Annotated in this window: 57 protein-coding genes and 3 pseudogenes; 26 read left to right on the forward strand and 34 right to left on the reverse strand. The window is 67.4% G+C overall.

The genetic code is table 11. The features are described 5' to 3' along the window. Positions 1–108: pseudogene (locus ACFOYU_RS20040) on the forward strand (IS110 family transposase); the annotation flags it as partial. A 27-nt stretch (positions 109–135) separates the two neighbouring features. On the opposite strand, the gene ACFOYU_RS20045 reads toward ACFOYU_RS20040, so the two are convergent. Further along, on the reverse strand, positions 136–900 hold the full coding sequence (locus ACFOYU_RS20045) for a phage tail tape measure protein (RefSeq protein WP_377034978.1): 765 nt from the start codon (positions 898–900) through the stop codon (positions 136–138). Here ACFOYU_RS20045 and ACFOYU_RS20050 point away from each other — a divergent pair. Further along, positions 884–1,108 (forward strand): hypothetical protein, encoded by a 225-nt coding sequence (locus tag ACFOYU_RS20050; protein WP_377034979.1) that lies wholly within the window; start codon positions 884–886, stop codon positions 1,106–1,108. The two genes, ACFOYU_RS20045 and ACFOYU_RS20050, sit on opposite strands and share 17 nt — an antisense overlap. A gap of 125 nt (positions 1,109–1,233) precedes the next feature. Here the strand turns inward: ACFOYU_RS20050 and ACFOYU_RS20055 are convergent, their stop codons facing one another. The 6 genes and pseudogenes from ACFOYU_RS20055 to ACFOYU_RS20080 form a co-directional block, all read right to left on the reverse strand. Continuing rightward, complete coding sequence (locus tag ACFOYU_RS20055) at positions 1,234–1,464, reverse strand: phage tail assembly chaperone (protein WP_377034980.1); 231 nt, start codon at positions 1,462–1,464, stop codon at positions 1,234–1,236. Beyond that, positions 1,461–1,799 carry a gene transfer agent family protein gene (locus tag ACFOYU_RS20060; RefSeq protein WP_377034981.1) on the reverse strand — a complete coding sequence of 113 codons (339 nt, stop codon included), beginning with the start codon at positions 1,797–1,799 and terminating at the stop codon, positions 1,461–1,463. Before ACFOYU_RS20060 ends, ACFOYU_RS20055 begins: the two co-directional genes overlap by 4 nt. 543 nt (positions 1,800–2,342) lie before the next feature. After that, a pseudogene (locus ACFOYU_RS20065) lies at positions 2,343–2,752 on the reverse strand (phage major tail protein, TP901-1 family). Positions 2,753–3,043: 291 nt separating this feature from the next. Beyond that, positions 3,044–3,337: a DUF3168 domain-containing protein gene (locus tag ACFOYU_RS20070; protein ID WP_377034982.1), complete on the reverse strand. Its 294-nt coding sequence runs from the start codon at positions 3,335–3,337 to the stop codon at positions 3,044–3,046. Beyond that, positions 3,334–3,540 carry a phage head closure protein gene (locus tag ACFOYU_RS20075; protein ID WP_377034983.1) on the reverse strand — a complete coding sequence of 69 codons (207 nt, stop codon included), beginning with the start codon at positions 3,538–3,540 and terminating at the stop codon, positions 3,334–3,336. The genes ACFOYU_RS20070 and ACFOYU_RS20075 overlap by 4 nt, the downstream gene beginning before the upstream one ends. Positions 3,541–3,751: 211 nt before the next feature. Then, positions 3,752–4,312, reverse strand: a complete 561-nt coding sequence (locus ACFOYU_RS20080; RefSeq protein WP_377034984.1) for a hypothetical protein — start codon at positions 4,310–4,312, stop codon at positions 3,752–3,754. A gap of 19 nt (positions 4,313–4,331) precedes the next feature. On the opposite strand from ACFOYU_RS20080, the gene ACFOYU_RS20085 reads away from it, so the two are divergent. Then, positions 4,332–5,078 carry a S1 family peptidase gene (locus ACFOYU_RS20085; RefSeq protein WP_377034985.1) on the forward strand — a complete coding sequence of 249 codons (747 nt, stop codon included), beginning with the start codon at positions 4,332–4,334 and terminating at the stop codon, positions 5,076–5,078. Between the two features lie 75 nt (positions 5,079–5,153). Continuing rightward, the gene (locus ACFOYU_RS20090; protein ID WP_377034986.1) at positions 5,154–5,948 is read left to right on the forward strand and encodes a S1 family peptidase; all 795 of its coding nucleotides are present in this window, start codon (positions 5,154–5,156) and stop codon (positions 5,946–5,948) included. Between the two features lie 20 nt (positions 5,949–5,968). On the opposite strand, the gene ACFOYU_RS20095 is transcribed toward ACFOYU_RS20090, so the two are convergent. The 7 genes and pseudogenes from ACFOYU_RS20095 to ACFOYU_RS20125 all read right to left on the reverse strand — a co-directional run bounded on the left by ACFOYU_RS20095 (position 5,969) and on the right by ACFOYU_RS20125 (position 10,986). Continuing rightward, positions 5,969–6,748 (reverse strand): Crp/Fnr family transcriptional regulator, encoded by a 780-nt coding sequence (locus ACFOYU_RS20095; protein ID WP_377034987.1) that lies wholly within the window; start codon positions 6,746–6,748, stop codon positions 5,969–5,971. A gap of 531 nt (positions 6,749–7,279) precedes the next feature. After that, entirely contained in the window at positions 7,280–8,449 is a 1,170-nt protein-coding gene (locus tag ACFOYU_RS20100) for an IS110 family transposase (RefSeq protein ID WP_377034988.1), read from the reverse strand. Positions 8,450–8,528: 79 nt separating this feature from the next. After that, positions 8,529–9,638, reverse strand: a pseudogene (locus ACFOYU_RS20105) (phage major capsid protein); the annotation flags it as partial. Between the two features lie 124 nt (positions 9,639–9,762). Beyond that, positions 9,763–9,978 carry a hypothetical protein gene (locus ACFOYU_RS20110; RefSeq protein WP_226741311.1) on the reverse strand — a complete coding sequence of 72 codons (216 nt, stop codon included), beginning with the start codon at positions 9,976–9,978 and terminating at the stop codon, positions 9,763–9,765. Between the two features lie 104 nt (positions 9,979–10,082). After that, entirely contained in the window at positions 10,083–10,619 is a 537-nt protein-coding gene (locus ACFOYU_RS20115) for an HK97 family phage prohead protease (RefSeq protein ID WP_377034989.1), read from the reverse strand. Continuing rightward, a complete protein-coding gene (locus tag ACFOYU_RS20120; RefSeq protein WP_377034990.1) occupies positions 10,616–10,789 on the reverse strand; it encodes a hypothetical protein in 174 nt (57 codons plus the stop codon). Before ACFOYU_RS20120 ends, ACFOYU_RS20115 begins: the two co-directional genes overlap by 4 nt. Then, positions 10,786–10,986: a hypothetical protein gene (locus ACFOYU_RS20125; protein WP_226741314.1), complete on the reverse strand. Its 201-nt coding sequence runs from the start codon at positions 10,984–10,986 to the stop codon at positions 10,786–10,788. The genes ACFOYU_RS20120 and ACFOYU_RS20125 overlap by 4 nt, the downstream gene beginning before the upstream one ends. A 161-nt stretch (positions 10,987–11,147) precedes the next feature. Between ACFOYU_RS20125 and ACFOYU_RS20130 the strand changes: the two genes are divergently transcribed. Further along, the gene (locus ACFOYU_RS20130; RefSeq protein WP_377034991.1) at positions 11,148–11,510 is read left to right on the forward strand and encodes a DUF4174 domain-containing protein; all 363 of its coding nucleotides are present in this window, start codon (positions 11,148–11,150) and stop codon (positions 11,508–11,510) included. 478 nt (positions 11,511–11,988) lie between these two features. Here ACFOYU_RS20130 and ACFOYU_RS20135 read toward each other — a convergent pair whose 3' ends face one another. From ACFOYU_RS20135 to ACFOYU_RS20150, 4 genes are all read right to left on the reverse strand, one after another. Then, the gene (locus ACFOYU_RS20135; RefSeq protein WP_377034992.1) at positions 11,989–13,140 is read right to left on the reverse strand and encodes a phage portal protein; all 1,152 of its coding nucleotides are present in this window, start codon (positions 13,138–13,140) and stop codon (positions 11,989–11,991) included. Positions 13,141–13,234: 94 nt separating this feature from the next. Next, a complete protein-coding gene (locus ACFOYU_RS20140) occupies positions 13,235–13,654 on the reverse strand; it encodes a DUF2267 domain-containing protein (RefSeq protein WP_377034993.1) in 420 nt (139 codons plus the stop codon). Positions 13,655–13,794: 140 nt separating this feature from the next. Next, positions 13,795–14,469 (reverse strand): hypothetical protein, encoded by a 675-nt coding sequence (locus ACFOYU_RS20145; protein WP_377034994.1) that lies wholly within the window; start codon positions 14,467–14,469, stop codon positions 13,795–13,797. Between the two features lie 110 nt (positions 14,470–14,579). Continuing rightward, positions 14,580–14,813, reverse strand: coding sequence for a hypothetical protein (locus ACFOYU_RS20150; RefSeq protein ID WP_377034995.1), 234 nt, complete (start codon positions 14,811–14,813; stop codon positions 14,580–14,582). 663 nt (positions 14,814–15,476) lie between these two features. On the opposite strand from ACFOYU_RS20150, the gene ACFOYU_RS20155 reads away from it, so the two are divergent. Next, a complete protein-coding gene (locus ACFOYU_RS20155; protein ID WP_377034996.1) occupies positions 15,477–16,376 on the forward strand; it encodes a protein-L-isoaspartate O-methyltransferase in 900 nt (299 codons plus the stop codon). A gap of 274 nt (positions 16,377–16,650) precedes the next feature. Here ACFOYU_RS20155 and ACFOYU_RS20160 read toward each other — a convergent pair whose 3' ends face one another. After that, positions 16,651–17,676, reverse strand: coding sequence for an endonuclease/exonuclease/phosphatase family protein (locus tag ACFOYU_RS20160; RefSeq protein ID WP_377034997.1), 1,026 nt, complete (start codon positions 17,674–17,676; stop codon positions 16,651–16,653). Between the two features lie 166 nt (positions 17,677–17,842). On the opposite strand from ACFOYU_RS20160, the gene ACFOYU_RS20165 reads away from it, so the two are divergent. From ACFOYU_RS20165 to ACFOYU_RS20190, 6 genes are all read left to right on the forward strand, one after another. Continuing rightward, positions 17,843–17,998: a hypothetical protein gene (locus ACFOYU_RS20165; protein WP_226741328.1), complete on the forward strand. Its 156-nt coding sequence runs from the start codon at positions 17,843–17,845 to the stop codon at positions 17,996–17,998. A 198-nt stretch (positions 17,999–18,196) separates the two neighbouring features. Beyond that, positions 18,197–18,421 carry a hypothetical protein gene (locus tag ACFOYU_RS20170; protein ID WP_377034998.1) on the forward strand — a complete coding sequence of 75 codons (225 nt, stop codon included), beginning with the start codon at positions 18,197–18,199 and terminating at the stop codon, positions 18,419–18,421. Between the two features lie 123 nt (positions 18,422–18,544). Further along, the gene (locus tag ACFOYU_RS20175) at positions 18,545–20,044 is read left to right on the forward strand and encodes a sensor histidine kinase (protein WP_377034999.1); all 1,500 of its coding nucleotides are present in this window, start codon (positions 18,545–18,547) and stop codon (positions 20,042–20,044) included. A gap of 139 nt (positions 20,045–20,183) precedes the next feature. Then, the gene (locus ACFOYU_RS20180) at positions 20,184–21,272 is read left to right on the forward strand and encodes a TRAP transporter substrate-binding protein (RefSeq protein ID WP_226741330.1); all 1,089 of its coding nucleotides are present in this window, start codon (positions 20,184–20,186) and stop codon (positions 21,270–21,272) included. A 155-nt stretch (positions 21,273–21,427) separates the two neighbouring features. Next, positions 21,428–22,048 carry a DUF2939 domain-containing protein gene (locus ACFOYU_RS20185; protein ID WP_377035000.1) on the forward strand — a complete coding sequence of 207 codons (621 nt, stop codon included), beginning with the start codon at positions 21,428–21,430 and terminating at the stop codon, positions 22,046–22,048. Between the two features lie 412 nt (positions 22,049–22,460). Next, the gene (locus ACFOYU_RS20190; RefSeq protein ID WP_377035001.1) at positions 22,461–23,534 is read left to right on the forward strand and encodes an AI-2E family transporter; all 1,074 of its coding nucleotides are present in this window, start codon (positions 22,461–22,463) and stop codon (positions 23,532–23,534) included. A gap of 276 nt (positions 23,535–23,810) precedes the next feature. Here ACFOYU_RS20190 and ACFOYU_RS20195 read toward each other — a convergent pair whose 3' ends face one another. Next, positions 23,811–24,314 (reverse strand): YcgN family cysteine cluster protein, encoded by a 504-nt coding sequence (locus ACFOYU_RS20195; RefSeq protein WP_377035002.1) that lies wholly within the window; start codon positions 24,312–24,314, stop codon positions 23,811–23,813. Between the two features lie 235 nt (positions 24,315–24,549). Between ACFOYU_RS20195 and ACFOYU_RS20200 the strand changes: the two genes are divergently transcribed. The 4 genes from ACFOYU_RS20200 to ACFOYU_RS20215 all read left to right on the forward strand — a co-directional run bounded on the left by ACFOYU_RS20200 (position 24,550) and on the right by ACFOYU_RS20215 (position 28,505). Further along, positions 24,550–26,766, forward strand: coding sequence for a transglycosylase domain-containing protein (locus ACFOYU_RS20200; RefSeq protein ID WP_226741334.1), 2,217 nt, complete (start codon positions 24,550–24,552; stop codon positions 26,764–26,766). A gap of 79 nt (positions 26,767–26,845) precedes the next feature. Next, complete coding sequence (locus ACFOYU_RS20205) at positions 26,846–27,439, forward strand: DUF1214 domain-containing protein (RefSeq protein ID WP_226741335.1); 594 nt, start codon at positions 26,846–26,848, stop codon at positions 27,437–27,439. Continuing rightward, positions 27,436–27,999, forward strand: a complete 564-nt coding sequence (locus ACFOYU_RS20210; RefSeq protein ID WP_377035003.1) for a hypothetical protein — start codon at positions 27,436–27,438, stop codon at positions 27,997–27,999. Before ACFOYU_RS20205 ends, ACFOYU_RS20210 begins: the two co-directional genes overlap by 4 nt. Further along, on the forward strand, positions 27,999–28,505 hold the full coding sequence (locus ACFOYU_RS20215) for a GNAT family N-acetyltransferase (RefSeq protein WP_377035004.1): 507 nt from the start codon (positions 27,999–28,001) through the stop codon (positions 28,503–28,505). The genes ACFOYU_RS20210 and ACFOYU_RS20215 overlap by 1 nt, the downstream gene beginning before the upstream one ends. Positions 28,506–28,529: 24 nt before the next feature. Here the strand turns inward: ACFOYU_RS20215 and ACFOYU_RS20220 are convergent, their stop codons facing one another. Further along, positions 28,530–28,736: a hypothetical protein gene (locus ACFOYU_RS20220; protein ID WP_226741338.1), complete on the reverse strand. Its 207-nt coding sequence runs from the start codon at positions 28,734–28,736 to the stop codon at positions 28,530–28,532. Between the two features lie 253 nt (positions 28,737–28,989). Between ACFOYU_RS20220 and ACFOYU_RS20225 the strand changes: the two genes are divergently transcribed. Continuing rightward, on the forward strand, positions 28,990–30,090 hold the full coding sequence (locus ACFOYU_RS20225) for a hypothetical protein (protein ID WP_377035005.1): 1,101 nt from the start codon (positions 28,990–28,992) through the stop codon (positions 30,088–30,090). A gap of 362 nt (positions 30,091–30,452) precedes the next feature. Here ACFOYU_RS20225 and ACFOYU_RS20230 read toward each other — a convergent pair whose 3' ends face one another. The 3 genes from ACFOYU_RS20230 to ACFOYU_RS20240 all read right to left on the reverse strand — a co-directional run bounded on the left by ACFOYU_RS20230 (position 30,453) and on the right by ACFOYU_RS20240 (position 33,367). Beyond that, positions 30,453–30,794, reverse strand: a complete 342-nt coding sequence (locus tag ACFOYU_RS20230; protein ID WP_377035006.1) for a DUF1491 family protein — start codon at positions 30,792–30,794, stop codon at positions 30,453–30,455. After that, entirely contained in the window at positions 30,794–31,516 is a 723-nt protein-coding gene (locus tag ACFOYU_RS20235) for a peptidoglycan-binding domain-containing protein (RefSeq protein ID WP_377035007.1), read from the reverse strand. Before ACFOYU_RS20235 ends, ACFOYU_RS20230 begins: the two co-directional genes overlap by 1 nt. A 78-nt stretch (positions 31,517–31,594) precedes the next feature. Further along, positions 31,595–33,367 (reverse strand): ATP-binding protein, encoded by a 1,773-nt coding sequence (locus tag ACFOYU_RS20240; RefSeq protein ID WP_377035008.1) that lies wholly within the window; start codon positions 33,365–33,367, stop codon positions 31,595–31,597. 296 nt (positions 33,368–33,663) lie between these two features. On the opposite strand from ACFOYU_RS20240, the gene ACFOYU_RS20245 reads away from it, so the two are divergent. Together ACFOYU_RS20245 and ACFOYU_RS20250 are read left to right on the forward strand one after the other, a co-directional pair. Beyond that, positions 33,664–33,975 carry a hypothetical protein gene (locus ACFOYU_RS20245; protein WP_377035009.1) on the forward strand — a complete coding sequence of 104 codons (312 nt, stop codon included), beginning with the start codon at positions 33,664–33,666 and terminating at the stop codon, positions 33,973–33,975. Between the two features lie 79 nt (positions 33,976–34,054). Continuing rightward, positions 34,055–34,489 carry a SufE family protein gene (locus ACFOYU_RS20250; RefSeq protein WP_226741344.1) on the forward strand — a complete coding sequence of 145 codons (435 nt, stop codon included), beginning with the start codon at positions 34,055–34,057 and terminating at the stop codon, positions 34,487–34,489. A gap of 289 nt (positions 34,490–34,778) precedes the next feature. On the opposite strand, the gene ACFOYU_RS20255 is transcribed toward ACFOYU_RS20250, so the two are convergent. Both ACFOYU_RS20255 and ACFOYU_RS20260 read right to left on the reverse strand, forming a co-directional pair. Next, positions 34,779–35,744, reverse strand: coding sequence for a DUF6456 domain-containing protein (locus ACFOYU_RS20255; RefSeq protein WP_377035010.1), 966 nt, complete (start codon positions 35,742–35,744; stop codon positions 34,779–34,781). Positions 35,745–35,920: 176 nt separating this feature from the next. Further along, a complete protein-coding gene (locus ACFOYU_RS20260; RefSeq protein ID WP_377035011.1) occupies positions 35,921–36,355 on the reverse strand; it encodes a rhodanese-like domain-containing protein in 435 nt (144 codons plus the stop codon). Positions 36,356–36,422: 67 nt separating this feature from the next. Here ACFOYU_RS20260 and ftrA point away from each other — a divergent pair, with 67 nt between their 5' ends. Beyond that, on the forward strand, positions 36,423–37,436 hold the full coding sequence (ftrA, locus tag ACFOYU_RS20265) for a transcriptional regulator FtrA (protein ID WP_377035012.1): 1,014 nt from the start codon (positions 36,423–36,425) through the stop codon (positions 37,434–37,436). A gap of 47 nt (positions 37,437–37,483) precedes the next feature. Here ftrA and ACFOYU_RS20270 read toward each other — a convergent pair whose 3' ends face one another. Then, positions 37,484–37,912, reverse strand: a complete 429-nt coding sequence (locus tag ACFOYU_RS20270) for a MucR family transcriptional regulator (RefSeq protein WP_226741348.1) — start codon at positions 37,910–37,912, stop codon at positions 37,484–37,486. Positions 37,913–38,345: 433 nt separating this feature from the next. On the opposite strand from ACFOYU_RS20270, the gene ACFOYU_RS20275 reads away from it, so the two are divergent. From ACFOYU_RS20275 to ACFOYU_RS20285, 3 genes are read left to right on the forward strand one after another with little or no spacing between them, the layout of a single operon-like run. After that, positions 38,346–40,457: a S9 family peptidase gene (locus ACFOYU_RS20275; RefSeq protein WP_377035013.1), complete on the forward strand. Its 2,112-nt coding sequence runs from the start codon at positions 38,346–38,348 to the stop codon at positions 40,455–40,457. Between the two features lie 23 nt (positions 40,458–40,480). Continuing rightward, the gene (locus ACFOYU_RS20280) at positions 40,481–42,937 is read left to right on the forward strand and encodes a PAS domain-containing protein (protein WP_226741350.1); all 2,457 of its coding nucleotides are present in this window, start codon (positions 40,481–40,483) and stop codon (positions 42,935–42,937) included. Between the two features lies 1 nt (position 42,938). After that, entirely contained in the window at positions 42,939–43,493 is a 555-nt protein-coding gene (locus ACFOYU_RS20285; RefSeq protein WP_226741351.1) for a hydrolase, read from the forward strand. On the opposite strand, the gene ACFOYU_RS20290 is transcribed toward ACFOYU_RS20285, so the two are convergent. Next, positions 43,486–44,493: a hypothetical protein gene (locus ACFOYU_RS20290; protein ID WP_377035014.1), complete on the reverse strand. Its 1,008-nt coding sequence runs from the start codon at positions 44,491–44,493 to the stop codon at positions 43,486–43,488. The genes ACFOYU_RS20285 and ACFOYU_RS20290 overlap by 8 nt on opposite strands. 258 nt (positions 44,494–44,751) lie before the next feature. Here ACFOYU_RS20290 and ACFOYU_RS20295 point away from each other — a divergent pair, with 258 nt between their 5' ends. Further along, the gene (locus tag ACFOYU_RS20295) at positions 44,752–45,351 is read left to right on the forward strand and encodes a superoxide dismutase (RefSeq protein WP_226741353.1); all 600 of its coding nucleotides are present in this window, start codon (positions 44,752–44,754) and stop codon (positions 45,349–45,351) included. A gap of 59 nt (positions 45,352–45,410) precedes the next feature. Here ACFOYU_RS20295 and ACFOYU_RS20300 read toward each other — a convergent pair whose 3' ends face one another. Beyond that, complete coding sequence (locus tag ACFOYU_RS20300; RefSeq protein ID WP_226741354.1) at positions 45,411–46,211, reverse strand: M48 family metallopeptidase; 801 nt, start codon at positions 46,209–46,211, stop codon at positions 45,411–45,413. A gap of 34 nt (positions 46,212–46,245) precedes the next feature. Next, complete coding sequence (locus ACFOYU_RS20305; protein WP_377035015.1) at positions 46,246–47,094, reverse strand: ChbG/HpnK family deacetylase; 849 nt, start codon at positions 47,092–47,094, stop codon at positions 46,246–46,248. A gap of 94 nt (positions 47,095–47,188) precedes the next feature. Here ACFOYU_RS20305 and ACFOYU_RS20310 point away from each other — a divergent pair, with 94 nt between their 5' ends. Both ACFOYU_RS20310 and murJ read left to right on the forward strand, forming a co-directional pair. After that, entirely contained in the window at positions 47,189–48,178 is a 990-nt protein-coding gene (locus tag ACFOYU_RS20310) for a glycosyltransferase family 2 protein (RefSeq protein WP_226741356.1), read from the forward strand. Between the two features lie 3 nt (positions 48,179–48,181). Then, complete coding sequence (murJ, locus tag ACFOYU_RS20315) at positions 48,182–49,708, forward strand: murein biosynthesis integral membrane protein MurJ (protein WP_377035016.1); 1,527 nt, start codon at positions 48,182–48,184, stop codon at positions 49,706–49,708. On the opposite strand, the gene ACFOYU_RS20320 is transcribed toward murJ, so the two are convergent. The 4 genes from ACFOYU_RS20320 to ACFOYU_RS20335 all read right to left on the reverse strand — a co-directional run bounded on the left by ACFOYU_RS20320 (position 49,689) and on the right by ACFOYU_RS20335 (position 54,121). After that, positions 49,689–50,867, reverse strand: coding sequence for an adenylate/guanylate cyclase domain-containing protein (locus ACFOYU_RS20320; RefSeq protein ID WP_226741358.1), 1,179 nt, complete (start codon positions 50,865–50,867; stop codon positions 49,689–49,691). The genes murJ and ACFOYU_RS20320 overlap by 20 nt on opposite strands. 65 nt (positions 50,868–50,932) lie before the next feature. Continuing rightward, the gene (locus ACFOYU_RS20325; protein WP_377035017.1) at positions 50,933–51,652 is read right to left on the reverse strand and encodes a DUF1194 domain-containing protein; all 720 of its coding nucleotides are present in this window, start codon (positions 51,650–51,652) and stop codon (positions 50,933–50,935) included. Between the two features lie 135 nt (positions 51,653–51,787). Then, the gene (locus ACFOYU_RS20330) at positions 51,788–53,134 is read right to left on the reverse strand and encodes an esterase-like activity of phytase family protein (protein WP_377035018.1); all 1,347 of its coding nucleotides are present in this window, start codon (positions 53,132–53,134) and stop codon (positions 51,788–51,790) included. A gap of 111 nt (positions 53,135–53,245) precedes the next feature. Next, complete coding sequence (locus tag ACFOYU_RS20335; protein WP_226741361.1) at positions 53,246–54,121, reverse strand: branched-chain amino acid aminotransferase; 876 nt, start codon at positions 54,119–54,121, stop codon at positions 53,246–53,248. Positions 54,122–54,145 lie beyond the last annotated feature (24 nt).

Here is a 54,145-nt window from a genome sequence, read left to right on the forward strand (position 1 = left end):
GCGGGCAAGCCGGCGAAAGTCGCCCTGACCGCCATCATGCGAAAGCTCATCATCCTGGCCAATGCGCTCTTGCGAGATCAGCGAAACTGGTCTTCAAAACCCGCTTGATCAATACGGATACTCTAGGTACCGTCCTCACATCCCGCGCTGCCCCCGCGCCACGGCCCGGGCCAGCGCGGCGGAAACCTGCGCCTCGGACCGGCGGAAGCTCTCCGCGTCCGGGGTCGCGATGTTGACCGTGATCGAGGCGGAGCGCCCCGCTCCGCCCGCCTGTACGCCGAGCCGTCCGTCCGGCCCGCGCGCCAGAGGCATCACGGCCTCGGCGCCGCGCTCGCCCATGAGCCCGAGGCCGCGCCCCAGCGGGAAATAGGTCGGCGCGCCGATGACGCCTCCTTGCGCGAACGGCATCACCATCCCGCGCGAGAGCACGCCGCCCTGCGCGAGCGCCGTGGCCTGCCCGCCGCCGAAAAGCGAGCCGAAGAACGAGCCGATGCCCTTTCCGACTTCGGACAGGCCGGCCCCGTCCGACAGCGAATTGTCGAATATGCCCCCAAGCAAGCTTTGGAGACCTTTCGTCAGGGAATTTTGCAGCGGCGCGATGGCGCTACGTAAAGCGAATTGTGTGAATGTCTGCCGGACATTCTTCAGAACATCGTCAAACTTCTTGCCCTCGGCAATGTTCTTTGCGAAGGCACTGGCCATGGACACACCGAAACGGTCGGAAAGACCTATGAGCGTATTGAGCTGCCGGTCTTTATCTTTGAAAACTTCTTTTTGCGTATTCTTGAAATCGATAAGATCAGCCACGATCCGATCTCCTTTAAACCTGTTCCTGATTCCGATCCTGAGCCTGGCCGCCTGCGTGTCGGAGCCGGTATCCCTGGTGTTCGACACCAGCAAACTCACCCAGCAGGAATGGGTGCGGATGCAGGATGAATGCGACTACGAGGCCGAGAAAGCCACGGCCTCGGCACCCGTCAACATCGCCTATTGCAGGTGGCGAAGGCTTTACATCGGCTGCATAGAATTGCGTGGAATCAAATATCTAGGAACAACCGACGACTTTCCGCACCTGAGGAGGAGTGCGTTGCAGAAAGCCAGGGATTGATGACATCGTCCGATCTGGCGCTCTCGGCAGTATTCCTTGCGAAGGCACTGGCCGTGGACGCACCGAAACGGTCGGAGAGGCCGATGAACATGTCGAGGCGTTGCCTGTCGTCCGCAGGTCCGTCGTCACTTGTTCGCAGATGATCCTTCCGTGCCTCGTTCATCCGGAAATGCCGCCATCAGCCGCATGAGATCGTGGCCCAGCGCCGGCTCCGCTCTTCGCCCACCGTTCAATCCCTCCCACGCCGCGATCAGCTCGCGCGGTGTGGCGCGCCAGAAGGCGGACGGGCTCCACCGCAGGACACTCAAAGCGAACATCATGGCGTCGTCCCAGGGAAACGCCTGCGGCTCGCTCACGCGCCCTGCGGCTGCGGAGGGTTTGGAGCGGCTCCGAAGGTCGCGGCGAGAAGATCCGCAATCGCCGCCGCCACGGGCGCGATGCCGTCGCTCAAGGGCAGGCTCGCCACCTCTGCATCGGTGAGCGCATGGCCGCCGCCGCGCAGGGAGATCGCGAGCAGCGCGAGGAGATCCCGGCTCGACAGGCGACCCGTGCCGAAGCGCTCGGCCAGGGCCATGAGATCCTGCACGCCGAAGGCATCCTCGAGCTCCGCGAGAGCCCCGAGGGTGAGGCAGAGCGTGTAGCGCGCCTCGCCGATCTGCAGCGCGACCTCGCCGCGTCGTCTGTTGGGCATGATCGTGTCCTTTCGTGATGGATGGTGTCGTTCGGGACCGTACGAAGACCCGTTCCGGCGCTCCCTCACCCGGTTGGATGCCTCATCCTGAGGAGGTCATGCCGGACCGTCCCGAAGGACGAGGCGTCTCGGGAGTGAACTGGAGCCTCCTTCGAGACGCCGCTTCGCGGCTCCTCAGGATGAGGGTGGGAGCTGGTGAGAGGCCGTCGTGGATGTGGCGGTGTTCAGCGCGACCTCATCCCCTCCCCCTTGTGGGGAGGGTCAGGGTGGGGGTGTGAGCGCAGGACTGGAACCAGGATGGCGCCCACACCCCCACCTCCACCTCCTCCCCACAAGGGGAGGAGAGCAGGTCGGCGCCTCCGACGGGACCCGAGGTTCGTGGGGAGGAGAGCCGGTCGGCGCTTCCAGCGTGAGTCTTCGAGCCGGGCGAGATCCGAGGGATGAAAGCAACGCGGCGCACGATGAGCCGGACTTTCGGGGGCGAAGCAGGATGAAACGAGGGGCACGGCCCGACCTGCCGCCGAGTGCAGGCCGCGCCACTTGTCACAACGCCGCGAAGGTGAGCGCGCCGGCGGATTCGAAGGCCATCTCGAAGGTCACCTCGCCCGCATGGTCGCCGCGATATTCGAGACTCGTGATCTGGAACGGGCCTTCGATGCGGCCGAAATCCGGAACGACGATCTGGTAGGCCAGAATGTCGCCGTCGAGGAAACCTGGCGCATGCGCGCGTCGGAGGCTTCGTTCTTGAACACGCCGGAGCCGGTGATGCCCGCGCGGAGCACGCGGACCCCGGCGAGAAGTTCGCGCCAGCGTCCGGCGGATTCCTCGTTCGTCACGTCGACTGTTTCGGCGTTGAACGCGGTCTGGCGCGTGCGCAGCCCCGCCACCGTGACGAAGCCGCCATCCGCATCGCCGATCTTGACGAGCAGGTCCTTGCCCTTCTGTGCAGGCATGGAAGATTCCTTTCATGATCGATGAGGAACGCTCCACCGTCATTCCGGGGTGAGCGCAGCGAAAGCCCGGAACCCATAGACGCTGACGATGCAGAATGAAGCGACACGCTCGCTGCATGTCTCGGATACGCTGGCGGTTATGGGTCCCGGGCTCCGCTTCGCGGCCCCGGGATGACGGCGGGGCGTTGAAAAAATGTCAACCCACCTCCGTCACCGCGCGCAGATTTAGCGCCACGCGGGTGAGCTGGCTATCCTTGTCGCGGCTGGCGGAGAGTTCCGTCACGCGCAGGTTCACGAGGCGGTGGCCGTCGAGGGGAAGCGCCGCATCGTCGAGGATCGATCGTCGAGGATCGCGGCGAAGCGCTCGGCCCAGGCGAGGATCTGCTTATCCTGTTCGTGGCCCCGGTCGAAATCCGTCGACCAGTCCTGCGCGGTTAGGTCGCCGAATAGCGCATAGACAGGGGCGCTGGCGCGGGGCGCCTCGTCATGGAGCCGCAGGGTGCCGCCCATGAGCGCGACGAGGTCCGGGTCGGCCGTCGCCGCATCGAGAATGGCGCGGCGCAGCGCCAGGACCGGGCTCGTCATGCCTTGATCTCCTCGACGATGCAGACGAGGTCGCGCCGTGAGCCGTTGGGATCGGACGCGGCGCGGATCGAGAAGCGCCGGAGGCCGCAGACGATCCGTATAGCGCCGGTCACGCCCTCGCGGTAGCGCAGGGTGATGCGGTGGGTGAGCGCCTGTTCCGGCCGGTCGGCGCGCACGCGCTGGGCGCCCGAGAGCATTTCCATGGCGCCCCAGATCTGGGGCCCGGCGCATAGGATCGGATGACGCCGCCGAAGCCGTCGGGCCTTTCGAGCGGCAGTTCGAGCACGAACCGGCGCGCCCGCGCGCCGATGGGAAGGGTTTTGGATGGCATGGTTCTTTTCGGATGACGGGAGATGTCTCCACCGCCCCTCCGGGCTCAGCCCTGCGGAGTGCCCGGAACGGCGGCGGCGGTTTTCACAGCCGCGCGCGCCGGAATTGCGTGACGAGGGCGAGGGTCTCCGGCGGCAGGGTCTGCTCGCCGGTCATGTCGCCCCGGTTCTCGAACCAGCGGGCGACGAGCAGGCGGATCGCGAGACGCAAGGTGGCGGGCACGTCCTCGGGCGCAGGCCAGAACATGGCCCGCACGGCGACGGCGATGCCGTTGCGGGCGAGCGGCGATTGCGGCGGCGGCAGGACCGCGAGGCCTTGCGGATCGCTGAGCGTGTCGGCCTCGATGCGGTTCGGCGCGATCTCGGTTTCCGCACCGGAAGAATCGCGTACCGAAACGCTCTCCACAGCGATGATGGGCGACAGGGGCAGCAGGAGGAGTCCAGTCTCCGGCCAGCGATCCAGCACCACGCGCCAGCGCTGCGACACGAGCACACGCCGGGAGGCTGCTTCCACCGTCAGGCGCGCCGCCGTCACGAGGCCGCCGATGAGTTCGTCCTCCGCATCGCCGTCGGCGCGCGGGTGCAGCTTCATCTCCGGCAGGCTCACAGGCTCGACGGCGGGGTCTTCGACGAGTATCGGGGTCATGGAAACAGGGATCCTTTTCATGAAACGGCTCACCACCCTCCTCCTCGCTTTCGGCCTGTCAGCGACGGCCGCGCAGGCGATCGTCGGCGGCCGCGAGGACAACGGTCCTCTCGCGCGGCAGAGCGTGATGGTCCTGAGTTCGAACGGCGGCGTGTGCAGCGCCGTCGTCGTGGCGCCGGACGCGGTGCTCACCGCCGCCCATTGCGTGACGGGCGCGGCGGAGCACAGGGTGCATTTCCGCGACGAGTCGGGGGAGCCGGTGCTGATCGTGCCCGCCGCGAAGGCAGTGCATCCGGCCTACGACGCGAAAGCCATCGAGACCCGCCGCCGCTCCATCGACCTCGCGCTGCTGCGCATTCCCGAACCGCTGCCGGAACGATTCGAGGCGGCGACCCTCGGCGCGTCATGGCCGGCGAAGAACGGCACCGTCGTGGTGGGCGGCTACGGCCTTGCCCGCCGCAACGACCCGAAGACCACGGGCACGTTCCGCACCGCGTCCCTGACAGTCATCGAGCCCTACGGCCCGAGCCGGATTCTCCTCTGGTCGAAGGGTACGGGCGCGATGGGCGCGTGCCAGGGCGATTCAGGCGGGCCGATGGCCTCGGGAGATTCGGTGGTCGCGGTCACGAGCTGGTCCACTGCCGCCAAGGGAGAGAGCTGCGGAGACGTGACGCAAGGCATCCTCGTGGCGCCGCAGCGGCAATGGATCGATCAAACTCTCGCGAGCTGGCGGCGAAGCGCGCGGTGGAACGCCGCGGTGCCCTGAAATTCCTCAGGGAACCATTGGCCTACCCCAAACCTTCACTTGTGGAAACGCCCACCACCCCTCACACTCGTTCCCATGCGCATCCTGCCGTTCCTCATCGCCGCCTTCATGCTTTTTGCCGCTCCCGCGCAGGCCGTGCTGCTGGGCACCACGACCCGCGATCCGAACGGCCTGCGGCGCTCGGTGGTCTACATCGAGAACAGCGCGGGCGAGCTCTGCTCCGGCGCGGTGATCGCGCGGGACCTCGTGCTCACCGCCGCCCATTGCATGATGGACGTGGCGTCCTACCGGGTCGTCGCGGTGAACCGCGCCTTCCGTCCGCAGCGCTACGCGGTGGTGGCGATGGCGGTTCACCCGACCTTCGTGCACGGCACGACGCCGCGCACCCAGCCCGGCGTGGACCTGGCGATCCTCAAGCTCGGTCAGCCCCTCAGCCCCGACTACGCGCCGCTCGATCCGAGGCTCGCGGTGGACATCGACACGGGCAACCGGGTCACCATCGCGGGGTTCGGGCTTCTGTCCGAGCGGCAGCGGCGCACGGCGCGCATTCTGCGCCAGACGGATCTGGTCTCCCTCGGCCCGGTGGAGGTGGCGAACCGGGTGATCATCGTCGCCGACAGGACCCGGCTCGCCGAGACCACGGGCGCGGGCGCCTGCCGCGGCGATTCCGGAGGCCCCGTTCTGGCCGCGACCCGCGGCGGCTACCGCCTCCTCGGCATCGTCAGCTGGTCGAGCGGCGCCCTGCGCAGCCGCGACACCAGCGCCTGCGGCGGGCTGACGGCCGTGACGCCGATTTCCGAGCATCTGGGCTGGATCATGGAGGGTATCCGCTCCCTGGACGGAATCCCGCCCGCCTGGATGCGGCGCTGAAGCCCCGACGGGGCTGGCCCTCAGGGGCAGGACCCGGCCTGCATCGTCGTCCCGGTCTTGTGCCGCCCCTCCCTCCGTTGGCTCGTCTGCTGATTCTGCTGATGGAGATAGTTCGGGTTGAAGTCGGCGAACGCGCACAGGCGCTCCAGGTCGTTGACGGTCATGCGCCTTCCCTTCGAGGCGACGAGTCCCTGGGCGCGAAGCTCCTGCAGCGTCCGGTTCACGTGAACGGTGGAGAGCCCCATCGTGTCGTCGATCTCCTCCTGGGTCACGGGCAGATCGAAACTGTTGCCGTCCGCGAGGCCCGCGGCCCGCATGCGCAGCAGCATCTCGCAGATGAAATAGGCCAGCCGCTTGTCGGCCGGGCGGTGCCCCACCGTCACGAGCCACTCCCGCAGGATCGCTTCGTCCACCAGGGTCGACCACCACAGGGCGCGGGCCAGGGTTCCGTTCTCGCTCAGGATCGCGTCGATCCTGTCGCGCCCGATGAACGCGATCGTGCAGGCCGAGAGCGTGGTGATGGAATGATCCATCGCGTCGAGCAGCGTGACGTGAACGTCGCAGAGGTCGCCGGGAATGAGATAGCCCAGGATCGGCCGCTCCCCTCCGGGAAGGATCTTGTAGCGCGCGGCCCAGTCCTTGAGCATCAGGTGGACGTGATCGGGTCTTTCGTCCTCGCCGATGATGTCCTGCCGCGGGCGGAATTCCCTAATGTCATCAGTAACCTCCTCCAGCGTCCGCCGGTCTTCGGCAGTCATTTTCGCGAACGTCTCGAGCTTCCTGACGAGCGGTATCAGCATGGGGGCCTCCGGGCATCTTTCAGGAGAGGTCTCCATTGACCAACATCCGGGGCCCGGCTTGGTTGCCATGCTGCCCGGCTTCCGCGGCGGACCCGGCCGGACCCGCCGCGGAACCTGCCGGAAGCCTCCGGCCGGCTCAGGCGACGAACTTCAGGAGCTTGATCGCCGCGCAGTCATGCACGCCGCCGCCCACCCGCTTGGTGGTGTAGAACAGCACGTAGGGCTCACATGAGGAGGATTGGATCAAGGTCGAATTGCTTCAGTTCATTCAGTTCTCCATCCCGGTTGCGGGATCACAGGTCCGAGCCCGTCCATCAAGCACGTTTTTGCACCGCGCGCTCAAACTCACATACGGTCGCCGCTCACAGCGGCTGCACCACCATCCCGCATTCTGCGGGCAGGGCTCGGGAGGACGTGACCATTCTTAACTACGGCTGTTCAGGCCAGACCCTACGCCGGTTCGTCCACCCGGATCCGCCAAGGCTGATCAGGCCTTGGGGAAAGTAATCAGATTTCAATGGATGGGCTGGATCAGGCCGCCTTCAGGGCCGCCCCCTCGATGACCACACCTTGAGTCACGTACTTCCAGAGTGCGACAAGCAGTTTCCTCGCCAGCGCAACAATCGTGACTTTCTTCCTCCGCTCGCCCAGGCGGCGCACCCGATCATGATACCACAGCGCAAGGGCTGATCCCGGTTGATGCCGCAGCCAGAGCCAGGCCATCTCGACCAGGATGGCGCGCAGGCGCGGATTGCCGGCTTTTGACACGCCCTGCTCGTGATCGATCTTGCCACTCTTCCAGGGCGTCGGCGCCAGCCCAGCATAGGCCGCCACCTGCCGCCGATTGTCAAAGTGCCGAAACAGACCTTCCGACCACAGCGCCCCAGCAAAGCCGGAGCCGATGCCCTTGAGGCCGAGCAGTATCCCAACCGCCTTTGACGGAACCTCCGCCGCTTGCGCCGCGACCAGAAGGGCATCGCGTTCGGCCTTCACGGTCTCGATCTGCCGATCCAGCAGCTCGATGATCTCCAGTTCACGTTGCGCCACGGCTTTCAGATGGGGCGGCAAGGGACGTCCATCGCCGGTGCGCAGCTCGTCCAGTCTTGCCCGTCTGTCGGGACGCCGCGGGTCGTAGTCGGCAATACCCTGCGAGAAGAACAGCCCCTTCACTCTGTTGACATGCCGGACCCGTTCGCCGACGAGCGTCTTCAGCTCACGGCAGAGGCGCCGCTGGTCCTCTTCGTCTGGTGTCGGCACACGAACCATGGCGCAGACGCGCGGCTCGCCCCGATTGTAGGCCAGCAAGGTGCGGACCAAAGCCTCTCCATCAATTCGGTCAGTCTTGGCGCGGCGATGCCGGCGTGAGACGGCAATCGAGGCGGGATCGACGACGTAGCTCTCGATCTCTTCTGCGATCAGAGCGCGATGAATCCAGAACCCGTCCAGTCCCGCCTCCTGGATCACCACGATCCGGGCGAACTGGCCCGTGCGGGTCTGAGCCTTGCGTTGCAGCTCTGCGAAGCGGCTCAGCAGCCCGGCCAGATCGCCGCCTGGCACCTGATGGCGCGACATCTTCTGGTTGCCACCCGGCACCAAGGCAGTCACGAGCCAGACGGCGCGACTGAGCTCCAGAGAAACAAAGATCGTAGCCTGATCGGAAGACTTGTTCTGGGTGGTAGACGTGGGGTCGGTCGCTTGCATAGCCTTTCGCCTCCAGGAAGAAAGAGTTGGCATCCTTACTCTCGCAGAGAGCCAGCCGCTGCTCACCTCCTCATGGCATCTTGGCGGAGTAAGGATCGCGCAGCACGCGCATCCCGGCCCGGTCCACCACCAGATAGCCGCGCTTGAAGTCCCCGAAGGCGACCGCGCAGGCATCCGCCGCGATGTCCGGCATGTCCTCTGCCTCCGTCACGGGAAAGCCCATCAGGGTCGTGGCCTGCCCGGCGCTCGCGGGCGGCGCCCAGAGATACTGGCCGTTGTCGTCCTTGAACCGGCGGATCGCGCTCTGCGTCTTGCGGTTCATCACGAAGGCGGCGTTCTGCCGGTAGCCGGTCTTCAGGGCGTAGATCAGCTCCACCAGAACGTCGGACGGGTTGGTGGCCGGAAAGCCCGCGCCGCCGGTCTGCACCGTGCCGAGGCGGCCCCATTCCCAGATCTCGTCCTCCACCGTGTCGGCGGCCAGGAAACCCTTCGGCTTGTTCACGCCGTCGCCATTGACGAAGGCGGCGCCCTCCTGTTCCGCGAAGGCGGATTCGACCTTCTCCGCGATCCAGCGGTCGATATCGACCACCGCGTCGTCGAAAGGGTCTGGGTCGCGGCCGGCATGGCATAGAGCTCCATGGCCGGGAAGCTCATCTCCGAAAGGGTCGGGCCCGCCGTCTGTGGCCGGGCCGCCGTCTCGCCGACCCAGCCGGTGGCCGGCCCCGAGGCCGAGAAGGCGCGCTTGTATTGCCCGCCGGAAATCACCCGCACGGGCGAGATGGCACGGATCGGCGACACCGCGGACAGGCGCCGCAGCACCTCGCGCTCCACGATGTCGGGCACGAGATAGCCGCCGTCCGGTCCGGAGCCAGCCGACAGGGCCTTCTCCTCGAGCCGCTTGAGCCCGAGGCCTCGCCGCTGCGGATATAGGCGTGGACGCGGTCTTGTGCTCGGCCTGCGCCGGATCGCGCGCTCCCTCCCCGCCGTCGCCCAGGGGCGGGGGCGCGCGATCGAGGGCCAAGCGGTCCAGGCGGCGCTTGGCGTCGTCGAGGGCGGCGTCGATGGGGGCGAGCTTCTCGTCCGTCACCACGTCCCCGGTCAGGCGCGTCTCAATCTCGCCGAGGCGGGTGTCGTTGGCGTCCTTGAAGGCCTCGAAGGCCCGAGCGAAATCCTCGAAGGTCTGGGCCACGTCGGCGGATTGCGCCTTGGTTTCAACACTGGGGGATCATGTCACTCAATCGGGTGGATGGATTTCAACAAAAAGGGCCCGCCGGATGGCGGGCCCTGCGGTTTTCCCTCGGTGAGGGAAAGGGTCAGCGGCGACGGCGAACCGTGCGCGTATTGTCCTGAACCGTGTCGACCACCGTCGGCGCCGTCGCGGCGCCCACGGCGCCGCCGGCGATCGCGCCGACGGGACCGGCCACCGCACCGACGCCCGCGCCGACGGCCGCGCCGCCGATCCGCTCCTCGGTGGTGGTGCAGGCCGCGGCCGCGAGGGCCAGGAGAGCGACAAATCCAAGCTTCTTCATCAAAACCTCCCAGGCGAGCGGACTTGAGATATCGGACACCCGAAGATGCCCGCAGCGTCCGCCCCTCTGCGGGCTTTCAGCTAACGCGCTGTCGCAGCTAAGGTTCAGGGGAACAATCGGGCCGCGGCCCGGCGGATCGCGCCCGCCAGATCGGGCCTGCCGCCCTTCACGCTCGCCACGCGGGCGCCGGGCAGCATGGGGAAGGTCACGACGGAGATTTCCCACAGGTCGAGCTTTTCGAGCCGGCGCAGGCCCGTGGGCCGCTCGGCCCGGGCGCGCTCGACGCAAAAGCCGATGGACAGCCCGTCGACCGCGCCGTCGCGCATCAACGCATGGATCTCCCGCGCCCGCTCGACCGCAAGGTTGAGCCTGCCGCGCACGAAGAGTCCGCGCCGGTCCTCCTCGATGGCGAGCCAGCGCCCGATGGGCTCGGACGGATCGTGCTGCCAGAGCAAGCGCACGGCGGCGACGCCGCGCTTGGCGAGGCTATCGGCGAAGGCGCCGGGCATCACCACGTCCTTGCCGAGATCGGTGATGCCGAACAGGCTGGCATAGCCCTCGAACACCCCGTCCGCCTCGACGGTGCTCAGCGGCTCGGCCAGGAGCTTCACCTCGCGGGTGAAAGGGGTGCGGGCCTTCATCGCGCACCGCCGCGGGCGGCCTTCAGCGGGCGGGCGTCGAGCTTCTCGAGCTGGCGCACGAAATCGCGGAACACGAGCGAGGCGCGGTTCGGCGCCTCGCGCGCCGCCTTGGGCTTGCGGGCGGGGCGGGTCGAGGCGCGGCAAGGGGCCTTGGAAGCGGCGCGGGTCATGGGGTGTCTCCCGAGTGGCGGCGGTTGAAGAGGGCGAGCTCGCGCACGAAGGCGTCGAAGCGGCGGTTGGCCGCGAACAGATCGCGCAGGGTCATGGCGAGCAGCGCGGAGGCCCCGCTTGCCCAGACGAACAGGGCGAGATGGGCAAGGTCGCCGCGCCGGATCACGGCTTCGGCGACCTGATCAAAGATGTTCATGATTTGTTCTGGCCTGGATATGGGGTATACGGAGAGGTGAACGAGGCGCGGTGCAACCCGCGCCCGTCCGGCGGCTTACCTCCTGGTCCGGGCGGCAGGTTCGGGTCGCCCCTGTGGCCGATCCGAAAGCCGCCGTCGTTATTGCCGATGGAGCCTCAGCCATGCCGTCGTCCTGGAACGACAAGCGCGTCCTTCTTGTCTTCGCCGATGCAGCCGGCCCGCGGGTCGACGAGCAGACCGGCGCCTTCCTGGCCGACCGCGATGCGCTCGCGGAGCGCGACATGGTCGTTCTCGCAGTGGTCGGCGACTGGATCGATCCCGTTTTCGGAGACGTCCCCTCCGGCGCCGACGCGGCGGCCCTGCGGGCCTGTTACGGCGTGGAGGCCGGAACGCCCTTCACGGCCCTGCTGATCGGCAAGGACGGCGGCGTGAAGCGGCGCGAGCACAAACCCGTCACCCCGGCCGAGATCTTCGGGCTGATCGACACCATGCCGATGCGAAGGGCGGAGATGCGGGAGCAATAGGGCCCAAACGCACTCACACCGACCCATTGACCTGAGTTTCAAAGCCCGATCTCGCCCGGCGAACTCTCTCTACGCTCGCCAGGAGATCGGCGTATCCGACTAGCTCGGCAAGACTCCGTACGCGCGAAAGAGCGATGATCTTGTTGTTTGGCAACAGATCGGATGGCGTCACATAGAAGATCCACTGCGAGGGGTCGCGATGGTCGGCCGTGTCGTCACTCACAGGAGCGCGGCGCGTCCCGGCCATCCACGCCTTCAAGCGGCATTGAGTGCTCCCACGCCCGTCATTCCGGGGCGGCTCGTCAGAGCCGAGCCCGGAACCCATAAACGTCAGCATCGCAGGAAGGAGCGACAACGTTGCCGCTCATCCTGAACCGTCAGTGGTTCTGGGTTTGCCCGCTTCGTGTGCCCCTTCGGGTCGGGCTCCGCTACGCGGCCCCGGAATGATTGAGGTGGCGCATCGAAACATCTGTGCCGCTCACCGCCGCCCATATCCCACCGCCTCACGTTTCTCGTCGTCGCTGAGAAACGCCGCCGCCGAGACGCGCCGCCACAGGCTTTCGCGCTCCTCGGCCAGCGCCTCGATGGCGTCGAGGTCGGGCATGAGCGTCAGCGTCTCGCCGAAGGCGGGCGAGAGCCAGTGCGCGAGGGCTTCGGCCGTGCGGCGCACGAGCGGGATGACCGTCTGGCGGTAGAAGGCGCGGTTGGCCTCCGCGTAATTGGCGTGCGTGCTGTCGCCGGGCAGCCCGAGCAGCAGCGGCGGCACGCCGAAGGCGAGCGCGATCTCCCGCGCGGCCGCCGCCTTGGCCTCGACGAAGTCCATGTCCTTCGGCGACAGCGACAGGGGCTTCCAGTCGAGGCCGCCTTCCAGCAGCAGCGGGCGGCCCGCATTGGCGGAGCCCTGGTATTGCGTGTCGAGCTCCCCTTTGAGCCGGTCGAACTGCGCATCCGTGAGCGACGCGCCGCCGACCACCAGCGCGCCGGAGGGCCGCACCGCATTGTCGAGGAGCGCCTTGTTCCAGGCGCCCGCCGCGTTGTGGATGTCGAGCGCCGTCGCCGCCGCCTCCATGGGCGACAGGCCGTAATGATCGTCCGCCGGATGGAACAGCGTGAGATGCAGGACCGGCGGCACCGCCTCCCCGGCCCTCGGCGCGAAGCGGATCGTCTCGCCGCCCACGGTGTAGTCGTAGGCGGCGGGCCAGCCGTCCGCGCCCGGCACCACGCGCATCCGGTCGGGCCGCAGCGCGTGGAGTTCGCGCGGCATACCGTCCACCTGCACGGCCTCCACATAGGCATTGCCGGACACCATGAGATGCCCATAGACGCTCTCCAGGAAACGCTGCCCGCCCTCCCGCATGTTGGGCCGGGCGAGAAGCGCCAGGAGCGGATGCTCGGCGAGTTCCCCCGCCCCGCGCCTGAGCACCAGCGGCAGCGACGCCGCCGCCTCGGCCACCAGCCGCACGGCGCGATGCACGACCGCGTTCTTCTGGAATCCCTCGCGCGAGAGCGCCGTGTAATCCCGCGGCGTCCAGACGGGATGTCCCGCCACGTAGAGCGCGATGGCCCCTTGCGTGCGCGAGGCCTTGGCTTCGGGCCGCGCCTGAAGCCAGCGCGTCAGCAGATCGATCATGAAAGAGGCTCCTGCCCCGGCGGGGCGAAGATGGGTGGATGCGGCGCCGGTCCGGTTCAGCCGCCATGAGGCCCGTAAAGAGGCCCGTATCGGATCAGGTGCTCCAGAACTCCCGCGCCGCCTCCGGCAAATCGGCGAGGACCCGGTCCAGCCCGTCCCCGTCCGCGTGGCGCCGCAGGGCCGCCGCCACGTCCCGGATCGAGCTGTCGGGCGCAAAGTTGTGGTGGCGGCGGACGGCCTGCACCTCCCGGGTCATTGCGGCGCGATCCGCGAAGGGAAGCCTCGGCTCGTCCACGTCCCAGTCGGTCACGAACAGCGCCCGCAGGACGGGCGGCAGCGCGCTGGCGAAGCGGATCGCCTCCTTCACCGCGAGGCGACGGCGGAAGACCTGGAGAACGGCCTGCACCATCGTGTAGGTCTGGTTGCGGGTCGCAAGACCCGCGAGATCCCGCGCATCGGCCAGGAATCTCTCGAAATTCTCCGAGGCGTGCTGGAACTCCATCGGTATCGTCATGGGCCGTCCGGTCCGTGTCGCGATGCTTCACGAACCGGGTCATAGCACGATCCCGTCCGGGGCGTGCGCGGTCGACCTTCCGTCTCATCCCGAGGAGCAGTTGGCAGGCCGTGTCCCGCAGGAACGACCCGGAGCGCCGGTCATGCCATCACGACGCCCTGCATGGCGGTGTCCTTCATGGCCGCCACCTCCAGGAACCGCGCGGTCGGCTCGCCCTCGACCATCGGCGCCATCTGGGCCCAGAGGGCCCTAGCGTGCGGCAGGGCATCACGGGCGGCCTGGGCCACCACCTCGCCGTCCATGTGGACCTTGAGGTGGTTGGACGGCAGCGCCGGATCGAAGGTGACGCAGAAGGCGCGCCAGACGCCCGGCACCACCGTTCCGCCGACCGCGCGGCTGCCGTTGCCGGCGGTGCCCGCATTGAGGCTCGCGCCGCCCGGCTGTCCGCGCCAGAGCATGTAGGGCAGCGGCGAGCTCCTGGCGGTGAAATACACCCCCTGCCCGTCGAGGCTGGCGTTCTTCACGAGCATCAGCACCGTGAACGGACCTGCGGGAAGAGTGGCGGCGGTTTCGAGGATCTGCGCAGCGGTGAATTGCAGCGCCCTGCCCTCGCCCAGCGCGACGAGTGCCGGCTCCTCGCCGGGTTTCGGGCGCCATTCCGTCGTGTCCGTGCCGGTGCTCGGCACCACGAGGGGCGCAGTTTGCGCATGGGCGAAATCGAGGCGGATCATCGGGCCCGGCATCGCGACGGGGGAACGGGTTCGCCTCCGGCGCCGCTGCAGCCCGTAGCCGTAGCCGAAGCTGTAGGCGACCATCAGGCGATCTCGACGAAGGAGAACAGGGTGCCCGGCTCGCAGAAGACCGGCACCTCCTCCCCCGGCGCGATCAGCTTGCCGTTCGCCGCCGATGCGGCCGGGTCTTCACCTCAGGCGACGGCGACGGGATTGTCCGACCCGCCCAGGCAGCGCACCAGCGCATAGCCCGAGGCGCGCGAGCCGAAATCCGGCGCCGCCGGTCGCGCCGCGCCCGCCGTCGGCGCCGTCTTGACGTTGAGGATCACGGCGGAGCCGTGCAGGCGCTGGATGATGTTGTGAGCCGACCCGTTCAGGGAACGGCCCTCGCCGAGGGTGACCCATTCGATGCGGGTACGTGCGGCCATGGGCGATCTCCGAATATTACTGAAACGAATGCCGGGGCCCGAGGCGAAGGTCGCGCCTGCGAGGGCCCCGGAAGGGGGAATAAAAAACCGCCCAGGCCGGAGGCTTGGGCGGTTGCAGACTGACAGGAGAGCTAAGAGGCCGGGGGGCACGGGTCTCATTCACACTTCGTCAGTGTTCTTGTTTTGTACTCTAAGAGCGTCGCGCTGTCAAGGTGGATTCCGGCGAGGCTGTGAATCCTTTCTTTTTCGCGGGATGCGGATGCAGCCCGCTTCGATCCAGCAGCGCTGCAACTCCGTCGTCATCTGAGGGATTGCGGCTGTACCGGATGTGGCGGTGTTCAGCACAACGGTCTTCCCTCCCCCTTGTGGGGAGGGCCAGGGTGGGGGTGCCAGCGCCACACCTTCATAGGCTCTCGCTCACACCCCACCTCCACCGCCTCCCCACAAGAGGGAGGAGAGCCGCTCGGCGCTTCCAGCGTGAGTCTTCGAGCCGGGCGAGGTCCGTGGGGAGGAGAGCCGGTCGGCGCCATCCGCGTGAGCCTTCGAACCGGGCGCGATCCGGGGAGGAGAGCCGCGTAGCGCTATCGATCCCCCGCGAATTGCCCGTTGCGGCTATCCTGCCGGCGAGTCGCAACGATTCCCTCGACGGCAGGAAGGCACCGAATGTCCGGCAGCATCGTGTTCGACGACAAGGCCCTCTCCATTGTCCGGCGCGCTTATGCCCGGCAGATGCTGGCCGTGGCCGGAATCGAGTATGATTTCCGGCTGGAGGAGGCTTTCGCCAGCGTTCCGCGCGAGCACTTCCTCGGCGCCCCGCCCTGGCTCATGTCGGGCTTCGGCGGCTACAAGCCCCTGCCCTCCGGCGACCCGGTGCTCGTCTATCAGGACGTCAATTTCGCGCTTTCGCCCTCGCGCGGCGTCAATAACGGCTCCCCGTCCCTCCATGCGCGCTGGCTGCATCAGGCTGGGCTGAAACCTGGCGAACGCGTGGCGCATATTGGCGCCGGAACCGGCTACTACACCGCGCTGATCGCGGATCTCGTCGGCAGCTTGGGGCAGGTTCTCGCGGTCGAGTTCGATCCAGCCCTCGCCGACATGGCCCGGCGCAATCTCGAGCCCTTGGCCAACGTCACCGTCGTCCAGGGGGACGGCGCCGAATGGCCCCGGGAGGAGGTGGACTGCGTCTATGTCAATTTTCTCGTGCAGCGTCCGGCGGATGCCTGGATCGAGCGTCTCGCTCTGGGCGGCCGTCTGATCTTTCCCCTCGGCGTGCCGCGTCCGCAGCGCAGCCCGGTCGGCGGAATGCACACGCTCCACGGCGCCGGCCTGCGCATCGAGCGCCGCGCCGGAGGCTTCGCGGCGCGCTGGCTCGGCGCGGCCTATTTCGTCTGCGCGGAAGGTGCGCTCGCCGGAAGCCCCGAGGAGAGCGCAGCCCTGAAAGCCGCCTTCGAGCGGGGCGGCGTCGAGTTCGTGCGCAGCCTTGCCTGGAAGGAGCCGGGCGATCCCGGGCGCTGCTGGTTCAGCGGACCGGACTGGAGCCTGAGCTACGACGAGGCCGCCTGACCGGCCCCGGCGTCGGCCGCGTTCACGATAGGTTCCCACAATACCGCTTGCCGGTAAATATTGTTGCGGATGATCACGATCAAAATCGGAACATTCCGGCAATCAATCGGCAACAACGACAGTCTAAATTTCGCCTCAACAGAATAACCTATATGTTTATATAGCTATTCCCTGACGTTATTACTTGATGTGATGTTTCTGCATTACCTATACGATTGAGTAGGTTATTATGCAGCGGCCTGTTCTGTTATCCCGCTTCGGGTGGCGCCGGGCCTCAAAGGACCAGATCCACCGCGACCATCTCATGATCCGAGATCGGTTTTCCGGACCTGTCGAGCACGGGAACGACCTGGGGATTCTCCGCCGTCACGCCGCGCACCACGAGCCAGTCGAGCTTGCCGAAGGGCGGCCGGGGCTTGTTCGCCGGTCCGGTGCGCTGGGTCGGGTGGGCCAGGTTGGAATCGGCCCATGAGAACCCGGCCGCGCGCAGATCCTTGAAGAGAGGCTCGAAGCGTTCGGGCGCGTCGATCAGGAGATGGCGCTCGCCCTCCCCGCGCGGCAGCGCCTTGGTGTTGAAGTCGCCGCCGATGATGCAGGCATCGTTGGGCGCGAAACTGTCGAGGGCGCGCAGGAGCGCCTGGACCTGGCGTTGCCGGTCGGCCTCGTCGGTCTTGCTTTCCAGGTGGGTGCTCACGAGCCACAGGGGACGCGGCGCGGCGGCGACCCGCGCGGCCAGGGCCACGCGCCCGCCGATGCGCCGCTGGGTCCCTTTCCGGCCCGGGAACCAGAAGCCGCTTTCCTCCAGCGGGATCAGGCACGGCTCCTCCAGCGCCAAGTGGGTCACGACCGCATTGCCGTGGAAGCCGCAGGCGTTGCGCTCGCCCGCATGAAGACGCGTCTCGCTCACCCCGCCGAGATCGAGCTCGACGAACTCGACCCCGTAGAGATAGCCCTCGCCCCTCTCCCCAATCAGATCGCGGATCGTGTGGACGTTGCCGGAACGCGCCATCCCCACATCGACCTCGCTGAGAAGGGCCGCATGGGCGCCGATCCGGTCCAGCAGGGCGCGGGTCGCCGGGCGATATTTGAGGCGCTCCGCATTGAACGCCGCGACGCGCAGACGGCCCGGCCATTCGAGCGGCCGCGCGGGCGGGCGCCGCTCCAGGGCGTGCAGCGCCGTGATGCGCTCCAGGAAGCGCCTGTGCTCCGTCGGATTCGGCTCGGCGCGGCGCGCCTCGGCAAGGAGCGCGTCGTCCGGTGCCGGAAGCTCATCGAGCGCGTGCTTGATCGGGGGCCGCATGGAGGTCGGGGGCGCTGACGTCAGGAATAACTCTCGCGCAAGATAGGGCCGCGCAGCGCCCGCCACAGGACCTCCGCGACACAGAAATTTTTCACCGCGGCCAGGAACTTTCACCCGGCTTGGCCGTTGACCGGCCGCACAACAAAGAATGCCTGGGAGAGGGCCCATGATCGCTTGGGCTGCCGTTGTCGCGCTCATCTTGAGCGCAATCGCTTACTTGAGCAGCGATCCTTCTTCCTTTTTCCTCAGTCTGGCCGAACTCGGCGGAGTCCTTGCGCTCTTCGCCCTTGTCTGCGCCGCCGAGTCCTTCGACCAGACCTGAGCCGCGCCATCCGGCATGATCGTTCCGCGGACCCGTCATTGGCCGTGGCGTCGTGTGCCGTGAGAGGACCGACCGGCGGCAGGAAATGGCAGCGGCGCTGGCCCGGCAACCGGTCGCCTGCGTCCCCGGAACCACCCCGCAGCCTTGGAGTTCAGTCCTAGAACGTCAATATCGGCAGGCTTCGAGAAGGAGAACGTCATGGGTCCTCGCAGATGGGGTGCACTCTCGATCATTGCCATCGCGACGATCGTTCTCTGCGCCGTCCTCTGGTACGTCTTCATCGCCGGCGAACCGACTCCCGCCCTCGACCAGGGCACGGTCGCTCCGGCGCCGGCTCCAGCCGCCCCTGCCCCGGCACCGGGCGTCGCACCGGCTCCAGCACCGGCCCCGGCTCCGACACCTGCCCCTGCCCCTGCCCAGTAGCGCGGCGGCTTTCCTAGGTGGGCGGTCCCACACGGCAAGGGATGCGAACGTTATCTCATAGACTGATTGCCATGGAGCTTGGCCGCATTGCCTCAACGGCATTTTGTGACTAAGTTTCATTTGATGGACATCGCCCGGCCCAGGTACGCCGATTCGCCCGCCCTCGCGCAGCTCGTCAGCGACTCGACGGCGGCCGCCTCCCGCCCGGATGCGGGCGGGCTGGCCGAAGCGGCCCTCGAAAAGGCGATCCAGCTTTCCGTTGACGCCAAGGTCGAAGCCCGCCTCTCCGTGATCCTCGAAGGCATCGGCGACGCCTTCTATTCCCTCGATGGCGACTGGCGCTTCACCTACATCAACCGCGCCGCCGAGACGTTCTACGGCATGCCGCGGGACGAGATGCTGGGCCGGGTGATCTGGGATCTCTTCCCCTGGTCGGAAGGCGCGGAGCTTCGCGCCCGCTACGAGGAGGTGTTCCGCACCGGCCGGCCGGTCGCGTTCGAGGGCAAGGCCGTCAGCGCGCCCGACCGCTTCGTGGACTTCCATGTCTTTCCCTACGATGGCGGCGTCACGGCCAGCTTCCGCGACTGGACCGAACGCCGGCGGGCCGAGGAGGAACTGCTCGAAACCCAGGCGCGCCTGAGCGCGCTCGCCGACAACCTGCCCGTCGGCATGGTCTACCAGATGCTGGAGAGCGACAATTTCTTCGCGCGCAAGTTCATCTACCTGTCGGCGACCTGCGAACGGCTCAACGGCATTCCCGCCGAGGAGGCGCTGAGGAACCCGTTCCTGCTCTACGAGCTTCTCCTGGCGGAACACCGCCAGCGCATGTTCGAGAAGCAGGTCGAGTCCTTCCACAAGCGCCAGCCCTTCGACATCGAGGTCGCCCTGCGCGATGCGCAGACGAGCGAGACCCGCTGGCAGCGCATCGTCGCCACGCCGCGCGAGCTGCCGAGCGGCGCCGTCGTGTGGGGCGGAATCCAGATCGACATCACCGACCACAAGCGCGCCGAGGAGCACCTGCAGCTTCTCGTCAACGAGCTGAACAACCGGGTGAAGAACACCCTCGCCATCGCCCAGTCTCTCTCCTCGCAGAGCTTCTCCAGAATCGGCACTCCCGGGGACGAGGGCGGCGCCTCCGCCCGCAGCGCCTTCGAGGCGCGGCTCTTCGCCCTGGCGCGCGGGCACGACGTCCTGACCCGCGAGAACTGGGAGGGCGCGAGCCTGCGCACGGTTCTCGACGAGGCCTTCGCGGCCTATCGCGAGCGCCCGGAAGGCTGCGACCTCTTCCGCATCTCCGGGGAGGACCTGCGGGTGACCCCGGCCATGGCCCTGAGCCTGTCGATGGTCCTGCACGAATTATGCACCAACGCGCTGAAATACGGCGCCCTCGCGGCGCCCGGCGGCCGGGTCTCGGTCTCCTGGGAAACGCCGTCCGGCTCGGAGGGAACCCGCCTGGTGATGCGCTGGGAGGAAAGCGGCGACCCGCCCGTGGCGCCGCCGGCCCGGAAGGGGTTCGGCTCCCGCCTGATCGAAGGGGGCCTGGCGCGGGAGCTGAACGGTTCCGTCCGGCTGGAATTCGCCCCCGGCGGCGTGGTCTGCACGATCGACGTGCCTCTTGCTTGAGCAAATCCCCGTGAGATCTCCTCAGGCATCTCAGCCATTGGTCGATAGTATGACGAAAGCTCCTTGCTAGGGTGGTGGGATTTAGTGTCAATAAGCGCCGAGTGACAGAGTCACTATAAACCAGGGAGGAGTTCACCCAATGAAACGTCGTCAGTTTCTTCAGGCCGCAACGATCGGCGCAGCCTCGACCGCTGTTGCCGCCCCGGCCATCGCCCAGTCGATGCCGGAGCTGAAGTGGCGCCTGCAGTCCGGCTTTCCGAAGTCGCTCGACACCATCTACGGCGCCGCCGAGGTCATCACCAAGTTCGTGTCCGAGGCGACCGACGGCAAGTTCCAGATTCAGCCTTTCGCGGCCGGTGAGATCGTCGGCACGCCGCAGGTCGCCGACGCGGTCGGCAACGGCACCATCGAGATGGGCCACACCTGCTCCTACTACTATTTCGGCAAGGACCCGACCTTCGCCATCGGCACCGCGATTCCGTTCGGCCTCAACGCCCGCCAGACCAATGCCTGGATGTATCACGGCAGCGGCAACGACCTGCTGAACGAGTTCTACGCCAAGCACAACATGTACGGCATGCCCGCGGGCAACACCGGCGTGCAGATGGGCGGCTGGTTCCGCAAGGAGATCAAGACCGTTCAGGACGTGCAGGGCCTGAAGATGCGCATCGCCGGCCTCGCCGGCATGGTCATGGCGAAGCTCGGCGCGGTGCCGCAGCAGATCCCGGGCGGCGACATCTATCCGGCGCTCGAGCGCGGCACCATCGACGCCGCCGAGTGGGTCGGCCCCTACGACGACGAGAAGCTCGGCTTCGCGAAGGTTGCGCCCTACTACTACTATCCGGGCTTCTGGGAAGGCGGCCCCGCCATCCACCTCTTCATCAACAACGCGAAGTGGAACGAGCTGCCGAAGGCCTATCAGGCGATCCTGACCGCCGCCGCCGGCTACGCCAACTCGGACATGCTGGCCAAGTACGACGCCCGCAACCCGGCCGCCCTGCGCCGCCTGCTCGGCGCCGGCACGCAGCTCCGTCCGTTCTCGGCCGAGATCCTGGACGCCGCCTACAAGGCTTCCAACGAGGTCTATGACGAGGTGTCGGCCAAGAACCCGGACTTCAAGAAGATCTACGAGAACTACCGCGCCTTCCGCAACGAGGAATACCTCTGGTTCCAAGTGGCCGAATACGCCTACGACACCTTCATGATCCGCGCCCGCGCGCGCGGCTAAGGCGTCGTCTTCACGATCTCGACAAAGGGCGATCCACGGATCGCCCTTTTTATTGGGACGTTACGTCCTTCCCGGCATCAAGGAACGATTCCCATATGAGATGGCCCGCGGGGGCCTCCCGCCCGCGCCTATCGGCCGGAAGGAAAGACGAAGACATGATCTGGACGCTGCGCATCACATTCCTGCTCTTCATCGCCTGGATCGTCTTTCTCGTCTCGCCCTTCGTGGCCCTGTACGACCTCTCCCGGGCCGTGGAGGCGAAGGACGTCGACACCATCACGGAGCGGGTGAATTTCCGCGCCTTGCGGATCTCGCTCTCGCGCCAGATCGCCAGCGAGTTCCTGAAGACCCGCGACGGCAAGGAGGAGCTCGGCGGCCTCGACCCCCGCGCCGCGGCCAATGCCGGCGCGGTCATGGTCAATCCGCTGGTGGAGCAGCTCGTCACGCCGCAGGCCCTGATCGACCTGCTCGAGGACGGCTGGCCCCAGGCGGCGGGCAACCGCCGCGGCGGCGCTGCCGCGCCCGCGGTCTCGCCGGTCAGCTTCGATATCGGGTCCCTGGGACAGGCCCTCAAGCTGTTCTTCACCTCGGAAGGCCAGGGCTTCAGGAGCGTGACCGTGCCCATTCCGGTCGACGAGCCGCGGGACAAGCAGTTCAGGCTCACCCTTCGCCTGAGCGGGATGACCTGGCGCCTGACGGGCGTCGAGCTGCCCCAGGCCCTGCGCCAGGAGCTGATCCGGCGCGCGCCCAAGGCGACCACCTTGAACATTCCCTGACCGGATCCGCACGATCCGCCAGTCACGGCCAGAAAAAACCCGCCCGGGCAAGCTCGGGCGGGTTCTTTTTCCAAATGCTACGCAACTTTCAAGTCATGCAGTACAAATAAATACTTCAATAAAAACCAAGAAAACAATGCCCTTCGTCAGCCGTTCACAAGCAACCAACCCACCGTAGCCAAGGGGAATACCGTCCCCAATAGAAAACAGATTACGCTCGATGTCATAGGAGAACCCTCCTTCATCGGATCAACCTCCGGAAAAAGGAACCGTTCCCTAATTTTTCACTCACCGAGGAGTGAATACTTTTTCGCCGCGAGCCGGTACGCGGCGCCGCCGCGCTCGGGTTTTCACTTTCCAAGGAACCAAGCTTCACCGTTTCCATTGTCCAGCGGAAAGGTGAGGTGCGAAGATGAACGAGCAAGGCGGCTCATCGAGGGGCCTGATCAGCGATGCGGAATTCATCCGCAAGTGCCTGATCGTTCTGGGAATCGTCCTGCTCACCCTGGTCCTGTGGAGCCTGTCGAGCGTCCTGCTCCTGGGCTTCGGGGCCATTCTGGTCGCCATCATCTTCCATTCCGCCGCCGAGGGGCTCGTGCGCTACCTGCGCGTGCCGGAGCGCTGGAGCCTTGCCCTGGCCAGCCTCCTCATCCTGGGCCTCTTCGTCGGGCTGGCGATCCTGTTCGGAACGCAGCTCCGGTCGCAGCTGACCAACGTCATCGAGCAGTTGCCCAGGGCCCTCGACAATTTCGGCCGGGCCATCGGCGTGGGGGCGGTCAGCGACGATCTCAGCAACATCATCGATTCCCAAACCGCCGGCGGGCTCGCCAGCCGCCTGGCTGGCATCGGGGGAACCATCCTGGGCGGCCTGGCCGACTTCCTCCTGGTGGTCGTCGCGGGCCTCTACATCGCCGCCTCGCCCAAGACCTATGTGGACGGGCTGGTCAAGCTGTTCCCCCCCAAGCACCACGAGCGGGTGAGAGGCTCGCTCCACGCCTCGGGCGAGGCGCTGAAGCTCTGGCTGCTGTCCCAGCTCATCGCCATGGTGTGCGTCGGCGTGCTGTCGACCCTCGCCTACTGGATGATCGGCCTGCCCTATTTCTACGCCCTCGGCCTCATCGCGGGGCTGGTGGACTTCATCCCGTTCCTCGGCCCGATCCTGGGCGCCCTGCCGGCCGTCATGATCGCCTTCACGCTCGAGGGCAACGCGGCCCTGTGGACCATCGTGGCGGTGCTGGCGATTCAGCAGATCGAGGGCAACATCATCTTCCCCCTGGTGGCGCGCAAGGTGGTCACGATCCCGGCGGCGCTCGCCCTCTTCGCCATCGTGGCCGGAGGCATCCTGTTCGGCAGCTTCGGCCTGATCTTCGGCTTCCCGCTCGCCGTGGTCACCTACGTGCTCGTGAAGAAGCTCTATGTCCGGGAGACCCTGGGCGAGGACACGCCGATCCCGGGCGAGGAGGAGACCGCCGACAAGCCGTCGTGACCGGCGGCCCGAGCCTCGCGAACCCATGGAAAAGGGGTTCTGCGCTGGGACTCAGAACCCCTCCGTGACGATGTCGTCATGCGCCAATGGCGAGAATCCGGCAGAAGCCGGCAAGTATAAAACGGATTTTATGTCCTGTTCCGGTCACAAGCGCAGCTGTTTCGCTGCAGCCTCAGGTCGACCTCAAGCATTCCTCTGCGGCGGCGTCATTATCTTAGCCTCCAGCATCGAAGAGACCGGGATTCTGGGCGCGATCGTCAGGAGCGTCAAGGGGCGTCAAGCCGGATTTTCTTGCGGCCAGTCGGTGATCCGCTCCAGCAATTCACGAATGGTGAAGTCTTCCTCGGGTCCGGCCACGCGGTCGCGGACCGAGATCCCGGCCGCATGGACCGTCTCCGCATCCCCGGACACCAGGGGGTGCCACCAATAGAGGTCGTGCCCCTCCGCCACGAGCCTGTACGCGCAGGTCTCCGGCAGCCAGGACAGGCCGCGCACGGCATCGGGGGTCAGGCGCACGCAATCCGCCACCTTGGCCTGCCGGTTGGGATAGTCCCGGCAGCGGCAAGTCTGGTCGTCCAGAAGGGTGCAGCCGACATCCGTGTAGAGGACATCCCCCGTATCCTCGTCCTCCAGCTTGACCAGGCAGCAGCGGCCGCAGCCGTCGCAGAGGCTTTCCCACTCGTCCGGGGTCAGGCTCTCGAGGGTCTTGGCGCGCCAGAAGGGCAGCTCGTCCGGACGGTCTTCCGGAAGGGGGGCGGCGGGGGACGTTGCGTGTGTCATGGGGGGAGCCTTGGCGCCTCCTTTGCGGCGGTTTGAGGGAAGTCGCGAGGATGTGAGGTGCGGCTTTGTTGGCTCTGTCCCGTTTTCGCCCGGAAGAGGTAGAACCGTTTGAACCGATAAACCTGTTTGTGAGTTGTTGATAGAAGGTTTCGGCAGCTCGGAAGCGTTGCCGTAACGAAATTCAACAATCATATAAGCAGGCACAAGGTTGCCTGACCTGCCCCGAAGGACCGCCGTGCGCCCTCAACCCACTCCCCCCCTGTCAACCCGTCTCAAGCGCGCGGCTCTGGCATTCGACGCATGGCTCAACTCGTTCCTGTTCCAGAGCGGACGGGGACTGGCCGGCGCCTGGGATGCCTATTCCGAAAAGGCCAAGTGCCTGAGATTCCGCGGCGTTCCGCGCGTCGCCCTCGACCTCGCCAGCGAGGCGACGACGCTCGGCCTGGTCGGCGGCGTGGTGATGCTCGCCCTGGCGCTTCCGGCCTTCCGGGAGACGGAGGACGACTGGCTGAAGACCCAGGACCTCGCCGTCACCTTCCTGGACCGCTACGGGCAGGAAATCGGGCGCCGGGGCCTGAACCTGGACGATTCGTACAAGCTCGAAGACTTTCCGGACTACATGATCAAGGCCGCCCTGGCGACCGAGGACCGGCGTTTCTATGAGCACTGGGGCATCGACCCGATCGGCACCTTCCGGGCCCTCGTGGTCAACGCGCAGGGCGGCGGCGTGGTGCAGGGCGGCTCCTCGATCACGCAGCAGCTCGCCAAGAACCTGTTCCTCACCAACGAACGCTCCCTCGAACGCAAGATCAAGGAAGCCTTCCTGGCCGTGTGGCTGGAATTCCACCTGACCAAGGACGAGATCCTCAAGCTCTATCTCGACCGCGCCTATATGGGCGGCGGCGCCCACGGCATCGTGGCCGCGGCGGAGTACTATTTCGGCAAGTCGGCCAAGGACCTGACCCTCGCCGAGTCGGCCATGCTGGCCGGCCTGTTCAAGGCGCCGACCAAATATGCGCCGCACGTGAACCTGCCGGCGGCCCGCGCCCGCGCCAACGAGGTCCTGCGCAACATGGTCGAGGCCGGCTTCCTGACGGAGGGCCAGATCCAGATCGCGCGCCGCAACCCGGCGACCCCGGTCAACCGCAGCCGCGAGACCACCCCCGACTACTATCTCGACTGGGCCTTCGACCAGGTGAAGCGTCTCGCCGCCGACAAGAAGCTCGGCAGCGAGCGGGTGCTGATCGTGAAGACCCCGCTCGACACCGCGCTCCAGCAGCATGCGGAGCAGACCCTGGAGAACATGCTCCGCCAGCACGGCCGCCAGTACAAGGTGGGCCAGGGCGCCATGGTGGTGATGGACGTGGACGGCGCCGTCAGGGCCATCGTGGGCGGCCGGGATTACGGCCAGAGCCAGTTCAACCGCGCCGTCGGGGCGCTGCGCCAGCCGGGCTCGTCGTTCAAGCCCTTCGTCTATGCGGCCGCCATGACGGTGAACCCGAAGCTGCGGCCCAACTCGAACGTGGTCGACCAGCCCATCTGCCTGGGCAACTGGTGCCCGCAGAACTACGGCCGCAAGTTCTCCGGCAGCATGTCGCTCACCTCCGCCATCGCGCGCTCGATCAACTCGATTCCGGTGCGGATGTCGCTCGAGATCGGCAAGGGCAACGCCAAGGCCGGCCGCGCGGTCATCATCGACACCGCGAAGCGCATGGGCCTGACCCATCCGCTGACGGATTCGAGCTCGCTGCCCATCGGCGCGGCCGAGGCGACCGTCATCGACATGGCCGCCTCCTACGCGGTCTTCGCCAACGGCGGACGGCGGGCCGATCCCTACGCCGCCTGGGAGGTGCGCAGCTCCTCCGGCGAGATCATCTACCGCCACGACCGCGACACGGAGCCCAAGCAGGTTCTCGAACCCCGCGTCGTGAACGACATGAACTTCATGTTGAGCAAGGTGGTGGAGGAAGGCACCGGCAGGCGCGCCGCCCTCGACGGGATCAAGGTCGCCGGCAAGACCGGCACGACCAACGCCTATCGCGACGCCTGGTTCGTCGGCTACACGGGCAATCTCAGCGCGGCGGTCTGGTACGGCAACGACGATCACAGCACCATGAACGACATGACCGGCGGCAGCCTTCCGGCCATGACCTGGAAGGAAGTGATGACCGTCGCGCACCAGAACCTGGAGATCCGGCCGATGCCGGGCCTCGAGCCGGAGAGCGCCCGCGTCGCCTCGAAGGGCGGCTCCGCCACGGATCAGCAGGCCGCGCCTCCCGCCTATCTGGCAGGCACCCTGTCCCGTCAGTCCTACGAGGTGCTGGGCAACATCGGCAACCTGTTCCAGTCGGTGGAGCGCGCGGCCGCCCCGGCGGCTCCGGCGGGTGCCCAGAGCCAGGCGGCATCCACAGGGAACACGACCCGCGTCGCCCGTCAGGTCACCGTCCCCTAGCAGGATGGAGCGCCACGCGATATTGACGAACCTCCCGGCGGGCGCTTCGGCGCGCGCCTATTCGAGCTTGCCGTTTTCCGTGACAGCCAGATTCAACCTGACCGCCCTTCTGATCGTCTATGCGCTCCTGCTCGCGCTGGGGCTCGGATTGGGCACGGCCTACTGGGCCCTGAAGGGCGATCCGCCCTTCGGAGGCGTGCGTCTGGGCCCGTGGGAGACCTGGCCTCGGCTCGGCTCGCCCCAGGCCGATCCCTACATGCGGGCGATCGTCGCCCGGCGCGGCGAGATTCCGCTGGCGACCGGCGAAGGCCTGGCCCTGACCGCGAGGGTCGACAGCGAAGGCCGCCGCCTCGACGCCGGGTGCTCCTACCGCATCGGCTCGGTGATGCCGCCGGCGCGCCTGTGGACCCTGACGCTCTACGATTCCGAGGGCCGCCTTCCCCCGTCCGAACTCGGGCGCAGCAGCTTCACCTCCGCCGAGATCGTGCGGGCTCCCGACGATACCTTCTCCATCGCGCTGTCGCGCAACCTGACCGCCGGCAACTGGCTGCAGGTTCCGGCCGGGGGGCCGTTCAGCATCGTGCTCCGCCTCTACGACATGCCCGGCGCGGCCGGCTCCAACCTGGAGGCAAGCGCCTATCCGATCATCGAGCGCGTGGGGTGCGGGTCATGAAACTCCGCCACCGCTTCCTGCTCGCCACTCTCGTCGGCGTCGTGATGGGCCTGGGCGTCCACATCGCCACGATCATCGCCGCCCCGCGCCTTGCCGAGAACGACGCCTTCGGCAAGATCCTGCCGACCCTGGCCGCCGAGCGGGCGCAGATCGTCAGCGCCGCGGGCGGCGGCGACACCTGGCTTCCCCTGCCCGACCCGTCCGTCGCGGTCGCGGCCTGCGCGTTCGACCTGCGGACCGGCCCCATGCGCGTCGGCGCGCAGACCGGATCGCTCTTCCTGTCGTTCTCGTTCCACACCAAGACGGGCGGCGTGTTCTTCGCGGTCACCGACCGGGCCGCCGTGCGCAACCAGCTCGAAATCGTCGTCATGACGCCCCGGCAGCTCGACGAGGCCCGCGCGGCGGAAGACGAGAACGACCCCTCCCGCGACGTGCGCATCATCGCGCCCGAGGAACAGGGCTTCGTGGTGGTGCGCGTCGCGGCACCGTCCCACAGCCTGCGCGCCCAGGCGGAGGAATCCGCCAAGGCCGTCGCCTGCACGGTGGACGAGGAAGCCTGATGCCGTGGCGTCCGATGACGTCGCCGGACCTCGATCGGGTGCAGGAGCTGGCGGACCGGATTCATGTCGATCATCCCGAGGACAGGGATGTTCTGGCCGAGCGCCTGGAGCTCTATCCCGAGGGCTGCCACGTGCTCGAGGAAGGCGGAAGCGTCGTCGGCTATGCGCTCACCCATCCCTGGACGTTCGGAGAGCCGCCGCCGCTGAACGAGCGCCTGCGCGGGATCCCGCCGGTCCCCACCACCTATTACATCCACGACGTCGCGCTTCTGCCCGGCGGACGCGGCAAGGGACATGCGGCCGACATCGCGGAGCGCGTGGCCGAACATGCACGGTCGGAGGGCTTCACCAACTTGTCGCTGGTGGCCGTGAACGGGTCTCGACGGTTTTGGGAGCGGCTGGGCTTTCGTGCGGAGGCCGTACCGGGCCTGGAGACGAAGCTGCTCAGTTACGGGTCGGACGCGACGCTAATGGTGCGCGATCTGACGACGGCCGGCCGGCGCTGAACGACGCGCGGGCCCGATCTTGGATCAGAAGCGGCGGCGACGGCCCGGGCCGTCCGACGCGAAGGGCTTCGAGGGACCCGGATTGGGAGAAGGCCGCTCGTAGCGCACGCCGGTGAAGAGCAGGATCTCGCCCCTCGGCTCGTCGGGAGAAAGGTGCGGGCGCAACGGCCGCGAAGCGGCGTCGGGGAAATCGATCACCACACCGGGCGATCTTATCGAGACCTCACGCATCGGATATCCTCCCTTCACCGGGACAAAGCTGCTTCGACCGACCTCAACAAAATAGCCCTATGGTTAACAGACGGTTTCCGGGAAGGCGGGCTTTGCTTCAAAAACCTTGCTCGGACACAAAACCAACAACTACGGCTGCGCTTCTGTTCCATGCGCGCCCGATCACATCCTCTCCATCTGGAGGGGCTGGTTAAAGATGCGCTAACGGACATTCTCTAAGCTCCCGGCTCAGTTGCGTGAGTAGAGTTGAGTGATGGCGTCCCTTGCTTCGCCGGACCGCCGGCCGGATCTGTCGGGTCTCGACATGGCGGAGACCAACGGCACCGATGCGCGTGCTGCCCTCCTGAAGGCCAATGCGGAGATGTTCGTCGCGGCGCCCGTCCGCGACCGGGAGATGATCGAGACCTTCGAGATGCTGGCGCTCGGCTTCCTGCCGATGGTGAGCCACGCCACCCTGGTCGAGATCGCGCGCATTCTCGCCGCCTGCGAGGACACGCCCGCTTCCGTGCTCGACCATCTCGCGCGCCATTCGCCGCAGGCGCGGGACATCGTTCTCAAAGGCGCCGCTCGCCTGCCCTCGCCGCAGGGGGACAAGCGCCTCGCGACACGGGAGGGGCGGATGCGGCTGGCCTCCCGCTCCGACATCGAGCCGGCTCTCGCGGAGCGCCTTCTCGTCCTGCACGAGGACGACATCGACGACCGTCTGGCCGCCAATGCGGGCTTCGTGCCCGCGGAGCCTGCTTTCGACGCCCTCGTGCGCCGCGCGCAGCACCGCCCTGCCCTCGCGACCCTTCTCCTTGCGCGCAGCGATCTCGCCTGCGCGCAGGAGGCGGCCCTCTATCTCTCCGCATCACCCGAGCGCCGTGCGCAGATCAGGAACAGGATCGCGGCCTCGCTCGCGCATCGGCGTGCGAAGCTGACCTTCGTGCTGACGCAGCACGACATGGGCGAGTTCCTCGATGCCGCGAAGGAAGGCGATGCGCGGCGCCTCGAATGCCTGATGAACGCGGCCCTCGGCTTTCCGCCCGCAACCGATTGGTGCTGTCTGCAGATCGGCCGCCACGGACTTCTCGCCCTCGGCCTGAAGGCTCTCGGTTTCGCGCACAAGGATGCCGCGTGCGTCTTCATCGCCCTGCATCCGGCGCTCTCGCATCCCCTGTCGGCGCTCAAGGCGCTGGCGCGCATCGTGCGCGACGTTCCGAGTCCCGTGGCGCTCGCGCTCGTGGAATCGATCCTGGATGTGCAGGCTCTGTCCTGGAACGAGGCCACGCAGCGGGCGCTCGCGGATGCGCAAGCCGATCGCCGCGCCTTCGCGGCCCTGGCGCAACGGGGACAGACCAACGCAGATCCCTGACAGCCCGCTTCAGCGCTCGGTGCTCATCATGCCTCGCGTTGCTGTCCTCCCCGGATCTCGGCCGGTTCGAAGGCTCACGCGGATAGCACCGACCTGCTCTCCTCCCTCACGGATCTTGGGCCTCGAAAGCGCCAGCCTGCTCTCCTCCCCCTTGTGGGGAGGAGGTGGAGGTGGGGGTGTGGGCGATAGCCTATGACGGTCCGGCGCCCACACCCCCACCCTGGCCCTCCCCACAAGGGGGAGGGAAGACCGTTGTGCTGAACACCGCCACATCCACGACGGTCGCAACCAAACTCCACCCTCATCCTGAGGGGTCACGAAGCGACGTCTCGAAGGAGGGCTCACGGATGCCGGTGAAGGCCTCAGATCTCCGGCGCGAGATCGAGGAAATGCCTTCCGTCGCGGTCGTCCACCTCGACCAGCCAGAGATCGGAATCGAAGCGCAGCTCCCGCTGCACCCGTTCCTCCACATCGAGCGGCGTCACGTCCTGCAGCACCGGGACGAACAGGCGCTCGCCGGATTCGTCGAGGAAGAGCTGCGGCGCGGGTCCATAGAGGCTCGCGGTGCCGTCGAGACGATCCACCTTCACGAAGATGGCCCCGGCCTCCGCCGCGCCGCGACGGCGCAGGGCGGCCTCGATCCCCTCCACGCCGCAGCGGCGCAGATAGGCCGAGACCCAGAAGTCGGAACGAAGGCGCGCCACTACGGGACCGCGATGCCGGAGGCGGCGGACAGCTCGCGGATCGTGCGGGCATTGAGCTCGCCCGTCACCGGCAGGTTGCGGTCCTGTTCGAAGCGCTCGATGGCGTGGCGCGTCTCCGAACCCATGATGCCGTCGACCTTGATGTTGAACCCGAGCTTGGCGAGCGCGCGCTGGCCGGAGAGCACCACGTCGCCGTTGTCGCTGTGTCCCACATTGGCGGGCGGCATCGGAACCGGGCCGCCCATGCGGATGATCTCCGCGATGGGATCGCGCACGAGCGGCGCCCTGGACGGAGCGGCCGCGACTTTCGCTGCCGGAGCGGGCGCGGCACGCGGGGACGGCTGGGAAACGGCGCCCGGCTGACCGTTGTTGCGGATCAGATCCGTGATGGCGCTGCGCGAGGGCGGCATGGGCACGGCGACGGAGGGCGACGCCGCAGGAGCGGGAGCCGCCTCGAACGTCTGCGGCGCCGTCTCCGCCTGCGCCTGGGACGGAGCCGCCATGGGATGGGCCGCCGGCAGCGGCTGCGCGGCCTGCGGCGCCTCGGGGCTCTGGTTGAAGAGCGGCGCGGGATGATGGGCCGTCTGAAGCACGAGAGCGTTCCAGGCGATGTAGGTGCCGCACCCGCCCAGGATCAGCGTCCCCAGGATGCGGCGGGGATGCTGCAGGGCCAGCGACAACAGGCGCGCGGAAAGGCTCGGCGTCTTCGGCTTGCGCTTCACGGCCGATCTCCTCCGCACGGGCGCGGAGATCATGAAATCATCGTCGGAGCGGGCGGCTAGGGCTTCACGCAAGAGAGGTCATCCCGTCTTGAGAACGATCACGTCGGATTCAGGGCGCTTGGCTGCCGGGACAAGTCCCTTGGCGGCAGCGGCGCGGTGCGCGTCGACCGGCAGGCTGATCTTCACGCAGGTCCCGTTGCCGGGCGCGCTGGAAATGCGCAGCCGGCCCTGATGCAGGGTCACGAGGCCGCGCACCACGGAAAGGCCGAGGCCGTTGCCCTTTTCCGGGCGGGCGCGCGTCGAGCCTTGATAGAACGGCATGCCGAGTCGCGGAAGCTCGTCCTGCGCCACGCCCACGCCCGTGTCGCGGACCGCGAGGGTGACGGCATCGGCCTCGTGCCGCACCTCCACGGTCACCTGCCCGCCCTGCGGCGTGAACTTCACCGCGTTGGAGAGCAGGTTCAGCAGGATCTGCCGGCAGGCGCGCCGGTCGGCCACGAGCGCGGGCAGGCCGGGCGCCAGCTCCTGCTTGAGCACGATCCCGCCCTGCTCGGCGGGCAGCGCCATGACCGTGCAGCATTCGCCGATCAGCTCCGCGAGGTCGATGGTCTCGAAGGCGAGATTGTAGTGCCCGGCCTCGATGGCCGAGAGGTCGAGCAGCGTGTTGACCACGCCCAGCATGTGCTGGCTCGATTGATTGATGATCTGCGCGTAGCCCTCGCGCCGGTCGAGCAGGATGGGCCCGCCTTTGCCCATGAGGATTTCGGAATAGCCGATGATGGCGTTGAGCGGCGTGCGCATCTCGTGGCTGACGGTGGCGAGGAGCTGGGCGCGGCCCTCGCTGGCGCTCACCGCCTCGCGGCGCATGGCGTCGAGCTCCTCCGCATGGCGGCGATGCTCGGTGATGTCGCGGATCACCGCCACGGCGGCGCAGCGGTCGTCGCCCGGCAGGACGAGCCGGTTCGCGCGCATCTCGATCCAGATCGTGGATTGGGACGGACCCTCGCCCGTCTGCACGCGCAGCTGCGCGACCGCGAAGCCGCTGCCGTTGGCGGCGTCGCTGATCGCCTTCAGGAAGGCGGGCCTGTCGGCGACGTGGATGCGCGTGAACAGGCCGTTGCCGTGGATCGAGGACGGCGATGCGCCGAGCAGGCGCGTACAGGCGCCGTTGGAACGCAGGACGATGCCGTTGCCGTCATGCCAGGTGACGAGGTCGTCGATGGCGAGCAGGGTCTGCGCATCGCGCTCCGCGCCCGCATCGGCGCCCGTGCCGAGCAGCGCCGCGACCGTCCGGTCCGACACGAGACGGGACAGGACATGCCCGAACGCCACCGCCCCCGCGATGGCGAATACTGCCCCGGCAGGCAGGCTCCGGCCGGCCATGCCGTAATTCTGGAGAAGGAGGGTCAGGGGAAGGCCCAGCAGGGCGAGGAGGCAGGCAGCGAGAAAGCCCCGGCGCGAGCCGGACGAGGCGGCCTCCAGCGGCACCGCGAGCAGGGCCGGCAGGGCGAGGAGAAGCGGTCCGCCGCCCGCCGCCATGGCCTTGGCGACGAAGAAGGTCAGGGCCGTGGACATCACGGCCTGGGCCGTGCCGAGCCGCCCCCAGCGGGAGAGGACGAACACGGATGCGAGAGGCGCGAGAATCAGGATGGCCCAGTAATCGAGAAGCTCGGGCGCCACCTCCCCCAGCAGGGACAGGGGCAGGCCCGCCATGGCCACCAGGGACGTCGCCATGCGGCCGACGACGAACCGCTCCTGACGCAGACGCTCGGCGGGAACGGCCAGAGCCGAACGATGGACGAGCCCGGAGAGCCATTCATCGGTCCAGTTGCCTGTGAGGTCCGTTTGCAAGGCGTTTCCGCTCCCCGTCTTCACTGGACCGGACCCTGACAGAGGCCGCTTAAGCGAACCCTAAAGGGACCGGCGGCAGCCCCGCACCCGGGTCCCGCAGGCGGCCCGCCCGCGTGGGTGCCGTCTGAGAGACGCCAGGTTTTGACATGGTTCCTCAATAGCTTAACGGCGCTCGCGCCGGTTTAACCCTTTGTTCATCCTGTCCGCACGTTGTCGCCGGAGGTCCTACTCGGCGGCGGGCGGGCACGTTATGATGCTGCGCGTCATCTACCGCCCAGGGCAATCAGCAGCCGGCCATGTTCTCCATTCTGCGTTTCATCCTCATCGTCGGAGCGATCTTCTACTATTCGCCCGTGCGCGAGCGCAGCGACATGCCCGCCTCCCTCGAGGCCCTTCTCGGCTGGTCGAAGGCCGGAAACGAGGACGACGCGGAAGTGGCCCCTCCCCTGACGCCCGACCGGCTCGAAACCGTGTGGCAGGCCCTGCCCGACAGGGCCAAGCAGGCGGTGATCGAGAAGATCCTCACCACCTCGGGCCTTGGCGCCCCCGCCCCTTCCGGGCCGACCGACACCCTCCAGCCGGGCGAGCGCCACCCTTCCTTACGCTGAAGCGCGCCTTTGCGCGCCTGCCGCCATCGCCAAAGCGGCCCGCCATGACTATATGAGCGGCAGACACGATAGGAATGCCATGCTGCCGTCAATTGACGAGATCGTCTCCAATTTCGAGCTGCTCGACGACTGGGAAGAGCGCTACCGCTACATCATCGAGCTCGGCCGCCAGATGGAGCCGCTGGCCGAGGAGGCCCATACGGACGCCAACAAGGTGCAGGGCTGCGCCAGCCAAGTCTGGCTCGTGACGCAGCTCGACCCGACCCAGGGCGACAAGCCGGTGCTGCGGCTCGTGGGCGACAGCGACGCCCATATCGTGCGCGGCCTCGTGGCCCTGCTGATCTCCCTCTACAGCGGCAAGACCCCGGCGGACGCCCTCTCCACCGACGCCCTCGCTCTGTTCAAGGAACTCGGCCTGTCGGAGCATCTGACGCCGCAACGGTCGAACGGCGTCAGATCCATGGTCGAGCGCATCCGCCACGACGCGCAGGCGGCGCTGGCCGCCTCAGGATGAGGCCTTCGAGACGCCGCTGACGCGGCTCCTCGGAGCCTGGCTCATGAAGCGCCGATAGCCCTCCTCCCCACGAATTTTGAGCCTCACCGGAAGCGCGCCCTGCTCTCCTCCCCACGGACCTCGGGCCTCGCCGAAAGCGCCGCGTTGCTCTCCTCCCCCTTGTGGGGAGGAGTTGGAGGTGGGGGTGTGGGCGCCACACCTTCATAGGCTATCGCTCACACCCCCACCCTAACCCTCCCCACAAGGGGGAGGGAAATCGCGCCGCGCCTTTATGGGCCAGACTTTGAGGTCAGGTCCGCCCGCCCTCGATCACCACCGCCTTCCAGGTGCGGATGCCCCGCGATGCGGCGGGGCCCTGCGCGGCGGCCTCGATGCCGTAATGCTCGGCGAGCCGCGCCAGCGCCATGCGCAGCACGATCTTGGCCGAGCGCGGCGGCCAGTGCCGTTCGCGCTCGATCACCTCCAGCCCCTTGAGGAACCCGCAGAGATCCATGAGCAGGTCGGCGAAATCGGCGCCGACCGCGTCGAAGGCGTGCCGGATCCGCTGGCGCGCCGCCACCATGCGGTCCGAGGCATCGGAGGGCGAGGACGGACCGCCGCTGCGGGGCATCGCATCCCAGCGCGCCGTCACGCTCGGCAGCATCCCGGCCAGCATGATGTCGGTCCGCAGGCGCTCGCCCGCCTGATACGACGCCTCGTCGATCAGCGGCTGCCCGTCGCGGCCCTTGCGGCGGTGCAGCCAGTCGAGGGGGCTCTCGTCCGTGTCGACCCGCACCCGCTGCATCCCGGCTTCCGTCTCCATGGCGACCAGCGCCGTCTCCCGGTGCTGATGGAAGAAGGCGGCGTCCGGCTCCGGCGCCTCGGCGCGGCGCAGATGCGCGCGTCCCGCTTCGGTCAGGCACAGGGTCGTCTGCCCAGTCTTCGCCTTCTCCCAGCAGGCGAGATCGTGCCGCTGCAGGGCATCGGCCGCCGCGCGGGAGAACCGGCCCGCCCCCACGGAGACCCCTGCCCTCCTGCGCTGGAGGATCACGTCCTTGTCGTCGGTGGGGTCGAGCAGAACCCGCGCCTCCGGCAGCCCGAGGGCGCTCAGCAGGCGCTGCGCCTCCTTCGCCAGCAGGTCGTTGCGGCGCAGGTTGGAAGGCTCCCTCGCCCGTCCCTCGCCGTCGCGCCTCCGGCCCGCCCGGCGGCTCCGCCCGGCGGCGGGATCGGGCTTCTTCGAAATCGTCTCGTCTGAGCAATCGCCTTTTTTGTTCATGATTTGTTCCTAAAATAACTAAACGGAGGGACGAGTCCCTCCGCCCTTGATAGTGGGCCATCATTCCTACCTGTCAACGGCGATTCATGGGCGGTGTTAATAGCGAGGATAACTCCCTCCCGAACCGTGCCGGAAAACGAACGCGCCCTTGCCGCTCGGCGAAGGGCGTCCGATTCTCATGCGGCGGTGGTGGCCGAGGGCGTTCCGGGTTCGCTGCCATGGGCGAAGGCGAAGCCCTCGTCGGCCCAGCCCGTCATGCCGCCCAGCATGAGTTTGACGGAGCGGCCGAGGGTCGCCAGCTTTAAGGCCGCGCGGTCGGCGCCGTTGCAGTGGGGACCGGCGCAATAGACGACGAAGAGCGCGTCGCGCGGCCATGCCGCCAGCGTCTCCGCCGTGATCTGCCGGTGCGGAAGGTTGATCGCGCCCGGCACGTGCCCGCGCAGATAGGCGTTCGGGCCGCGCACGTCGAGCAGCACGAAATCGACCGTGCCGCTCTGCATGGCGTCATGCACGTCGGCGCAGTCGGTCTCCAGGGAAAGACGGCGCGCGAAATGCTCGGCGGCCTGGGCGGGTGAGGCCGCGACGACGGTGGCGACGGAACTGACTGGCATTGCAATCTCCCTGTGGAAAAGCCGCTGCCAGATTTCCGCGCCGGAGCTAAGGTGAAAAGCGGCACTCATGCCAACAAGCGTTCAAATCATGCCAAACCGTCTCGTCGTCGCCCTCGCCTATGACCGGCTGTGCACTTTCGAATTCGGCATCGCCACGGAAGTGTTCGGCCTGCCGCGCCCCGAGATGGGACCGGACTGGTATCGCTTCGCGGTCTGCGCCATCGAGCCGGGCCCGCTGCGGGCCACGGGCGGCTTCCATGTCATCGCCGATGGCGGGCTGGAGCTGCTGGAGGATGCGGGCACCATCGTCATCCCGGGGTGGCGCGGCGCCATGGCGGAGCCCGTTCCGCCCGCGCTGATCGAGAGCCTCAGGCGGGCCCATGCGCGCGGCGCGCGGCTGATGTCGATCTGCTCGGGTGTCTTCGTTCTCGCGGCCGCGGGTCTGCTCTCCGGCAAGAAGGCGACGACCCACTGGCATTACGCGGAGCAGCTTTCCGCCGCCTATCCCGACATCCAGGTGGAGCCGAACGTTCTTTACGTGGATGAAGGCAGCGTGCTCACCTCCGCCGGCAGTGCGGCGGGCATCGATCTGTGCCTGCACGTGGTGCGCCACGATTTCGGACCCGAGATCGCCAACCGCATCGCGCGGCGTCTCGTTGTGCCGCCGCACCGGGAGGGCGGACAGGCCCAGTTCGTCGAGCGCCCGGTGCCGCCGGCCCGGGAGGGCGTGCGCTTCGGACCGCTCTTCGACCGCATGCGCTCGCGCCTGACCGAGGAGCAGCCGGTGGCGGAGCTCGCCGTCGAGGCCGGCATGAGCCTTCGCACCTTCCTGCGGCGCTTCAAGGCGGCGACGGGAATGCCGCCGGGGGAGTGGCTGCTGACGGCGCGGCTCCTGCGCGCCCGCGAGTTGCTGGAGACGACGACGCATTCCATCGACGCCATAGCAGCGGCATCGGGCTTCGGCTCGGCGGCGGCCCTGCGCCACCACTTCCGCGCCCGCCTGGGCACGAGCCCGGCCGCCTACCGGATCAGGTTTGCGCGCAACAACGGCGGCGATGCGGACGCCGCACGGCCCGCATAACAAAAAAGCCGCCCGTGGGGCGGCTGATTTAAAGTATTCGTTAAGGATCAGCCGCGGGAGGAGCGGCGCTTGCGGCGCTGCTGACCGAGACCCATTTCCTTCGCGAGCTCCGAGCGGGCCTTCGCGTAGTTGGGAGCGACCATCGGGTAATCGACGGGCAGGCCCCACTTCTCGCGGTACTGCTCAGGAGTCATGTTGTACTGCGTCCGCAGGTGACGCTTCAACGACTTGAACTTCTTACCGTCCTCCAGGCAGACGATGTAGTCCGGAGTGACGGACTTCTTCACCGGAACGGCGGGCTTCGGAGCCTCGGCCGGCACCTCGATCGCGCCGCCCCCGACACGCAGAAGAGCCGAATGGATATCGTTGATCAGGTTCGGGAGTTCGCCCGACGGAACGGAGTTGTTGCTCACGTAAGCCGAAACGATGTCTGCCGCCAGCTCGATATAGTTCGATGTAGCGATGTTGTCGCTCATTTTGATTTTGTTCCTTTCCGGTTCTTTAGAACAACTCAAAAAAGCTTTTAAGCCCATATTTTGAGCAGTCTTTTCCGAGGCTATGCTTGCCTCATCATCGAACCGCACTGTAATCACGCATAAAACGTGCCTGACCGCTCAGGTATGGCAAAATTCACCGGATTACAAGATGTTCAAAAGGAAAACTTTGGAAAACTCTGTATCATCTTCGTGAACGCAATAAAGACCGCTTGTTTACAGCTCCTGCTTTTAACCATAGGTCACGTGCTGGCTAAGCTCATGTCCGGCATCCGGACCAGAAGAAGTAGCTATTTATCGTTCTCTTCCGTTCCTTCGCCCGCTTCGCAGCATCGGGCGGGACTGTCACCGGTTAATCGGTGTTATATATGGGTGCCGGTCCCGTATTCCTTAACGTCACGATCTGGATGGTTTCATGAAGCTCGAGCGCCTTCCTTCTCCTGTGCTTCCGCCCGCCCCCGCCGCCCCGGCGAAACCCCATGTCTTCGAGCTTCATGGCGAGCGGATCCGGGACGATTATGCCTGGCTGAAGGCTGAAAACTGGAAGGACGTGCTCAAGAACCCGCAGGCGCTCGATTCGTCGATTCGCGAATACCTGGAACGGGAGAACGCCTACACGGCGGCGGCCTTCGCGGGCACGGAGGCGTTCCAGCAGCGTCTCGTTGCGGAAATGCGCGGCCGCATCAAGGAGGACGATTCCTCCGTGCCTCAGCCGGACGGGCCCTATTCCTACTTCACCCGCTACCGCGAGGGCGGACAGCATCCCCTCGTCTGCCGCATGCCGCGCGACGGCGGCGCGGAGACGATCATGCTCGACGGGGACAAGGAGGCGGACGGCCACGCCTTCTTCGACCTCGGCGGCGCGGATCACTCTCCCGACCACCGCCTGATGGTCTGGGGCTCCGACGTCAAGGGCTCCGAATACTTCACCCTGCGCGTGCGAGATCTTGAGAGCGGCGAGAATTTCGCCGACGAAGTGCCCCACACCTCCGGCGGCGCCGTCTGGCTCAACGACTCGTCGGGCTTCTACTATGTCGAACTCGACGAGAACCACCGTCCCGTACGCGTCAGGCGCCACATGCTCGGCACGCCGGCCGATCAGGACGCGGTGATCTACGAGGAGAAGGACCCCGGCTTCTTCGTCAAGCTCGGCGTGACGCAGTCCGACGCCTTCGTGCTGATCGAGGCGAGCGACCACGAGACGTCGGAGGTCTATCTCATCGACAGGACCGACCCGACGGCGACGCCGCGCCTGGTCGAGCCGCGCACGCCGAAGCTGCAATACGACGTGGAGCATCACGGCGACAGCCTGATCATCCTGACCAATGCGGACGGGGCCGAGGACTTCAAGATCGTCACGGCGCCGGTCACGACGCCCGGGCGCGCCCATTGGCGCGACCTCGTTCCCTACCGGCCGGGCGTGATGATCCTCTTCGTCATGGCGCTCGCGCGCTATCTCGTACGCCTCGAGCGGGAGAACGCCAATCCCCGCATCGTCCTGCGCGAGATCGCGACCGGCCGCGAGGAGACCATCGCCTTCGAGGAGGACACCTATTCCCTCGGGGTCGATCCCGGCTATGAATTCGATACCGACACGATCCGCTACCGCTACTCGTCCCTCACCACGCCGACGGAAGTCTACGACTACGACCTGCGCACGGCGGAGCGGACCCTGCGGAAGCGGCAGGAAGTGCCGAGCGGGCACAACCCCGCCGATTATGTGACGCGCCGCCTGTTCGCGACCGCGCCCGACGGCGAGCAGGTTCCGATCTCCATCGTCCACCGGCGCGAGATCGCCCTCGACGGAACGGCGCCCTGCCTGCTCTACGGCTACGGCTCCTACGGCATGTCCATGTCGGCGAGCTTCCGCACGGGCATCCTCTCGCTGGTCGATCGCGGCTTCGTCTATGCCATTGCCCATATCCGCGGCGGCACGGAGAAGGGCTGGCGCTGGTATCTCGACGGCAAGCGCGAGAAGAAGACGAACACCTTCACGGACTTCATCGCCTGCGGCGAGGCGCTGATCGCGGCGGGCTACACCGCGCGCGGGCGCATCGTGGCCCATGGGGGCAGCGCGGGCGGCATGCTCATGGGCGCGGTCGCCAATCTGGCGCCGGACCTGTTCGCTGGCATCGTGGCCGAGGTGCCGTTCGTGGACGTGCTCAACACCATGCTCGACGCGGATCTCCCCCTCACCCCGCCGGAATGGCCGGAATGGGGCAACCCGGCCGCCGACGAGGCCGCCTTCCGCACGATCCTGTCCTACTCCCCTTACGACAATGTGAAGCCCCAGGCCTATCCGGCCATCCTGGCGCTCGCGGGCCTCACCGATCCGCGGGTGACCTATTGGGAACCGGCCAAATGGGTGGCGAAGCTTCGCTCCACCGCGACCGGCGGCGGCCCGATCCTGCTCAGGCTCAACATGGATGCCGGCCATGGCGGCGCCTCCGGCCGGTTCGACAGGCTGGAGGAGGTTGCAATCGCCTATACATTCGCGATTAAAACCGTGGCAGGTTTCCAGAACTGATCGAGGCCCTATGTCCAGGGGTCATGTCCGGAAATCGGGGCAACGAGAAGGATGGGACGCGCGTTAAGAGCATCCGCGAGTACGAGTACGAGTACATGAAGAAGCAACGCGAATTGCCGGATGCAAAGAACGGCGCCCCCGCCGCGGGCGACGATCCTGCCCGCATGGCCGAGCTGCGGAGCCGCCTGGAGGCCGCGGAAGCGGAGCTGGACCGGTGCCGCGGCACCCTGCGGATGTCGCTCGACGTGGGAAGGCTCGGCTCCTGGGAGCGCGACCTCGCCACGAACGAGCTCGTCATCGACAAGGCCGGCAAGACGATTCTCGGCGTCGGGCCCGACGACACCCTGACCTACGAGCAATACGAGCGGATGATCCATCCGGGCGACGTGGAGCGGCGCAGTCAGGCCCTCGCCTATGCCCTGGCCACGAAGACCGACCTCAACATCGAGCACCGCATCATCCGCTCCGACGGCCGGATCGGGCGGGTTCTGGTCCGGGGCGGCGCCATCTACGAGGCCGGCCGCCCGATCCGCATCCTCGGCGTCATCCAGGACGTCACCGAGCGTGAAAAGGCCAAGGAGGAGATCAACCTCGCCCAGCGCCGCCAGGAATTCCTCCTGCGCCTGAACGACCAGCTTCGCGGCATCGACGACCCCTACGAGATCATGGAGGCCACCGCCCGCGCCCTGGGCCGTTTCCTCAAGGTCGACTGCGCGGGCTACGGAGAGGTCGACGAGAACCGGGAGCTCATTCTCGTGGAGCGGGAATGGTCCAGGGGCGCGATCAGCAACGAAGGGCGGCACTACCGCCTCCAGGACTTCCTGCCCGACATGCTGGCGGAGCTCAAGCAGGGGCGCACGCTCTCGTTCAACGATCTGAAGAACGACCCCGACCGGGCCAACCTGTCCCGTCAGGGGGTCTTCAACGCGGTGAACGCCAGGACCGCGCTCGCCATCCCCCTGCTCAAGAACCAGCGCCTGACGGCCCTGCTCTATCTGAACGCGGCCGAGCCCCACGAATGGTCCAGCGACGAACTCGCGCTGATCGAGGACGTGGCCGAGCGCACCTGGATCGCGGTCGAGCGGGCCCGGGCGGAAGCCGCCCTGCGGGAGAGCGAGGCGCGCTTCCGCGTGATCGCGGAGTCGCTTCCGGCCCTCGTCTGGATCATCGACACCAACCTGCACCTGACCTATGCCAACGACCGCTGGCGCGAGTTTTCCGGGCTTCCGGCGGAAGACGCCCTCGGCGACAGCTGGATGCACTGGATCCACCCGGACGACCTCGCCCGGGTGCGCGCCGAGATGGAGCCGGTGGGCCGGAGCCAGTCGGCCCACACCACCGAGATGCGCTACCGCACCCTCCAGGGCGAGTATCGCTGGCACATGATCCAGGCCGCGCCGGTTCACGACGCCCGCGGGGAGTTCAGGGGCTGGTGCGGCACGAGCGTGGATATCCACGACCTCAAGGAGACCGAGCAGGCCCTGCGCCGCAGCGAGGAGCAGCTTCGCATCGCGCTCCGGGCCGCGAAGATGGGCGACTGGAACTGGGACATGGACAGCGACGTCATGACCCTGTCGGAACGCGCCGCCGAGATCTTCGGCCTGGAGCCCGGCACCGCCCTGACCTGGACCGACCTGCGCAACCTGCTTCATCCGGCCGACATGGAGCGGGCATCCGCGGCCATGCTGCGGTCCATGGACACCCAGGCGCCCTACGACGTGGAATACCGGATCACCCGCGCCAGCGACGGGGTCCGGGCCTGGGTCGCGGCGCAGGGCCAGACGACCTTCAACGAGTTCGGCATCCTGAGCGGCATGACCGGCGTGGTGCAGGACATCACGGACCGCAAGCACGCCGAGGAGCGCCAGCAGCTCTTGATCCGCGAGCTGCACCACCGGGTCAAGAACACCCTCGCCACCGTGCAGGCCATCGTGGGCTCGACGGCGCGCACCGCGTCGAGCATCGACGATTTCTACCAGGGCTTCGTCGGCCGCATCGTGTCGCTCGCCCGCACGCACAACCTGCTCACTGAAGACCTCTGGCAGAAGGCCTCCCTGGAGGAGCTGGTCCAGACGGAGCTCGGCCCCTACGAGGACGAGGCGAGGAACCGGGTCGTCGTCGAGGGCCCGTCCGTCGAGCTGCCCTCCGAGGCGGCCGTTCCCATCGGCATGGCGATCCACGAACTGACCACCAATGCGGCCAAGCATGGCGCCCTCTCGACCTTCGGCGGTCAGGTGGAGGTGAAATGGGAGGTCGTGCGCGGCGGCGACCGGCCGATCCTTCGCTTCTCCTGGACGGAGCGCGGCGGTCCGCGCGTCTCGATGCCGACCCGCCAGGGCTTCGGCTCGCGCCTGCTGCAACGGGTTCTCGCCACGCAGCTCCAGGCCGATGTGAACATGGATTTCCCGGAAGACGGTTTGCGGTTTACGATGGTGCTGCCCATCCCCGGCGACCCGCCGCTCTTCAATCCGGACAAGTGACATGCTGCTGAATGCCGCCCGCTCGCATCTCGTCGTCGTCGACATGCAGGAGCGCCTCATGCCGGCGATCCTGGACGGCGACCAGGTCGTCAAGCGGGCGCGGGTCCTGATCGCCGCCGCCGCCCGGCTCGGCGTGCCCGTCACCGTGACCGAGCAATATCCCAAGGGCCTCGGCCCCACGGTCTCCGCCGTCGCCGAGGCCCTCCCGGCCGATCCCGTCGTCCTGCCGAAGATGGACTTTTCCGCCGCCGGCGATGCCGCCACCATGGAGCGGATGATGGCCCTGCGCGCCGAGCGGCGCGATCAGGTGGTGCTCTGCGGCGTGGAGGCTCATGTCTGCGTGCTGCAGACCGCCCTGGGCCTGAAGAACGCGGGCTTCGACGTCTTCGTCACGGGGGACGCGGTGTCGAGCCGCTCCGGCCACAGCGTGAGCGCGGCCTGCGCGCGCCTGCTCCATGCGGGCTGTCACTGGGTGACGACGGAGATGGTGGTGTTCGAATGGCTCGAACGGGCGGGCACGGACGATTTCCGCGCCCTGTCGGCGCTCATCAAGTAGCCGAGGAGCCGCGGTCGCCCTCGCCGCCGGACGCGATGAATTCCTTCAGCTCGTCCAGGGAGTTGAACCGGAACACGCCCTGGGGCGTCTGCGCCTCGATCGAGCCGTCCGAGAACATGACGTAGCGGTTGTCGCCGGAATTGTAGGTTCCGACGATCGTGGAGGCGGAATCTCCCGCGTCGGCCCGGGTCTCCTCGTCGGCCGCGGCATCCTCTTCCGGCGCCGCCTCCGTGGCCGGCTCCTCGGTCTCGTCGAAGCCGGGGGGCTCGCGCCGCTCTTCCTCCTCCTCGGGCGCCGCGGACGGCTGCTCTTCTTCCTCGGAACGGACTTCGTCGGGCCCGGGCGCATAGAGGGTTTCGTCGGTCTCGGGATCCTCGATCTCGGTGTAGACCGTCTCGCGGTAGCGGTCGGCGATCAGGAAATCCGGCACCCTCACCTCGGGCGCCTCTTCCTCCTCGGCGACACGCTCGGGCTCGCGGGGGGCCTCGGGATAGACGCGCGGCTCCATGGGCTGGAACAGGTCGGCCGGCGCCTCGTCGCGGCTGTCGGCGGCGGGCCCGGGCTCGAAGTCCCGGTCCCTGTCCAGGTTGCTTTCGGGCGCCTCGGGGAAGAGCGGCAGCGGCGGCTGCTCGGTGCGCGGCTCGGGCTCCGGAGCGGCTTCCGCCGACCGGCTGCCGAACAGCCCGCCGGACAAGGCCGCCAGCGAAAGCCCGCCTGCGGCGGCGGCCGGCGCAAGGGAGGGTTGCGCTGTCGGCAGGGACGCTCCCGCCTCGTCGTCGTTCAGGTCGGCGTGAAGGCGCGCCAGCTCGCCCTGGATCCGGCTCAGCTTGGACACCGCGGCCGCGATGCCCAGAAGCAGCGCACCGCTCGCGGCAAAGACGCTTCCGGCGATCACCATGGTCCAGCCGCGCTCGACCAGAACGATGTCCCAGCCGAGAAAGGCCGCCAGCAATCCGCCTACAATCATCGCGACAGCTAGGGCGAAAAGGGCGATGATCATGCGGGCTCCATGTTACGCAACGTCATGTACATTCAAAGGCAAAGCTATGGTCCTATAGGCCAAAGGCAATATCATGGAAAGCTTGACGGGAAAAAAGTCAGGAGCTTGGCCGTTGCCCTTGGGCTTTCGGCGCTTTAACTAAGCCCCAGAGCATTTTCCGACGTGGATCCGGTTCGCCGTGGAAAATGCGGCACGAGAAGCAGAGGGACCGTTCCGCCTGGACGATCCCCTGGTCGCTCAACCCCGAAGGAGACGCCGATGTCTTTCACCCTGCCCGAACTGCCCTACGCCTACGACGCGCTGCAGCCCTACATGTCGCGGGAAACGCTGGAGTTCCACCACGACAAGCATCACGCCGCCTACGTGAACACCGGCAACAATCTGCTGAAGGGCACCGAGTTCGAGGGCAAGAGCGTCGAGGAGGTCGTCCAGGGCTCCTACGGCAAGAACCAGGCGCTCTTCAACAATGCGGGCCAGCACTACAACCACATCCACTTCTGGATGTGGATGAAGCCCAACGGCGGCGGCGCGCTGCCCGGCAAGCTCGAGAAGAAGATCGTCGAGGATCTCGGCTCCGTCGACAAGATGAAGGAGGACTTCATCCAGGCCGGCGTCAGCCAGTTCGGCTCCGGCTGGGCCTGGCTCGCGGTTAAGGACGGCAAGATCACCGTCATGAAGACCCCGAACGGCGAGAACCCGCTCGTGCACGGCGCGCAGCCGATCCTGGGCTGCGACGTGTGGGAGCATTCCTACTACATTGACTACCGCAACCGTCGTCCCGACTACCTCAAGGCCTTCCTCGACAACCTGGTGAACTGGGAGCATGTCGAGGAGATGTTCGAGACCGCGACGCGGTAAGGAACGATCCCACGACCGTGAACGGGCCCTTCGGGGCCCGTTTTCTTTTGCACGATGCGCTAGGCCCTCGCGGCCTCGATGGCCTGCGGGATCAGCGCCTCGATGGCCTCGATGCGGTCCTGCGGGGCCGGATGGGTGGAGAGGAGCGCCGGGGTGCCGCCCCCGCGCTCGTCCATGCGCCGCCAGAGCTCGGCGGCCTCGCGCGGGTCGTAGCCGGCCTTGGCCATCGTGAACAGGCCGAGCCTGTCGGCCTCCAGCTCCTGGGCCCGGCCATAGGGCCGGACGAGGCCGAACTCCACGCCGACGCCAAGCAAAGCCGCGATCTCGCGGGCGAACGCGACGTCGTTGACCTGGAGCAGGAAGCTGATGAGCTGCAACCCCCATTGCCGCAGCGTCTCGCCGGAGACCCGCTCCCGCGAATGCTCGGCCTGGAGATGCCCGATTTCATGGCCGATGACGGCAGCGAGCTGGCTCTCGTTCTCGGCCACCCGGATCATGCCTTCGAGCACGCCGATCTTCCGTCCCGGCAGCACGAAGGCGTTCGCCTCCGGCTGGGCGAAGACCTGCACCTCCCAGCGGCGGGGATCCTCGCCGGCGGCGACGAGCAGGCGGGTCGCGATCTCGGCCACCTGCCGCTGCGCCCCGGCATCGCGCGAGACGGGCATCCGCTGCTGAAGCCGGCTCCAGGTCTCCAGCCCGAGCTGCTCCACCGTCTCGTCCGAGACGACGAAGGGGGCGATCCGCTCGCAGCCCGCCAGGGCGGGCGCAACGGCGGCGCAGGCCATCAGGCGCAGGGCCTTGCGGCGCGACAGCGCATTCTTCGGGGAGGAGGCGCGGTAGGAAAAATCGCAGTTGCACATCGTATCGACAAACTCCCTGGGCCGTGACTGGTTTCTATCCGCCGGGACGGGGCGAGAGCCGGGCTCCGCATTTTTCCAGCAGGGCGGGAAACGCGTCCGATCCCAGATAGTCGCGCTCCTCCCGGCGACTATCGAGAGCCGGATCGAGGCTGCGCAGTTCGTCGTCCACATAACCCGGGTGGCACATGACGACGGGCTTCGGCCCCAGATGCGAGAAGGCCGCCGCGAAGATCCGGTCGACGGGAATGGAGAGATCGAGGGGTGCGAAGCCGGAAAAGCCTTCGTTCGTCCCGAAGCCGGAGGCGCGGACATCCCCGGCGAATCCTGCCGCCAGGGCCTGGACCACGAAAGCCTTCCTCCGCCCGACGGGACGGCGCAGGATCGCGGCCGGCCCGTCCGACGGGTCCCGCAGCCAGAGGCGCCCGGCATATCCCCGCTCCGTCAGCTCCTCGATCAGCGCCCGCCGGACGACCGGCAGCACATGGACATGCTGGTGCCCGTCCACGAAGGCGGGAGGCTCCCCGTGGTGTTCCACGAAGGCGTCGAGCTGCCGTGCGATCTCGCCGCGCACCTCGTCGGCGGGCACCCGCCGCCTCAAGGCCTTCGCCATCAACGTCCCCAAGGGCGGGAACACGCCGCCGGGGGCAAGCTGCGGCATGGCTCCGAGGGGCCTCCCCGTCGTGAGGTTGAGGTGCAGGCCGATTCCGATGCGTCCCTTCAGGGGCTCCAGCAGAGGGGCGTTGCGCCGCCAGCCCGGCATGTTGGTCACGGCCCCGGTCGCGGAGATGCGGCCGGCCTCCGCCAGCTCGGCGATGCCCCGGCTCACCCCGTCGGCCAGGCCGAAATCGTCGGCGCAGAGCACGACGGAACGCTTCGAGACCATGGATATCCCCAAATTCGGCTTTGCCGCACCCTAATACTCTTGAGGAAAGCCGCAAACTCGGCTCTCAATGCGCGCGACAACGAAGGATCACCGCGTGGCGTCGCCCGAGCTCAGCGTCATCATTCCCGTCCACAACGAGAGCGCCAATATCGCGCCCTTGTGCGGCCGTCTGCTGCCGGTCCTGAACCGGATCACCTCCCGCTGGGAGGTCATCTTCGTCGACGACGGCAGCCGGGACGACACCCTGGACCTGATCAGAGCCCAAAGCCTGAAGGAGCCCCGGATCGGCGCGGTCTCCTTCAGCCGGAACTTCGGCAAGGAGATCGCCATCGCGGCGGGGCTCGACCATGCGCGCGGCGATGCGGTGGTCATCGCGGATGCGGACCTTCAGCACCCGCCGGAGATGATCGAAACCTTCGTGGAGCGCTGGAAGGAAGGCTACGACATGGTCTACGGCCAGCGCACGGACCGGTCGGACGAGACCCGGGCCAAGCGGGGCTTCGCTCATCTCTTCTACCGCCTCTTCGCCCGCTTCGGCGAAATCGAGCTGCCGCCCGGCGCGGGCGACTTCCGCCTCATCGACCGCAAGGGCGTGGACGTGCTGCGGGCGTTGGGCGAGAAGGCCCGGTTCTCCAAGGGCCTCTATGCGTGGATCGGCTTCAAGAGCACGGGCGTGCCCTTCGTGGTCGAGGAGCGCCTCCACGGCGCCACCAAGTGGAGCTTCAGGAAACTCTTTCGCTTCGCCTTCGACGGCATCGCCGCCTTCTCCACGGCCCCCTTGCGGATCTGGACCTATCTCGGCTTCCTGATCTCGTTCCTGGCCATCGCCACGGCCGTCTACTTCCTGGTGCGCACCATGCTGTTCGGCACCGACCTCCCGGGCTTCCCGAGCCTCATCGTCTCGGTCATGTTCTTCTCCGGCATCCAGCTCATGTCGCTCGGCATCATCGGCGAGTATGTCGGCCGCATCTTCGCGGAGGTGAAGCGGCGTCCGCTCTACGTGGTCTCCGAGCGGCTCGGCGGCGCGGCGGAGGTCGGGACGGGCCTCGTCCCGGACGGCTCCCGGATGATGCGCCGGGTCTGACCGATGTTCAGGAAAATCCTGTCCGTCGGCGGCTGGACCCTCGTCTCCCGCCTCACCGGCTTCATTCGCGACGTGGTGATCGCCGCCGTGATGGGCGTCGGCCTGGTGGCGGACGCCTTCCTGGTCGCCCTGCGCATCCCGAACCACTTCCGGGCGATCTTCAGCGAGGGCGCCTTCAACAGCGCATTCCTGCCGACCTATGCCCAGGTGCTGGAGAGCGAGGGCGCGGCCCCTGCCCGCTCCTTCGCGAGCCGCATCACGACCCTGATGCTGATCGTGCAGATCGGCGTGCTCGTCCTCGCCTTCGTCGGCATGCCGGTGGTCGTGACCCTGCTGGCGCCGGGCTTCACCGAGGATCCGGCGAAGTTCGACCTTGCCGTCACCCTGACCCGGATCACCTTTCCCTACCTGCTCTTCATCACCCTGGTGACGATCCTTTCGGGCATCCTCAATGCCCATGAGCGGTTCGCCGCCGCCGCCGCCGCGCCGGTCCTGCTCAACGTCGCCATCGTGGCGGCCCTGGGGGTGGCCTTCCTGTTCCCCAGCGCCGGCCATGCCGCCGCGTGGGGCGTGGCGGCCGCGGGCGTGCTCGAGCTGTTGCTGGTCTGGTTCGCGGCCAAGCGGGCCAAGGCCGCGCCGGGGCTGGAGGCGCCGCGGCTCGACCCGGCCATGAAGCGCTTCTTCAAGACCCTCGGCCCGGCCGTGATCGGCTCGGCGGGCGTGCAGCTCGCCATGTTCGCGGACACGATCATCGCGTCCTTCCTGCCCACGGGCGCGGTCGCGTCCCTGTACTATGCCGACCGGCTCTACCAGCTTCCCCTGGGCGTCATCGGCATCGCGGCCGGCACCGTGGTCCTGCCCGAGATGAGCCGCCGCATCGCGGCGGGCGATGTCGGCGCCGCCCACAACGCGCAGAACCGGGCCATGGGCATGACCCTGGCGCTCGCCGCGCCCTTCCTCGTGGCCTTCGTCGCTATGCCGGAACTCATCATGTCGGCCCTGTTCCAGCGCGGCGCCTTCGACGAAGCGGCGGCGGAGCGCTCCGGCGCGGTGCTCGCCGCCTATGCGCTGGCGCTGCCGCCCGCGGTGCTGATCCGCTCCGCGGTCGCAAGCTTCTACTCGCGCTCCGACACGGTGACGCCGCTCATCGCCTCCCTCTCGGCGGTGGCGGTCAACATCCTCACCAAGGTCCTGCTCATGGACCGTTTCGGCGTCGTCGGGCTCGCGCTCGGCACCGCCGTCGGGATCTGGGTGAATTTCTGCCTCCTCGTCATCCTCGCCTGGCGCCGGGACTGGATGGCGCCGAGCGGGGCGCTCGCCCGCACGCTCGCGGCGGTGGCCACGGCGAGCGTGGTGCTGGCGGCCTTCGCCTGGCTCGCGCCCGCGCCGCTCTCGGCCTGGACGGACACCCTGTCCGTGTGGCGCAACGAGATCCTCCTCGGCCTTCTCGGCACGGGTGGGGCGCTGGTCTACGGCGCGGTGCTGCTCGTCTCGCTGAAGGTTCTGGGAGTCAGGCTCTCGCGCCGCTGATCGAGGCCAGGGTGAACAGCTCCCGCTCGGCCGCGATCCCGCGCAGGCGCTGGCGGCCGAGGGGGCGCACGGGCAGCGGGCTCGCATCCGCGATCCTCTCGGACATGACGACCGCGCAGTCGAGCTCCCGGCACAGCGCCTCCATGCGGCTCGCCTCGTTGACCACCGGGCCGATGACCGTGAAGTCGAGACGGCCGGCGGCGCCGATATTGCCGTAGAACACGTCGCCGCAATGGAGCGCGATGTCGAGGTGGAGCGCGGTCTCGCCCTCGTAGAGGCGGTTGACGGCGTCGTTGCGGGCCAGCGCCGCCTCGGCCGCGCGCACGGCGGCGGCGCAGGCGGCCTCCGAGGGCTGCTCTTCGGTGATGGGGAAAGCCGCGAGAAGCCCGTCGCCCATGAATTTCAGCACCTCGCCGCCCTGCTCGGCCACGGGATCCGCCATGGCTTCGAGATGCCGGTCGAGGCGTTCGATGAGCTGCGTCCCGCCCCCGTCGGCAAGGGCGCTGAAGCCGCGCAGATCGGCGAACATCAGCGCCGCCGTGATGGTGGTGCCGAGGCCGCGCCGGATCTCGCCGCTCAGCACGCGGCGGCCGGCGGAGAGGCCCACATAGGTGTCGAGGATGCCGACGGTCAGGTCGAACAGGGTCATGCGGTAGGCGGCGAGCGCCAGCAGAGGCAGCACGGCGTCGATGCGCGCGACCTCCTCCGGGGAGAAGCCGCCGTCGCGGTGGGACGAGAGCGCCGCCGCGCAGCCGCGAAGATCGGGAGCCGCGGCATTCTCGAAGCTGAACAGGCGGGCGAGATAATCCGTGCCGCCTATCTGCCTGACGTCCTCGAACACGGCGAAAGCCTCCGCGTCGGGTCCGTCGAAGCGCCAGTGGCGCTTCATCTCCCCGATCCTGAGCAGATGGCCGAAGGGACTGACCTCGAAGGCGTCGTTGTTGCGCTCATGGGAGACGCCTTCGACGGACAGACCGGCGGAGCGCGTCCAGACATGGTTGTAGACGCGGAATGTCGGATTGACCGTCGGCAGGGCGAGATAGGCCCGCGCCACGGGAATGCCTTCCGCCGCGAGTCCTTCGGCAAACCCGGCGAGCAGCGGGGCGACGCCTGTGCCGCTCAGGCCCTGTTGAATGATCCAGCTTTCGAGATTCGTCATGGCACGCAATCTAGCATTCCGCAAAGGAATGTTCGCTCGTAGCGTGGCGGATCGGCAAAGCGGGACTACCGGCTCGCGTGGCGTGCCGCGCCGCCCGTATCCGCGATCTCGGTCAGGAGCTTGCGCCGCGCCGCGACCGCGAAGGGCTGCGTCTCGTTCGCGATCTCCACGAAGGAGCCCGGCCCGCCGATGACGTTCTGGCCGTAATAATCCTCCAGCGGCATCCCGCCGGGCCCGCCCGGCCGGCCGCTGCCGGGACGGCGGATCGCCAGGGCATTGATGGTGAAGCCCTTGGCGAGCGCATCCGCCCGCGCCTCCTCCAGCGGGCGCCCGCCCCGGTTCGCTCCGTCGCCGGACACGTCGATCACCTTTCGGGTGCCATCGTGGGCGTTCGTTTCCACGAGGCGGACGGAGAAGTCGATGGCGTTGGAGATGGAATTGTAGCCATAGGCGCCCCGGGGCGCGCTCAGGAGCTTGTCGGCGAAGACCTGGGCGCTCGCGGCGTCGCGGATCACGTGCCAATCGACGATGAGCACCTGCGAACTCGGCCCGCCCCATTCCATGTAGGCGACCGCGATGACGCCGAGGGGGCCGTTCCTGATCCCGTTGAGCACGTCCTCGCTCGTCAGCGCATCGGCCCAGCCCTTGCGCTGGAGGCGCAGTTCCTCGTCGTCGATGGAGCCGGAGCCGTCCGCCGCGAAGACGAGTTCGAGATCGACGGATTCGGCGCGGGCCGCTCCCATCGCGAGGCCGAAAGCGAGCAGGCTGGTCAGTGCAAGGCGCATCGGAAGGCTCCACCGCAGTTCCATGAAAGGGACACACGATGGAGCCATCTAGGGCGTTCTTCCGGCGAAGGGCCAAGGGGGCGGATCACAACTTCGTTGAGACCGGCCTCAGCCCTTCCCGGCCGGGAGAGACGGTCAGCGGGCCTTCAGCAGGTCGCCGACCTCGAGCAGGACGAACTCGTTGTCGTCCGCCTTGTTGGGCTCGCGGCTCGACGAGAAGGGAAGGTTGTTGTCGTTGCCGACGATGATGTGACGGTCGTCGACCACGTCCACGTTCTCGATGGTGAAGAACGGGAAGGTGAGCATCGTGTCGTTCAGCGGCTTGCGGGCCTTCTTGTTCGGATCGGCGATCTGCATGAGATCGACATAGCCGATCTTGCGGACGGGCGCGTTCGCGTTGGCGTCCGACAGCTCGACCTTCACGATGCGCTTGAACTTCGCCACGTCGTGGAAGCAGTCGGACCGCTTCTGGCCCTGCGGGCAGGCCTTGTCGGCCGTTCCCTCGCCGTTGTCGCGCTCGATGATGAGGCCGGTCGTGGCGTCGATCATGTTGAAGTCGCCGATGGCGAGGCCGTTCTGATCCAGAACGTATTTCCAATGGCGGCCGGTCCATTTCCCGTTCGCCACGTCGAATTCGAGAATACGCAGGTATTCGCGCCCGTCGACGTTCTCCCACTGCTTCTTCTCGGCATCCCAGACCGGGCCTTCGAGCAGCGCATAGAGGAACTTTCCGTCCTTCGAGGCCGCCATGCCCTCGTAGCCCTTGGAGCGCCGGACATTGAAGCTGACCGTCCCGGTCGGAACGGCGGGCGTGGTCACGGAGGGATGGTCGGGCGAGCGGGCGGGTTTGCCGTCGATCGACGTCTCGAACACGGCCTCGATCTTGCCGGAGCGGTCGGCCTTGATCAGGAAGGGTCCGAACTCGTCGGCGATCCAGATCTTGTCCCCGATGGGCTGGAAGCTCTCGATGTCGAAGTCGGAGCCGGTGAGATAGCGCTTCTCGGTCGCCTCGTTGGCGATCCGGAACGGCACCTTCTTGTCCGGGTCGTGCAGGAACACGGTCTCGAGGCGGTCGGCCGATCCGCTCGTCCAGTCGATCCGGTAGCGGTTGAGATACAGCATCGAGTCGGGCGAATTGGCCTTCGAGCCGAAACCGTTGTCGGTGAGGACCCAGAAGGTGCCGTCGCCGGCGGACTTGATGCCGGAATGCCCCTGGAGGGGCTGGCCCTTGAAGGGCACCTTCACGCCCGTCGGGCGATCCCCCGACGTGCCTTCCACGGTTCCGAGCGCGTCGACGCGCTTGCCGGTCGTGAACTTGCCCGGCGTCTTGAGGTCGGCGGGCGCATCCGCGGGAGCCTCGACGAAACTCTGCGCCGGGAGGATGGCATGGCCGGCGAGAGAGACCGGGAATTGCTGCTGCGCGAGGGCGCTCGTTCCGAGCAGTGCGGCCAGCGGCAGGGCCGAGAGGAGACGGACAGACATCGTAGACCTTTCATGCTTCTTCAAGCGAGGCCGTCTCTTGAAGGAGCTCGATGTCTGTCCGTTAACGTATCGATGACAACTCTGTTAAGGCTGGGGAATGATCCCCCAGCCTCACGCCGCCTTGCTGGCGCTGTTGCCGTGGGCGTAGGCCCAGTAGAGCTCGCGGGCGCGGCGGTAGAACGGGCCCGGCTGGAGGTCGCGGGAGTCGATGCGCAGCACCGGCATGACCTTGGAATAGTTGCCCGAGATGAAGATCTCGTCGGCGGCCGCGAAATCCTCGTAGCGCAGGGTGGCCTCGACCACCGGCACGCCGTCGTCGCGCAGGAGCTGGATCACGCGCTGGCGGGTGATGCCGTTAAGGAAGGTTCCGTTCGGATACGGCGTGTAGACCGTGCCGTCCTTGGCCATGAACACGTTGGAGGTGCCGGTCTCGGCCACGTTGCCGAGCGCATCGCACACGAGGGCGTTGTCGAAGCCCTTCTCCCGCGCCTCGCGGATCACGCGGGCGTTGTTGGGATAGAGGGCACCCGCCTTGGAATCGGTCGGCATGGATTCCAGGGTCGGGCGGCGGAAGCTCGACTTCATGATGGACAGGCCGCCCGGCACCGGCATCGGCGCCTCGAAGAGCGACAGGCAGAACTGGGTCGAGGCCGGATCGGGCGCGATGGTGGCGATGCCCTCGGCCTCGCCCCAGTACATCGGCTTCACGTAGAGCGCCGTGCCGGGCGCGAACTTCTTCACGCCCTCGCGGACCAGCTCGACGATGGCGTCCGGGGACAGGGTCGGCTCGAGGCCGATGGTGCGGGCGGAGCGGTTCACGCGGGCGCAGTGCAGGTCGATGTCGGGCATGACGCCCTCGAACACGCGCGCGCCGTCGAAGACGGAGGAGCCGAGCCAGGAGACGTGCGAACGGGGCCCGATGAGCGGCGGATTGCCCTCATGCCATGCGCCGTTGAACCAGTTCCAGGTCTGCGAATACCAAGCCACTTTTGTTTTCCTTACCGAACGGAG

Source organism: Microvirga sp. GCM10011540 (assembly GCF_042650665.1).
Lineage (GTDB): Bacteria > Pseudomonadota > Alphaproteobacteria > Rhizobiales > Beijerinckiaceae > Microvirga > Microvirga lenta.

Bases quoted from the DNA above. Each gene is read 5' to 3' on its own strand.
- ACFOYU_RS20060 (WP_377034981.1), bottom strand. From the start codon at position 1,799: ATGCCCAACAGACGACGCGGCGAGGTCGCGCTGCAGATCGGCGAGGCG.
- ACFOYU_RS20070 (WP_377034982.1), bottom strand. From the start codon at position 3,337: ATGACGAGCCCGGTCCTGGCGCTGCGCCGCGCCATTCTCGATGCGGCG.
- ACFOYU_RS20075 (WP_377034983.1), bottom strand. From the start codon at position 3,540: ATGGAAATGCTCTCGGGCGCCCAGCGCGTGCGCGCCGACCGGCCGGAA.
- ACFOYU_RS20080 (WP_377034984.1), bottom strand. From the start codon at position 4,312: ATGACCCCGATACTCGTCGAAGACCCCGCCGTCGAGCCTGTGAGCCTG.
- ACFOYU_RS20085 (WP_377034985.1), top strand. From the start codon at position 4,332: ATGAAACGGCTCACCACCCTCCTCCTCGCTTTCGGCCTGTCAGCGACG.
- ACFOYU_RS20090 (WP_377034986.1), top strand. From the start codon at position 5,154: ATGCGCATCCTGCCGTTCCTCATCGCCGCCTTCATGCTTTTTGCCGCT.
- ACFOYU_RS20095 (WP_377034987.1), bottom strand. From the start codon at position 6,748: ATGCTGATACCGCTCGTCAGGAAGCTCGAGACGTTCGCGAAAATGACT.
- ACFOYU_RS20100 (WP_377034988.1), bottom strand. From the start codon at position 8,449: ATGCAAGCGACCGACCCCACGTCTACCACCCAGAACAAGTCTTCCGAT.
- ACFOYU_RS20110 (WP_226741311.1), bottom strand. From the start codon at position 9,978: ATGAAGAAGCTTGGATTTGTCGCTCTCCTGGCCCTCGCGGCCGCGGCC.
- ACFOYU_RS20115 (WP_377034989.1), bottom strand. From the start codon at position 10,619: ATGAAGGCCCGCACCCCTTTCACCCGCGAGGTGAAGCTCCTGGCCGAG.
- ACFOYU_RS20120 (WP_377034990.1), bottom strand. From the start codon at position 10,789: ATGACCCGCGCCGCTTCCAAGGCCCCTTGCCGCGCCTCGACCCGCCCC.
- ACFOYU_RS20125 (WP_226741314.1), bottom strand. From the start codon at position 10,986: ATGAACATCTTTGATCAGGTCGCCGAAGCCGTGATCCGGCGCGGCGAC.
- ACFOYU_RS20130 (WP_377034991.1), top strand. From the start codon at position 11,148: ATGCCGTCGTCCTGGAACGACAAGCGCGTCCTTCTTGTCTTCGCCGAT.
- ACFOYU_RS20135 (WP_377034992.1), bottom strand. From the start codon at position 13,140: ATGATCGATCTGCTGACGCGCTGGCTTCAGGCGCGGCCCGAAGCCAAG.
- ACFOYU_RS20140 (WP_377034993.1), bottom strand. From the start codon at position 13,654: ATGACGATACCGATGGAGTTCCAGCACGCCTCGGAGAATTTCGAGAGA.
- ACFOYU_RS20145 (WP_377034994.1), bottom strand. From the start codon at position 14,469: ATGGTCGCCTACAGCTTCGGCTACGGCTACGGGCTGCAGCGGCGCCGG.
- ACFOYU_RS20150 (WP_377034995.1), bottom strand. From the start codon at position 14,813: ATGGCCGCACGTACCCGCATCGAATGGGTCACCCTCGGCGAGGGCCGT.
- ACFOYU_RS20155 (WP_377034996.1), top strand. From the start codon at position 15,477: ATGTCCGGCAGCATCGTGTTCGACGACAAGGCCCTCTCCATTGTCCGG.
- ACFOYU_RS20160 (WP_377034997.1), bottom strand. From the start codon at position 17,676: ATGCGGCCCCCGATCAAGCACGCGCTCGATGAGCTTCCGGCACCGGAC.
- ACFOYU_RS20165 (WP_226741328.1), top strand. From the start codon at position 17,843: ATGATCGCTTGGGCTGCCGTTGTCGCGCTCATCTTGAGCGCAATCGCT.
- ACFOYU_RS20170 (WP_377034998.1), top strand. From the start codon at position 18,197: ATGGGTCCTCGCAGATGGGGTGCACTCTCGATCATTGCCATCGCGACG.
- ACFOYU_RS20175 (WP_377034999.1), top strand. From the start codon at position 18,545: ATGGACATCGCCCGGCCCAGGTACGCCGATTCGCCCGCCCTCGCGCAG.
- ACFOYU_RS20180 (WP_226741330.1), top strand. From the start codon at position 20,184: ATGAAACGTCGTCAGTTTCTTCAGGCCGCAACGATCGGCGCAGCCTCG.
- ACFOYU_RS20185 (WP_377035000.1), top strand. From the start codon at position 21,428: ATGATCTGGACGCTGCGCATCACATTCCTGCTCTTCATCGCCTGGATC.
- ACFOYU_RS20190 (WP_377035001.1), top strand. From the start codon at position 22,461: ATGAACGAGCAAGGCGGCTCATCGAGGGGCCTGATCAGCGATGCGGAA.
- ACFOYU_RS20195 (WP_377035002.1), bottom strand. From the start codon at position 24,314: ATGACACACGCAACGTCCCCCGCCGCCCCCCTTCCGGAAGACCGTCCG.
- ACFOYU_RS20210 (WP_377035003.1), top strand. From the start codon at position 27,436: ATGAAACTCCGCCACCGCTTCCTGCTCGCCACTCTCGTCGGCGTCGTG.
- ACFOYU_RS20215 (WP_377035004.1), top strand. From the start codon at position 27,999: ATGCCGTGGCGTCCGATGACGTCGCCGGACCTCGATCGGGTGCAGGAG.
- ACFOYU_RS20220 (WP_226741338.1), bottom strand. From the start codon at position 28,736: ATGCGTGAGGTCTCGATAAGATCGCCCGGTGTGGTGATCGATTTCCCC.
- ACFOYU_RS20225 (WP_377035005.1), top strand. From the start codon at position 28,990: ATGGCGTCCCTTGCTTCGCCGGACCGCCGGCCGGATCTGTCGGGTCTC.
- ACFOYU_RS20245 (WP_377035009.1), top strand. From the start codon at position 33,664: ATGTTCTCCATTCTGCGTTTCATCCTCATCGTCGGAGCGATCTTCTAC.
- ACFOYU_RS20250 (WP_226741344.1), top strand. From the start codon at position 34,055: ATGCTGCCGTCAATTGACGAGATCGTCTCCAATTTCGAGCTGCTCGAC.
- ACFOYU_RS20255 (WP_377035010.1), bottom strand. From the start codon at position 35,744: ATGAACAAAAAAGGCGATTGCTCAGACGAGACGATTTCGAAGAAGCCC.
- ACFOYU_RS20260 (WP_377035011.1), bottom strand. From the start codon at position 36,355: ATGCCAGTCAGTTCCGTCGCCACCGTCGTCGCGGCCTCACCCGCCCAG.
- ftrA (WP_377035012.1), top strand. From the start codon at position 36,423: ATGCCAACAAGCGTTCAAATCATGCCAAACCGTCTCGTCGTCGCCCTC.
- ACFOYU_RS20270 (WP_226741348.1), bottom strand. From the start codon at position 37,912: ATGAGCGACAACATCGCTACATCGAACTATATCGAGCTGGCGGCAGAC.
- ACFOYU_RS20275 (WP_377035013.1), top strand. From the start codon at position 38,346: ATGAAGCTCGAGCGCCTTCCTTCTCCTGTGCTTCCGCCCGCCCCCGCC.
- ACFOYU_RS20280 (WP_226741350.1), top strand. From the start codon at position 40,481: ATGTCCGGAAATCGGGGCAACGAGAAGGATGGGACGCGCGTTAAGAGC.
- ACFOYU_RS20285 (WP_226741351.1), top strand. From the start codon at position 42,939: ATGCTGCTGAATGCCGCCCGCTCGCATCTCGTCGTCGTCGACATGCAG.
- ACFOYU_RS20290 (WP_377035014.1), bottom strand. From the start codon at position 44,493: ATGATCATCGCCCTTTTCGCCCTAGCTGTCGCGATGATTGTAGGCGGA.
- ACFOYU_RS20295 (WP_226741353.1), top strand. From the start codon at position 44,752: ATGTCTTTCACCCTGCCCGAACTGCCCTACGCCTACGACGCGCTGCAG.
- ACFOYU_RS20300 (WP_226741354.1), bottom strand. From the start codon at position 46,211: ATGTGCAACTGCGATTTTTCCTACCGCGCCTCCTCCCCGAAGAATGCG.
- ACFOYU_RS20305 (WP_377035015.1), bottom strand. From the start codon at position 47,094: ATGGTCTCGAAGCGTTCCGTCGTGCTCTGCGCCGACGATTTCGGCCTG.
- murJ (WP_377035016.1), top strand. From the start codon at position 48,182: ATGTTCAGGAAAATCCTGTCCGTCGGCGGCTGGACCCTCGTCTCCCGC.
- ACFOYU_RS20320 (WP_226741358.1), bottom strand. From the start codon at position 50,867: ATGACGAATCTCGAAAGCTGGATCATTCAACAGGGCCTGAGCGGCACA.
- ACFOYU_RS20325 (WP_377035017.1), bottom strand. From the start codon at position 51,652: ATGCGCCTTGCACTGACCAGCCTGCTCGCTTTCGGCCTCGCGATGGGA.
- ACFOYU_RS20330 (WP_377035018.1), bottom strand. From the start codon at position 53,134: ATGTCTGTCCGTCTCCTCTCGGCCCTGCCGCTGGCCGCACTGCTCGGA.